The following is a 57,671-nucleotide window of genomic DNA, read 5'->3' on the forward strand; positions in this document are numbered from 1 at the left end:
GATATGCAGGCAGGGTACGGCCAGCCTCCGCAGGGAGGAGGAATGAACCAGCCGGGATACGGCCAGCCGCCATATGGGGGAGATATGCAGGCAGGATACGGCCAGCCGCCTTATGCGGGGGATATGAGGGAATTCAGCCAGGGACAGTATGAAGTATATAGTCCAGGCTCCGTGGAACAAGGAGAATACATGCAGCCGTCCATATTCCAGCCGCAGGAATTTAGGCCTCAGAATCCGCCATTCGAGGCACCGCCGCCCTATCTTCAGTGGGGAATGCCTCCAGGTGAAATGACCCCTTATGCCATGTCCCAGCCCTTCCAGCCTGTACCATACGGATTTTCCGGTCCTTTCCCGGCTAACCCGCCGTATTATGCAGCCTCGGGCTATGCTGATGAAAGCGAGGACTATGAACCATAAACAGAAAGAAGACAGTGCTTTCCGCACTCGTCTTCTCAGGTATCTGGCCGGACATGGGATAAGAACAAAGCGGATAGAAAGAATCAGGAAAAATGTTTTCCTGATTGAAACCTTGAGAGGCAGATATTTCTTTAAAGGGTTTTCCAGTAAAAGGAAATACGAGCTTCAAAAAGCTTTGACTTTCCTTCTGAAGGGAAATGGGTTTACTAAAACATATAGTTTTTTATATAACATACCTCCTTTAGAAGACAAAGGTTTATATTATGGCTTCATCGAGTATCTGCCGCCGCATAATGAAAGATTCTCCTTTATCCATAAAGAAAACAGGGATGAAGGCCTGTTACTGCTGGATGGACTTCATCGGATTTCACAGAAATTTGCAGAAAACAAAAGCCTGCGTACCATGTCAAGGTTTGACCAGATAGCCAAATGGACAGCACGACTGTCTGAGTTTGAGCTGAATACCAAAGTAATAGAAGAGTTTCTGCCTCATGCGATCATAAAAAAAGCGGTTAAAGATGGGCGCTGGGCCCTAAAAGGATTAAAGGAACAGCAATCCCTTTTGTATAATGGGCCCGTTGTGATCCTTCATGGAGACGTGGCCCATCATAATTTTTTAAGGACCGAAAGCGGGGAGCTATATTTAATCGATTGGGATCTTGCGGCTAAAGGGCCGGCGATCTTTGATTATCTTCAATATGCCAATCGTATCCTTCCGTTCATCTCTTTTTCTTCAAAAGAACTCTGGTCACATAAAATCCTGAAAAAATATCACGATGACCTTTCGTTTTTGTATGCCCTGGCATATCCTTCCGATATTTACCGGGAGTGGAACCGGCTGATCAGAGAAAACCTGCTTGGAAGCCAGGTGCATCTGCATAATGTCTGGAGACTGACGGTTGAAGGTTTTGAGCAGCGTGCACATTTTACAAAGGAACTAGAACAAAGAATCAGGAAATTGCAGACTAGAAAGAATTGAGACATCAATAAAATGACCCTCTTATAAAAATACTAAGACAGGGGATTCAAGTAAGTGAGCCTCAAAAGTATTTCTTATATGGGGGTTTTATCATTGAAGGGCCGGAAAATCGTATGTATCTTCCTGTTTTCCCTTCTGCTTGCAGCCTGCAGCGGTCAGGGGAAAACCGAATATGGCCTAAACGGCAATCATCCCGTGTACAACAGCAATAAGGATTTGATAGCTAATAATAAGGCAGGACTGATTCCGAGGCTGTTTAACATCACAACGGGAAAAAGGGATACAAATCAAAAAAATGACTTCACTTCTAAGAAAGACGGTGAAGATGCAGTCTATCAAGGGAATGGACACAGCAATTATGACCGGAATTATCATAATCAGATAGGGAAGCCCGAGGGGTATCAGGTGCGTTCAAGCTACTATAACGCCTATCAGGGGCAGCTTGCAGAAGGGCTGGGGCGCCAGGCTGCCAAAAACCACAATGTCAGTTCGGCACGGGCGGCGGTGTATAAGGAAAAAGTTTTAGTCGCCGTTATTTTATTTGAGAATAAAAATAGGAAAATGACAAGCAGGGAGCTGGAGAGGCAGCTGAAGGCATTTGCCCCCGGAAAAGAAGTGAGGGTTGTCACAGACAAAGGCACGTATCAAAGAATTGTCAGACTTGATAATGATTTGAGACAAGGCGGGCCGGCTGGACCTGCAGAGGAAGATTTGAAGGATCTCTTTGAAAATACCGGCACTGACCATGCTTATTAAGCTGGAAGAAGAGGCATGCTAACGCGCCTCTTTTTCTGCTTACTGAAAATGGTGTTTAGACTGCCTTAATCATGGCGGTTAATTCAATCTGCTGCCCTGCGGGTTAGGAGTACTGTATAAAGAATTTTGCCAATACCTTTGCTTCCACTGTCATTTCTCCTGGCTCAATGGGAGTCTGGATCATGGGGGAACCTGCAGATGCGAAGCTTTTTACTCTTGGGACCGATATTCCATTTGTTATTTCGGAAATTTCTGCTGCCATCGGGTTCAGCGATAAGCCGGATGCCCCTGCAATGGCAGCCGCTTTTTCTTTAGCCTGCCGAGCGGCAAGAATAAGGGCCTGGTTATAATAATATGAAAAATTGGAGAGCTGGAATGTGATCCCGGATATATAATTGGCTCCGCTTCTTGCGGCAGTATCGATGATTCCCCCTGCTGCTGAAATGTTTTCCAGGAGAATGGAAAAAATATGCGAAGCGCGATAGCCTTTTAGGACCTGCTTTCCTTCTGCATAATCATACACTATGTCAAGCCGGTATTCAGATGTCTGGATATTTTTTCTTGGAATTCCTGCTGATGTCACAGCCGCAAGGATACTTGCGGCTTCTTCTGCATTCTGCCTCTGAACTTCGCTTGCATTTTTCCCTTCTGTCACCGTTCCGGCCAGGAGTGTCCCTCTATCAGGAACGGCTTTTATGCTCCCGGTTCCTTCAGTTTGAACGAAGGGGGAAGCTCCCTGCAGTCTTAAACCTTCAGAAAATGCTGCTCTGTGGACGATTCTGGATCCCTCCCTATCCAAACTGTCTTTTCCCATTATCCTGAACTATAGGCAGACGAATATAGGAGAAATATATGATGACTGTGACAGAAAGATTCTAGGAGCGCACGGCAAAGCCTGAATTCTTGAACGTTAATGGATAGATTGTGGAAAATTGGAAAGGATAACAGTAAATAGATCTTGAGTAAGGTGATTAGAATGAAATATAAAGCCGTTCTTTTAAGTATTCTTATTCTTCTTCCAGGAGCGTCACAGGTAACTGCCCAGCAGGGAACGGCAGCCGGAAAGACACCGGCCGGCAGCCAGGATAGCGAGCCGGGAGGCCCTATCACAAGACAGGTGATCCTCCAGAGAATTTATATTGACGGCGAAATCAGTGAAGAAACCGTAAGGGAAACCATCTGGTCCATGGAGGATTTCTGGGCTCAGTATACCGGCTGGGAGCTGGTGAAACAGAATGAAAAACGGATCATATTCCAGAAGGAAGTAAACGACATTTCACCATTGCTAAAGACAAATGGGTATTTCGGCGTCTGCAAAGACGGAACCTTATCGATTTTTAATGGAAAACCAGGTGCAGCGGATATCATCCAATCCTTTTTTCAGCTTGACATGAAAAAGCTGGAGGGAAACAAACAGAAACAGCTGAATCTCGGTATAAAAATCTCGACCAAACAACAATATGAGGATGTCCTTGAAACATTTCAAGGATATAAAGTAAATAAGGCAGCTCCGTAATGCTGCCTTTTGGACTGCAGAAAAGCACCGTGGATGTGCTTTTCCTGCAGTCTTTTAACTTTGTGCTGCTTGTAATAGAGTTTAGTCTATACCGCGAACAAATGTTCACAATATTTTTGTCAACTTCCCCTCTATTGTATGGTAAAATGGTGTACAGCAAAGAAGAGGAGCGAAACTAGTTGTACGATTTTATTAAAGGTATTGTAGATTATATAGGACCGGAGTACATAGTTATTGATAATAACGGGATCGGGTTTCAAATCATGATGCCCAATCCTTTTATTTTTTCAAAAAAGGAAAATCAAACGGTTAAAATATATGTATATCATTATGTCCGGGAAGACACGGCAGCCCTGTACGGCTTCGAGGCGAGAGAAGAAAAAGCCTTGTTCACCAAGCTGCTGAACGTAACCGGCATAGGGCCGAAAGGGGCGCTTGCCATTCTTGCCTCCGGGCAGGTTGAGCAAGTTGTTCAGGCAATTGAAAATGAAGACGAAAAATATCTGGTGAAATTCCCTGGGGTAGGGAAAAAGACCGCACGCCAAATGATCCTGGATTTAAAAGGGAAGCTTGAGAATGTTGTACCGGAATATTTCCCGAACCTATTCAATGACGGTGTCCCGGAATACAACCCAAGCGGCTATACGCCTGAGCTGGAAGAAGCGCTGCTGGCCTTAAAGGCCCTTGGCTATTCCGAAAAGGAGACCGTGAAGGCGGCAAAGGAACTGAGCAAAGAGGCGCATACCACGGAAGAATACATCAAGCTTGCTTTAAAGTCCTTATTAAAATAGGAGGTGCAAAAGCATATGGAAGATCGAATTGTGGACCAGGAAGCAGATGCCAATGAATTTTCCTATGAACTAAGCTTACGGCCTCAAAAATTAACGCAATATATTGGTCAGGAAAAAGTAAAATCCAATTTGGAGATCTTTATCGAAGCGGCGAAAATCCGGGAAGAAACCCTGGATCACGTATTATTATACGGCCCGCCGGGTCTTGGAAAGACGACCCTTGCTGCCATCATTGCAAATGAAATGGGAGTCAACATCCGTACCACTGCAGGTCCTGCCATTGAAAGGCCGGGGGACCTGGCGGCGATCCTCAGCGCCCTGCAGCCGGGAGACGTCCTGTTCATAGATGAAATCCACAGGCTTCCGAGAGCCGTGGAGGAAGTGCTCTATCCGGCAATGGAGGATTTCTGCCTGGATATTGTGATTGGTAAAGGACCGTCGGCACGCTCTGTCAGGATCGATTTGCCGCCCTTCACTCTTGTGGGTGCCACAACAAGGGCCGGTTCCCTTTCCGCGCCTCTTCGTGACCGCTTCGGTGTACTAAGCAGGCTGGAATATTACACAGTAGAACAGCTGAAGCAGATCATCATCCGTACAGCGGATATTTTAAATACAGAAATCGATCATGAAGCGGCCGATGAGATTGCCCGCAGGTCGAGGGGAACCCCGAGGATCGCCAACCGCCTGCTCCGCAGGGTAAGAGATTTTGCCCAGGTGAAGGGAGACGGCCTCATCAACACCAGGCTTGCAGCCCATGCATTGGAATTGATGCAGGTTGACCGTTTAGGATTAGATCATATTGACCATAAATTACTTAAGGGGATCATCGAACGCTTCAAAGGAGGACCTGTTGGCCTCGAAACCATCGCAGCCACCGTAGGAGAAGAATCCCATACAATCGAAGACGTATACGAACCCTACCTGCTGCAAATAGGCTTCCTCCAGCGGACCCCCCGCGGAAGAATCGCAACAGACCTCGTATATAAACATTTTAATATCGAAGTGCCACATAAAGCGTAGAACGGTGCTTTTCAGTGACAAACATAATTAAAGCTGTATGATGCAGAAATAAAATATAAAAATCAGTTTCATTGAAAAGCAGCTGCCTGACAGGCATAAGACGAGCAGGCTATGGGAAGTGCCTTTTCTTCCCATGGACTGATTGGCTTATGACCGAAGGCGGCAGTTCGGAGCTGGAACAGAAAAAGCGTAAAGCGGTGCCTGCCAGATCTCTCTTTTTTGAGGCAGCATGAAATTGGATCCAATTAAGATAAATAACTTTGTTAGCAGGCAGAGACCCGAAAAGCATAAGACGAGCCGGCTGTGGGAAGCGATTTTCTTCCCATAGCCGGATTGGCTTATGACTCGAGGGTCTCAGCTTGGAGCTGGATTACAGAAAAAGCGTAGAACGGTGCTTTTCAGTGACAAACATAATTAAAGCTGTATGATGCAGAAATAAAATATAAAAATCAGTCTCATTGAAAAGCAGCTGCCTGACAGGCATAAGACGAGCAGGCTAGGGCTCCTTTTTGCTAAAATACTTAAGTATGCAAAAAATCAGCAAAGAAAAACAGTGATAGAACGGAAGTGTTACAGATGAAAGTGGAATTGTTTGATTTTCATTTGCCAGAGGAACTGATTGCCCAGACCCCTCTTGAACAGAGGGCCGAAAGCAGGCTTATGGTTCTTGATAAGAAGACAGGCGAAATTCAGCACGAGGTCTTCAAGAACATTAAAACCTATTTGACTGAAGGCGATGTACTCGTTTTAAACGATACTAAAGTCCTTCCTGCCAGGCTGTTTGGTGTAAAAGACGATACAGGGGCGAAGATTGAAGTCTTGCTTCTGAAGCAGCTTGAAGGAGATAAGTGGGAGGCCCTTGTAAAGCCTGCCAAGCGGATTAAAGAAGGAACCGAGATCAGTTTTGGGGATGGACAGCTGAAAGCTGTCTGCCATGATGTAGGCACACATGGCGGAAGGATCCTGGAATTCCAATATGAAGGCATCTTTTATGAAGTGCTGGAAGAACTGGGACAGATGCCGCTGCCTCCATATATCAAAGAACAGCTTGAGGACCAGGACCGCTACCAGACTGTATATGCAAGGGAACGTGGATCGGCCGCTGCGCCGACAGCAGGCCTTCACTTTACAGAGGAGCTTCTGGCAGAAATCAAGGAAATGGGAGTCCAGATTGCTTTTATTACCCTGCATGTAGGTCTCGGCACATTCAGGCCGGTGAATGTAGAGGATGTGGATAAGCATGAAATGCATTCCGAATTCTATATGATGACAGAAGGCACAGCCCGGCTTTTAAACGAAGCCAAGCAGGAAGGAAGACGGATCATTACGGTCGGGACTACTTCCACCAGGACTCTGGAATCCATCGCAGCAAAATTTGATGGCGAGTTCAGGGAAGATTCAGGCTGGACGGATATTTTCATCTTCCCGGGATATGAATGGAAGGCGATTGATGGAATGATCACCAATTTCCATCTGCCAAAATCTACGCTTATTATGCTTGTGAGCGCCCTGGCAAGCAGGGAACATATCCTGCACGCCTATAATACGGCAGTGGAAGAGAAATACCGCTTCTTCAGCTTTGGAGATGCAATGTTTATACGTTAACAGCAAGCCGGCTTATGGCCCGGCGGGGAGATATGGAAGGAGATACACTAGTTGAATCCGATTAGATACGAACATATAAAAACATGTAAGCAGACAGGAGCGCGCCTCGGGATTGTGCACACCCCCCACGGCTCCTTTGAAACACCTGTATTCATGCCGGTTGGGACTCTTGCAACCGTTAAAACCATGTCACCTGAGGAATTAAAGGGAATTGGTGCGGGAATTATTCTGAGCAATACCTACCACCTTTGGCTGCGTCCGGGAAATGAGCTTATTAAAGAAGCGGGAGGCCTGCATAAGTTCATGAACTGGGACAGAGCGATCCTGACTGATTCAGGGGGCTTCCAGGTATTCAGCCTCAGCCAATTCCGCAAGATTGAAGAGGAAGGAGTTCATTTTAGGAACCATCTTAATGGCGATAAGCTATTCCTTTCTCCGGAAAAGGCCATGCAGATCCAGAATGACCTGGGATCAGACATTATGATGGCCTTTGATGAATGTCCGCCTTATCCTGCTTCCTTTGAATACATGAAAAAGTCTGTTGAGCGTACGTCCAGATGGGCAGAACGCTGCCTGAATGCGCATGGCCGCCCTCAGGATCAAGGCTTATTCGGCATTATCCAGGGGGGAGAATATGAAGAGCTTAGAAAACAGAGTGCGCGTGATCTGACTTCCCTTGATTTTCCGGGTTATGCAGTGGGCGGGCTGTCAGTGGGTGAGCCTAAGGATGTCATGAACAGGGTGCTTGAATTCACCACGCCGCTTCTGCCTGCGGATAAACCGCGTTATCTTATGGGCGTAGGCTCTCCGGATTCCTTGATTGATGGTGCGATCAGGGGCATCGATATGTTTGACTGTGTTCTCCCTACAAGGATTGCAAGGAATGGCACATTGATGACCAGCAACGGACGGGTTGTTATAAAAAATGCAAAATATGCACGGGATTTTGGTCCGCTGGATGAAAACTGCGACTGCCATGTATGCAAAAATTATACCAGAGCCTATGTGCGCCATTTAATCCGCTGTGATGAAACTCTTGGAATTCGATTAACGACTTACCATAACCTTCACTTTCTGGTAAACTTAATGGAGCAAGTTAGACAGGCTATCAGGGAAGACCGTCTGGGTGACTTCAGGGAAGAGTTTTTTGAGAAGTATGGATTTAATAAACCCGATGCAAAAAACTTTTAACTAACTCGATATAAAGCTTTTCGCAGTTACATGACTGCTATATAAGGCTTGAACGATATGAAAGGAGGGAAATCATGAGTTTAGGAGCAATATTGCCTTTGCTGCTTATGTTTGTAATCTTTTACTTCCTGCTGATTCGTCCTCAGCAGAAGCGTCAAAGAAATGTACAGACTATGCAGGGCGGCCTTGCAAAAGGAGATAAGATTGTAACGATTGGGGGTCTTCACGGAATAGTGGATTCTCTTGATGACAAAATCCTGGTGATTCGCTGCGGCGACGGCAGCAGACTGACATTTGACAGATCTGCTGTACGTGAAGTAGTGGACAAAGCACCGGAAAAAAGTGTATCACTAGAAAAATAAGATAAAAGGCAGCTTTCCAAAAGCTGGTCTGCGATTCATGCAGTCCTGGCTATTGGGAAGCTGCCTTTTTATTTAGCCAAAGAATTGGGTCGGGATGAGTTGCTTTCATCCAGTGCAGGAAAGCCGGGAATAATCCAATTCCATGTTACACGCTTATTTATCCGCTCCGCCGCTCATGTTGACGCCGAGTATGGCTCCCATCATGGCGGTTAAGGTAAAGCAGACATGATAGATGAGCTGCTTCAGAGAAAATAAGGCATCGTGCCCCAGGTATTGAAACAGAAAAACCAGGAGCGTATATAAAAGCCCGGTACCTCCCCCGAGGAGCCAGCCCTGTCTCCTTCCTCTCCCCCCGCTGATGAAGCCGCCGATGAACAGGCTGATGAAGGAAGCGGCCATGATGGGATAGGTGAGGGATGACTCTGTGAGAGATGTAAAACGAAGCAGCAAGGAAAAGACAAGACTTGAAATCACTGCCAAAATAAAGATTGAGATGACCCCGTATAATACCGCACTCCCCATTTTTCTCGATTCCACCTGATTCCTCTCCTTTTACAATCTAATTCTTTTATAAAGGTGCACTTGTGCATGCATGGTTTTTGATGACTGGATGCCTGGCCAGAATATATGGCACGAAAGTTCTGTTTCGTCAGTACAAGCATATTCAGGTTTTTTACAAAGTAGAATAAAAGATTGCTCTTCACCTGAAAAACAGAAGGGAAATCCGCTTCGTTTCTTCTTTGGTGATTAAATTGAATGTAAATACGAAAATGATAAAAATGGCTGTCATAATCAGGATACTGACAATTAATTGCAGGGCTGAAGGAAGCTGAACAAGCAGGCTGTGATAAGCATAATATCCTGCGGCACCTGTAGGAGCCATTGCGATGAAAGTGAACAAATACGGCCTGACATGGATGCTCATATTGATTTTTTTCATGATGGTCGCATAATGAAGCATGGTGACCAGGACGGTCCCAACAGCAATTCCTGCAGCAGCTCCCATTATGCCGATGTTTTCCCGGGATGCGAAGATGAAAATGATTGCCGTTTTCATGATAGCGCCTATCAGGCTGTTATACATGGCTGCCTTTGCCAGATTCATAGCTTGAAGAGCTGCCTGCAAGGGAGCCTGGTAGTAGGAAAAGATAAAAAAAGGTGCCAGGAATTTAATGAAAACTGCAGCATTGGAAGTGCCATACAGAGCTTCCATTAATGGATCCGCCAGGACATAGAGGACTACAGCTGACAGGGCACCCGTTATAAAGGATAAACGCAAAGCCTGCTGCAGCCTGTGTTCGACCAGCCTCATGTTTCCTGTATAATGGGCTTCGCTGATGGCCGGAATCAACGCAGTGGATAGGGAAAAGGTGACGAAGGAAGGGAGCATTAAAAGCGGAAGAGCAAAGCCCGTAAGCTCCCCATATTGTTTAGTGGCCAGGGTGGAGGCTACACCAGCCATAGCCAGACTCTGTGAAACGACAATAGGTTCTGCAAACCAGGAGATAGAGCCGATCAGCCGTCCGCCTGTCGTAGGGAGGGCCACTTCCATCAGCTCATTAAAGGTGCTTCTTCCTGTTTTGACGGATTTGAAGAAATTTTTACGAAATCGAAAGTGTTTTTTCATTTTGAACATGGTCAGCAGATAAAAAAGGGAAATGAGCTCTCCTGCTACATTTGCAGCCATAGCCGCGGCGGCAGCATATTCCACTCCGTAAGGCAGGAATTTAGCGGTTAAAAAAGCGACAAGCGTAATCCTCACTACCTGCTCGATCACTTGAGAATAGGCCGCAGGCTTCATGTTCTGCCTGCCCTGGAAATATCCTCTTAAAACAGAGGAGACGGCAACGATCGGAATGACCGGAGTCATGGCTAAAAGCGGATAGATGATCCTTTTATCAGTGAATACATAGGAAGATAAAAGAGGGGAGCAAAGGATCAAGAGCGGAGTGAAAAGAAATGCCAGCCCAAGGGTAGTACTTAAAGAAACAACCAGGATTCTTTTTACCTTCTTCTCATCGTTTTTTGATAAGGCTTCTGCTACACATTTAGATATTGCAACCGGCAGGCCGAGCTGGATGATGGAAATGACCAGGATGAGGGTGGGAAAGGCCATCATGAAAAGCCCTACCCCTTCTCCGCCGATGGAGCGGGCGACAACAATTCTATTTACAAATCCCAGAATTCTTGTAACTAAGCCGGCGGCTAAAAGAATCATGGTTCCTCTTAAAAACTTTGACAACATGAATCCCTGCCTTCTCAAAAGTAATTCTTTCATATACAATTATCTATATGCAGGCAGGTGGACAAAGCATGACAGGTCTTTCGTAAAATGGAACCTTCCTGTATAACAGGGGATATAAGCCGCACATTCCCCAATTATGAATAGGGGAGCTTTTAATGAGCAATCAGCATCCGTACGACCATTTTAAAGAAAACGTCATGCCCGCACTCGAATCTAAGGCAGATGAATACTCTCTGCTTGGATACGGTGAAGTCAGCGTGGATGAAATATGGCTGTTTCTCACCAAAAAAAAGTGGAAAGCTCCAAAGGAAGAGAAAAGGCTCTTTGAAGTTGTAGAAGATATTCTTTCTCTCACAGCTGTAGATTTCATGAATTTTGCTGTAATCGAAGCATACAAACAGCCATCGCTGCTGACAGAAGAAGGAAAAGAGGAATTAAAAGATCTATTATCCTGAAAACTTAAACAAAACCAAATTGACAGTGCTGTTAAATTGACTCATAATAGTGATGTTAAATGGCTTTTCCTGCCATCTTGAAGCTGATATGCCAGAATCCATGCTTGGCGTGAGCCAGGCTTTCTTTATATTGCGATAGTTTAGAGGATAGGAGTGATGCAGGAAAGCGAGATCCTTGTGGTAAACTGTAACAAATATCGACAGAAATGAGGGGGCAAATACAGAATGGTAAAAAGAGCTAGAATTGTTGCCTTTTTTATCTTGCTGCTAGCTTTAATAGCAACGGTAGGAAGTACGTCTACCGGTATAATGAACAAGATCAACCTTGGGCTCGATCTCCAGGGCGGATTTGAGGTTCTGTACCAGGTGAAACCGGAAAAAGGGAAGAAAGTCACACAGGAAACACTGAAAAGCACAGCGAGCGCACTGGAAAGGCGTGTTAACGTCCTTGGTGTGAGTGAGCCTAACATCCAAATCGAAGGAAAGGACCGGATCCGTGTCCAGCTTGCAGGGGTCAAAGACCAGGCGAAGGCAAGGGATATCCTATCCACCCAGGCAAAGCTTTCCTTCCGCGACTTTAATGACAAGGTGATGCTGAGCGGAAAAGATTTACAGGAAAATGGCGCCAAGCAGACGTTCTATGATAACTCTCCTGCAGTAGAGGTAACACTGAAGGATGCAAATAAATTCAAGAACATCACCCAGACCATTTCCCAGATGCCTCAGGGAACGAATGTACTCGCCATCTGGCTTGATTTTGTAGACGGGAAAGATTCATTCAAAAAGACAGATTCACGTGACAATATGATTTCTGCCCCTGCGGTAGACAAGATCATCGATTCTAAAACGGTCTACATAACCGGAAACTTTAAGGTAGAAGAAGCGACCGAGCTTGCCAACCTGTTAAATGCAGGAGCACTGCCGGTTGAACTGAAAGAGAAATATTCAACTTCGGTTGGTGCGAAATTCGGGGAGCAGGCCCTTCATCAGACCATTGAAGCAGGAATCATCGGCATTGCGTTGATCTTCCTGTTCATGCTGGTGTATTACCGTTTCACAGGCTTTATTGCCGTGATCACACTTGCTGCCTATCTTTATCTGACACTGTTGATCTTCCAGATGATGCACGGCGTTCTCACGCTCCCAGGACTTGCGGCACTCGTCCTCGGTGTGGGGATAGCCGTGGATACCAATATCATTACCTATGAACGGATCAAGGATGAAATTAAGCTTGGCCGCACCATAAAGTCGGCATTTGCTGCGGGTAATAAGCACTCGTTCATTACGATCCTGGACGCAAACTTAACAACCCTTCTTGCTGCAGCAGTTCTGTTCCAATTTGGTACAAGCTCTGTAAGAGGATTTGCGACCATGCTGATCATCGCGGTTCTGGTCAGCTTTATCACGAATGTATTTTTATCAAGGCTGCTTCTCAGCCTGTGGGTGCAGAGCGGCTTCCTTAATAAGAAGTTTGGCTGGTTCGGCGTTAGAAAAGCGGACATCCATGATCTCAAGGATTCCAAGGATCCATTCAGCATGCCAACCCGATTCGATAAAATCGATTTCGTGAAGCATCGGAAAAAGTTCTATATCTTCTCTACAGTCGTCACAGTAATAGGAATCATCTTCCTGCTTGTGTTCAAGCTGAATTTGGCCATTGACTTCACAAGCGGTACACGCCTGGAGATTAAGGCTGATCATTCGCTTACTGCAAATCAGGTGAACCAGGAACTGAAAGGCTTGAATCTTGAATCTGATGACATCGTGCTTTCCGGTTCCGACAACTCAACAGCTGTTGCAAGACTGAAAGGTGTACTGAATAAAGAAGAAATCTCCAAAGTGAAAAACCACTTTGAGGACAAGTACGGTTCTGAGCCTTCTGTCAGCACGGTATCGCCGACAGTCGGCAGAGAGCTTGCAAAAAATGCCTTTTATGCACTGCTCATTGCTTCAGCCGGCATCATCATTTATGTAACGCTGAGATATGAATGGCGGATGGCCTTCCCGGCCGTACTGGCCCTGCTGCATGATGCCTTCTTCATCATTACGATTTTCAGCTTGATCAGAATGGAAGTCGACATTACCTTTATTGCGGCAGTCCTTACCATCGTGGGTTACTCGATCAACGATACGATTGTAACGTTTGACCGTATCAGGGAAAACATGAAGAAGAAGAGGAAGATCAAGGACATCAAGGAACTCGAAGACATCGTAAACTTAAGTCTGCGGCAGACCTTCGGCCGTTCCGTCAATACTGTATTAATGGTCATCATTCCTGTCATTGCCCTTCTGATCTTTGGAAGCGGATCTCTGACCGGCTTCTCGCTTGCCCTTCTTCTGGGATTAATCTGCGGTGTGTATTCATCACTGTTTATCGCATCCCAGATCTGGCTGGATCTAAAGGAAAAAGAGCTTAAGAAAAAGGGTACACTTCAGACGTATGTCGAAAAGAAGAAATCAGGCTCAGAGCCTCAAGTTTAATAGTAAAAAGCTTTAAGTGAACATAAGACTGCAGATAAACTCAGGTGAAAACTGGGTTTGCCTGCAGTCTTTGTCTTTTGTATAATAAGGAAGGTTAAGGGGTGAAGTTATGCTTAAGTCAAAGACCCGCTGGGTTGTGAGTGAAACAGACAGCGAAAAAGTGAATGAATTGGTGAGTAGTTTACACATAACGCCTCTTGTTGCAAGGCTGTTGGTTAACCGGGGATTGGAAACCGCGGATTCGGCGCGTTCTTTTTTGGCTGCTGCTGAAGAGCCGTTTCATGATCCTTTTCTTTTTGATGATATGCAAAAGGCCGTGGACAGGATCCGGCAGGCCATTGAAAATAAAGAGAAGATTTTAATTTTTGGAGATTATGATGCGGATGGTGTGAGCAGTACGTCCATTTTGATGATAACCCTCAGGGAGCTTGGAGCCGAGGTCCATTATTATATACCCAACCGGTTTACGGAAGGCTATGGACCCAATATTCCTGCCTTCCAGAAGGCAGTGGAGGAAGGATATACCCTGATCATTACAGTAGATACAGGTATCTCTGCACTGGCTGAGGCCCAATTTCTTGCTGATGCTGGAATTGATTATATAATTACAGACCATCATGAGCCGGGCAAAGAGCTTCCTAAGTCTTTAGCGATCATCCATCCTAAGCTTCCTGGCGGGGGATATCCGTTCAAAGAATTGGCCGGGGCTGGAGTTGCCTTTAAGGTGGCACATGCCCTTAAGGGTGCGGTCCCGCATGATCTCCTGGATATTGCCTCGATCGGCACCATCGCGGACTTAGTGCCTCTATTTGGCGAAAACCGTCTTCTGGCATACGCCGGTATCCAAAAGCTGAAAGAAACCCGCAGGCTGGGTCTGCTGGCGCTTTTCAAGAAAGCGAATGTCAAGCAGGAGGAAATTACAGAAGAAACGGTCGGCTTCGGTCTTGGACCAAGGATCAATGCAGCTGGCAGGCTTGGAAGCGCCGCTCCGGCAGTGGAGCTGCTGCTTTCTGATGATATGAATGAGGCGGAGATTATAGCGGCTGAAATCAATGCCTTGAACAAAGAACGCCAGGCCATTGTGAGCGAGACAGTGGAGGAAGCGGTCAGGGAAGTTCAGGAGAATTTCCCTCCTGAGGAAAATGGGATCCTTGTCGTGGGCAAGGAAGGCTGGAACCCCGGTATTGTCGGTATTGTCGCATCCAAGCTGGTCGATAAGTTTTACCGGCCGGCCATTGTTCTCAGCTTTGATCAGGAAAAGGGAATTGCAAAGGGATCGGCAAGAAGTATTGAAGGCTTTGACTTGTTTAAGAATTTGTCGGAGTGCCGTGATATCCTGCCTCACTTTGGGGGACATCCCATGGCGGCAGGAATGACACTGAAACTTGAGGATGTCGCTGAATTAAGGGCAAGGATGAATGAACGGGCCTTGTCCATCCTGGACAGTGAGGATTTTATTCCTGTATCTAAGCTGGATTGTCAGGTCGGAGTAGAGGAAGTCACTCTTTCTGCAATCGAAGAAATGGGATCCATGGCCCCGTTTGGCATGGGGAATCCAAAACCCCGTTTTCTGATTGAAAATGTACCTATGAGCTCTATTAAAAAGATTGGTGCAGGACAGGACCATCTAAAAATCTCCCTCGGCAGCGGCGGAGTGTTGCTTGATGGTGTCGGGTTCGGTCTTGGAGAGCATTTTGACCATATCTCTCCTTACTCCAAATTGTCCGTCATAGGGGAGCTTTCCGTCAATGTCTGGAATAATATCCGGAAGCCGCAGATATTCATGCATGATTTGGCGGTCAGCGGCTGGCAGCTATTCGACTTTAGAGGAATGAAGCCTGCATCCAGATGGCTGCAGAACATTCCTAAGGACAATCTTAAAATCATCTTGTTCCATAAGGAATCTCTCTCCTTGATTGAAGAGAAATTTCATGAGAATGCAGAAGTTGTGGAAGAAGGATTTGAACATGTCATTCTCGATGGCTGCAATGTGGTCCTGTTCGATATGCCTGTGCAGAGGGATGCCTTTTATTCCCTGCTGAAAGGAAAGCTTCCGGAGCGGATTTATATCCATTTCCATCAGGAGGAAAGCCATTTCTTCAGCACAAGACCTTCCAGAGACCATTTTAAATGGTATTATGCATTTCTGGCCAAAAGGGATTCCTTCGACTTGAAAACCCATGGGGGAGAGCTGGCTAAACATAAAGGCTGGTCGAAAGAAACCGTGAATTTTATGTCGCAGGTGTTTTTTGAATTAGAATTTGTTAAAATAAACAATGGATTGATTACACTCAATAAAAATGTAAATAAACGGGATTTAAGCGATTCGCCTACATATCGTGAAAAGCAGGAGCAGTTTGAACTGGAGCAGGAATTGCTTTATGCGGCATACCGTGAGTTATATGAAAAGTTTAATCAATTAGTAGGAGTATCAGTAATCCTTGAGGAGGATAAACAATGGATTTAAAGCAATATATTACGATCGTAGAGGACTGGCCGAAACCGGGCATCCGTTTTAAAGATATCACAACACTGATGGATAACGGTGAAGCATACAAATATGCAACAGACCAGATCGTTGAATATGCCCGTGAAAAACAAATTGACCTGGTGGTAGGTCCGGAAGCACGCGGATTTATTATCGGCTGTCCGGTAGCTTACTCATTAGGAGTAGGCTTTGCCCCTGTCAGAAAGGAAGGAAAGCTTCCGCGTGAGACCGTTAAAGTATCTTACGGCCTCGAGTACGGCAAGGATGTTCTTACCATCCACAAAGATGCAATTAAGCCAGGGCAGCGCGTTCTTATTACAGATGACCTTTTGGCTACAGGAGGAACGATTGAAGCAACCATCAAGCTTGTAGAAGAGCTTGGAGGCGTTGTGGCAGGTATCGCATTCCTGATCGAGCTTTCTTACCTTGAAGGAAGAAAACAGCTTGATAACTACGATGTTTTGACTCTCATGACATATTAATAGTCCTAGAAGGGGCTGATTCCGAAGCATGACTGCCTTTGACAGCAGTCTTGCAGGAATCCGCCCCTTCAGTTTTTATTGAAAATCAACTTCCTCATTCAAATAGAAAACTTCTTTACGCCTTGCTGTAATGAATGGACCTGCTATTCCAAAATATTATTAGAAATGAAAAGAGGGATGTATGCGTTTTCCTTTCAGTTCGACAGGGAATTTGTGAGATATATGGCAAAAAAGGCTGTTTTCCCTTTACATCTGCCCCATTTTTTTTAATAATAGTAACAATTAGAAAAAATTAAGGAGAAGTCCGCCACTCGAGGCTGATTTATGAAAAGCGCTCATCTGCACGGATTACTCTTATATATATTAAAAAGGTGATTGAATGGCAAATGAACAAATTTTAAGTGCGGATCAGGTTATTCTGAAGGCAAAAGACTATTTGTCTTCGGATGATATCGCCTTTTTGGAAAAAGCTTTTAAATTTGCGGAACACGCCCATAGGAATCAATTCCGAAAATCCGGCGAGCCTTATATCATACACCCGGTACAAGTAGCAGGGATCTTAGCAGATTTGCATATGGATGCCTCTACGATTGCTGCCGGTTTTTTGCATGATGTGGTGGAAGATACTGAGGTTACCCTTGGGGATTTAAAGGAAGCCTTTGGAATAGAGACAGCCATGCTTGTAGATGGTGTGACCAAGCTTGGGAAAATCAAGTATAAGTCACAGGAAGAGCAGCAGGCAGAAAATCATCGGAAAATGTTTGTTGCCATGGCCCAGGATATGCGCGTCATCCTCATTAAGCTGGCCGACAGGCTTCACAATATGAGGACCCTTAAGCATCTTCCGATTGAAAAGCAAAGGCGCATCTCCAATGAGACGCTGGAAATTTTCGCACCGCTTGCCCATCGTCTGGGAATTTCCAAGGTAAAGTGGGAGCTGGAGGATACGGCCTTAAGGTATCTGAATCCGCAGCAATATTATCGCATCGTAAATCTCATGAAGAAGAAGAGGGCGGAGCGGGAAGAGTATCTGGATGATGTCATTGAAGAAGTGCGCAAGCAGGTGTCGGATGTCCATATCAAGGCAGATATATCCGGCAGGCCCAAGCATATCTACAGCATCTACCGTAAAATGGCCCTTCAAAATAAACAATTCAGCGAAATCTATGATCTCCTTGCAGTACGGATCGTGGTCAACAATATTAAGGATTGTTATGCGGTCCTTGGAATCATTCATACATGCTGGAAGCCGATGCCCGGCCGTTTTAAAGATTATATCGCCATGCCCAAGCCGAATATGTACCAGTCACTTCATACGACGGTGATCGGGCCTAAAGGAGATCCTCTCGAGGTACAGATCCGTACGGTAGAGATGCACAGGATCGCAGAATTCGGTATTGCGGCGCATTGGGCGTACAAAGAGGATAAAAAACCAGATTCCCCTTCTGAGCTTGGCAATAAATTAAACTGGTTCAGGGAAATCCTTGAATTCCAGAATGATGCCACCAATGCAGAGGAATTCATGGAAGGTCTTAAAGTTGACCTGTTTTCGGATATGGTCTATGTATTTACACCAAAAGGGGATGTCATTGAACTGCCGTCCGGCTCTGTTCCAATTGACTTCTCTTACAGAATCCATTCAGAAATAGGGAACAAGACCATCGGTGCCAAGGTGAACGGCAAAATGGTCACTCTTGATTATAAGCTGAAAACCGGGGATATTGTCGAAATTCTGACGTCTAAGCATTCTTACGGTCCCAGTCAGGACTGGCTGAAGCTGGCCCAGACCTCGCAGGCAAAAAATAAAATACGTCAATTCTTTAAGAAGCAGAGACGGGATGAAAATATAGAAAAAGGAAAAGAACTGGTCGAGAAGGAAATCCGCGCGATGGAGTTTGACCTAAAGGAGATCCTGACAAACGAGAATATCAAGCGTGTCGCAGATAAGTTCAATTTTTCCAACGAAGAGGATATGTATGCAGCGGTTGGATACAATGGCATAACGGCTGCCCAGATTGCCAACCGTCTAACGGAAAAATGGAGAAAGAAAAAAGAACAGGAAACAGCTCTTGAAACGGTTCCGGAACTCAAGACCTTCCCGAATAGCAGGAAAAAGGAATCCGGCGTCCGCGTAAGAGATATTGATAATCTCTTAATCCGCCTTTCCAGATGCTGCAACCCGGTTCCCGGTGACGAAATTGTCGGGTACATCACAAAGGGCAGAGGGGTCTCTGTCCACCGTGCCGACTGTCCAAACCTTCTTTCAGAGGAAGCAGAGGACCGATTGATCCCAGTCGAGTGGGAGGGCGGCCTCAATGAACGGAAAGAGTACAATGTGGATATTGAGATTAATGGTTATGACAGGAGCGGTCTGCTGAACGAAGTGCTTCAGGCAGTGAATGAAACCAAGACTAATATATCTGCCGTTTCGGGCCGCTCTGACCGCAATAAGGTAGCCACCATCCATATGTCCATTTCAATCAATAATGTGAATCATCTGCAAAAGGTAGTGGACCGCATCAAGCAGATTCACGACATCTACGCAGTAAGACGGATTATGAACTAAGGAGCATCTGCCATGAGAATTGTATTGCAGCGGACTGGCCCGGCCTCTGTTAAGGTAAAGAGCAGGATCATCGGTCAGATAGAGAAAGGCTTTGTCCTGCTGGTGGGCATCACTCACGGAGATACAGAAGAGGATGCGGATTATTTAGCGGAGAAGGTGGTCAACCTCCGTGTTTTTGAGGACGAAAATGAAAAAATGAATCTATCCTTGAAAGATACGGGAGGGGACATTCTCTCCATCTCTCAGTTCACTCTCTACGGTGACTGCCGGAAGGGAAGAAGGCCTAACTTCATGAACGCCGCACGGCCCGAGGAAGCCCGGCATATGTACGATCTTTTTAATGCAAAATTGCAGGAAAGAGGCGTTCATGTCGAGACAGGCGAATTCGGGGCGATGATGGATGTCAGTCTGGTGAATGACGGCCCCGTCACTTTAATTATTGACAGCAAAGAAAAATAACAGCATACAAAGCGGCTCGCTTTAGTGGACTGAAAAGCAGTAACCGTCCATAAGCTTGAGCCGCTTATTTATTTGTCAGGGATTGTATATTGTATGGGGCAGACGAGGATCAGGAGAAGCGGAGGTTGGAAAAAGGTCTTCGTGAGGCCGAAGAAAACCGAAACAAGGCTGGCGCAGTAGAAAAGAGGTCTTCACAAAAGAAAGCTGGAATAGCAGAAAAAGGTCTTCATGAGGCCGATGAAGGCCAAAAGAACGCTGGCACAGCTGAAAAAAGGTCTTCATGACGCTGATGAAGACCCAAATGAATCTAAACGGGGAAAAAGAGTCTTCATAGGGGAGGAAAACCGAAACAAAAGCCAGCAGGATTTAGTCCATCCTCTTGAAATACTCTGCCAGCCCTTTATAAAGAGCGGATGCTGCCTTCTCCTGGAATTTCCTTGAGCGGAGGACCTGTTCCTCATTTGGGCTGCTCAAATAGCCCAATTCCATGAGTGCGGCAGAGCTTTTGTTTTCTCTTAGCACGTGGTAATTCCCCTGCCGGGCTCCCCTGCTGCTCAGCATTAGATTTTGGGCCATGGCCTCTTCAAGGCATTCTGCCAGGGCTTTTTGATAGCCGTGGAAATAATAGGCGGTGAATCCCTGGACATCATTCTGCTGGGAGCTGTCATAATGGATGCTGAGGAACGTTGCTCCGTACCTTGAATTGGCCGCGGCTGTTCTGGTCTGCAGGGATATATAGGTGTCATGGCTGCGCGTTAGTATGGGTCTTGCCCCTGCCGCATCCAGCTTATTGTATAAGAGGAGAGCTGTCCTGAGTGTAAGGTTTTTTTCGAGGGTGCCAAGAGCACCTGTGGTCCCGCGGTCTTCTCCTCCATGTCCGGGATCAATGATGATAAGTCTGTCTTTTAAGTATTCCTGGGGTCCGGGTTCAGCAATCTGGGGTGTACCGTTAAGATTGGACGCCATCCAGCCTGCAATATACAAATTCTGGTTCCCATCCATCACCTTATACCAGCTTCCGGCTGCAGCCTGGACTTTGTAAACCTTTCCCTTCTCAGCTCTCTTGACAATTTTGGAGTTCACATCTGCTTGACTTCTTAAGCTTGTCCCCTCGTATAGGATCTTGATCTTGCTGCCTTCTGCGGGAGCTTCCTGCGCAGTCTTTTTTTCACTGCTGCTGCGCTCCAGGAACCAGCGGGGAGCCCACCCTTTTTTCCCTTTTTTGTATTCCAGGTATATCCACTGCTTTTCTTCTTTGATAATGGTATAGAAACCATCTTCTGTGATTTCTCCTATGATTTTTCCGTTGAGGGAAGGTTCGGCCCGTACAAACAACGACGCACTGGCACGAACCTCTCCCATGTTTGTTCCTTCAGATGGATTCTTTTTCTCTGGAGCGGGCGCGCTCTTTCCGCTTAGCTGGATAAAGTCAGCGGAAACCCACCCAGACAGATTCTTTGTCTGAAGCTTTACCCAGCTTTCATTTTGCTCAAGAACCGAGGCGGTCTCGCCTTGATCCAGCGTGCCGATGACCTGGAACTGTTCTCCAGGGCCGTTTCTGACGCGCAGGGAATCTGCTGTGACCAAGGCAGTTGGTGATTCATCTGTGCGTACCGCTTCCGTTGTCTGGACCAGCCAGCCGGCTGCCCAGCCTTTGCGGCCTCCGAAATCGATTTGAATCCAATCTCCCTTTTCCTTCAGGACCTTATATTCTTCCCCATAATAGGCTTTTCCAGCAACCGCTGAGGTCAGAGAGGGTCCTTCCCTGATATTGAGTTGGTTCACCTGAACTTTGATGGTTTTATCATCAGCGGATGCATGTCCAAGAGCCGCGGATAGCGGGATGAATAAAAGGATGAGTAAAATCCGGAGTAAGGTCCTTCTCAAATGGCCACCTCTTCACCAACAGGATTTTAGTAAGCACATTCGATATGGGAACCAAAAAAACCTTTAATTTTGGAAATAAAAATAAGCGAATCGGGCAGGATTATAAGAAAGAATGTCCTTTTAATTGGGGCAGCAGGAGGCTTGCAAAATGAGGTTCAGTGAAAAGGGAAGAATCAGCACGAGTGGAGCAAACCAGGTGTTTGGTGTAGATTTTCATGATTTTATGCAAAAGGAGGAAAGCTCCACGGTGATGGAATTGGCATCGGAGTTCGGGCTGGATGTCCGTGAGGTGAAAAACCTGAAGAAGAGAATGGAAAGATGATGAAATCTTCTTGACAATGAAGATGAGGGTACGTATTATTATTAAATATATCAAATTACATAGCTGCTGATAACCAATGATGGGGAAGAGTAGTTGAGAACCGGATGACAAGAGAGGAAATGTCCAGGCTGAAAGCATTTCTACTGAAGGCTCAATGAAAGAACACCCCGTAGGCTTCGCTCTGAAAAGGATTTCCATAGTAGGAGACGGACGTATACAGGCGTTAACTGTTAAAAGTGGAAGCGGATCGTTCGCTTCAACCAGGGTGGCACCACGGGATCAAACTCTCGTCCCTTGTAATTCAAATTACAGGGGACCGGGAGTTTTTTTGTTGTTCCCAGTGCTGGCAGTTATTCTCTTTTTATTGGACCATGTGAGAAAGGATGAGTCGATGTCAATTCAGATTCCAAGAGGAACACAGGATATCCTGCCCGGCCAGGTCGAGATCTGGCAGTATATCGAAAACAAAGCTAGAGATATAAGCAGAAGATATCAATATTCAGAAATCCGCACCCCTTTATTTGAACACACAGAACTTTTCCTGAGAGGAGTCGGTGATACGACCGATATCGTTCAAAAGGAAATGTACACCTTCCAGGACCGCGGCGGAAGGGATTTGACCTTAAGGCCAGAAGGGACGGCAGGGGTTGTCCGTTCTTATGTAGAAAATAAAATGTTTGGTCTTCCCAACCAGCCGGTAAAATTATTTTACATTTCCCAAATGTTTAGATATGAACGTCCGCAGGCAGGAAGATACCGCCAGTTTGTCCAGTTTGGAGTGGAGGCTCTTGGAAGCTCTGATCCGGCGATGGACGCAGAAGTCATTTCTCTTGCCATGAACCTCTATAAAGAGATGGGATTAAAAAGTATTAAACTCGTCATAAACAGTCTTGGAGATAAAGAAAGCAGACTTTCCCACAGGGAAGCACTGATCGATCATTTTTCACCAAGAATCGGGGAATTCTGTTCAGACTGTCAATCGCGCCTTGAGAAAAATCCTATGAGGATCCTGGACTGCAAGAAGGATCGGGACCATGAACTGATGAAAACTGCACCATCCATCCTGGAGTATTTAAATGACGAGTCAGCCGCTTATTTTGAAAAGCTGAAGAAATATCTGACGGATATCGGTGTTGAGTATACAGTGGATTCCGGTCTGGTACGAGGGCTGGATTACTATAATCATACAGCTTTCGAGATCATGAGCGAGGCGGAAGGCTTTGGAGCCATCACAACCCTTTGCGGTGGCGGAAGATACAACGGCCTGGTGGAAGACCTTGGCGGCCCTGAAACGCCGGGAATAGGCTTTGGAATGAGCATAGAAAGGCTTATTTCCGCTCTGGCTGCAGAGAACGTCGAGCTGCCTATCTCCAGAAGCCTGGACTGCTATTTTGTAGCATTGGGCGAGGAAGCAAAGGATTATACGGTCAAGCTTGTTCAGAGTTTAAGAGATGCAGGCTTCTCGGCCGACCGGGATTATCAGGATCGGAAAGTAAAAGCCCAATTCAAGGCGGCGGACCGCTTGAATTCAACATTTGTCGCTGTGCTTGGGGATGATGAATTAAAAGAAAACAAGATCAGCGTCAAAAACATGGAAACCGGTGAACAAACAGCTGTAGGCCTTGATACATTCGTTCAAGAATTTAAAAGGCTTCAAGAATAAGGAGGAAGGCATATGTTTGGCAGATCGTATTTTTGTGGTGAAGTTACAGAGAAAGCAATCGGAGAAAAAGTGACTCTTAAAGGCTGGGTACAAAAGAGGCGCGATCTTGGCGGCCTGATTTTTATCGACCTTCGTGACAGGACAGGAATCGTCCAGGTAGTATTTAATCCGGACCATTCAAAAGAAGCTCTTGTTACAGCAGAAAAGATCAGAAATGAATATGTGCTGGATATTTCAGGTACCGTTATTGCAAGAGAAGAGGGTACGGTAAATCCGAATGTGAAAACAGGAAAGATTGAGATCCAGGCTGAGCAGGTAACCATATTAAACGAGGCAAAGACTCCTCCGTTTGTCATTTCTGATCAGACAGATGCATCCGATGATGTCCGCCTTAAATACCGCTATCTGGACCTTCGCCGTCCTGTTATGTTTGAAACCTTTAAAATGCGGCACCAGACAACAAAAGCCATCAGAGATTACCTGGATGGGGAAGGGTTCCTGGATATAGAAACGCCTATCCTGACAAAGAGCACACCGGAAGGCGCGAGGGATTATCTTGTTCCAAGCAGGGTGCACGAAGGTGAATTTTACGCATTGCCGCAGTCTCCTCAGCTGTTCAAGCAAATGCTGATGGTTTCCGGGTTCGAGCGGTATTATCAGGTTGCCCGCTGCTTCAGGGATGAAGATCTGCGTGCAGACCGTCAGCCGGAATTCACTCAGATTGATATTGAAACAAGCTTCATGAGCCAGGAAGACATCATTGAAATGACAGAGCGCATGATGCAAAAGGTGATGAAGGATGTTAAAGGAATGGAGCTTCCGCTTCCGCTGCCCCGTATGACGTATGAAGATGCGATGGGGTATTATGGTTCGGATAAACCTGATACAAGGTTTGAAATGAAGCTCATCAATGTCTCAGGGCTGGTTAAGGACAGCGGCTTTAAAGTGTTCTCCGGTGCAGTTGCTTCAGGCGGAGAAGTAAAGGCTGTCAATGCCAAAGGAGCAGCTTCAAAGTATTCCCGCAAGGATATTGATGCCCTCCAGGAATTTGCCGGCATTTATGGTGCGAAAGGCCTTGCGTGGCTTAAGCTTGAGGAAGACGGGCTGAAAGGACCGATTGCTAAATTCTTTGGAGAAGAAGAACAGGCGCAATTGATCGAGACTCTTTCTGCTGAGGCAGGAGATCTCCTTCTGTTTGTAGCGGACAAGAAGAGTGTCGTCGCCAATTCCCTTGGAGCACTGCGATTGAAGCTTGGGAAAGAACTCGGCCTTATTGACGAGTCCAAATTTAACTTCCTTTGGGTGACTGACTGGCCACTGCTTGAATATGATGAAGACCTTGGCCGTTATTTTGCCGCACATCATCCATTCACGATGCCGTTCCGCGAAGACCTCGAAAAGCTTGAAACCGATCCGGCATCTGTGAAAGCCCAGGCTTATGACCTTGTCTTGAACGGATATGAGCTTGGCGGCGGATCCATCCGTATTTTTGAACGTGATGTTCAAATGAGAATGTTCGAGGCTCTTGGCTTCACAATGGAAGAAGCGAAGGAACAGTTCGGTTTCCTTTTGGAAGCATTTGAATACGGAACTCCTCCCCACGGCGGGATTGCCCTTGGACTCGACCGCCTCGTGATGCTTCTGGCAGGCAGAACGAATCTTCGGGACACCATCGCATTCCCTAAAACAGCAAGCGCAGTGGACATCCTTACGAAGGCGCCGGGCGAGGTCAGCGAGGCACAGCTCGATGAACTTCATCTAGCATTAAAATTGGAAAAAAGTGAGTAAAGACCTAGAGCGGATTTCTTGAAAACAGCTTCTCTGCTGTGATAAGATATCATCAATAAGCAAGAGTCCTGATGTGTTCGTTTTCCTTCTATACGTTTTGACCGAACACTTATAGTTACGGGAGCACGAGTTTTCCGGCTGCGTACATGCCTTTCTTGAAGAGGACTTACAAATGCCGGGAACAGGGCACCCACCTGCTGAGAGCGGGTTCAAAACTATGGCACTGACGGCACGATCGGGGCTCTTGCACCTACATACGGACGTAAACCTGTGCCTCGGCACAGGTTTTTATTATGCTTGCAGCCTTCCTGAAGGGGCAGAGAGAGTCTTGTTTAAAAAATTGAGTATGGTATATTCTTATAGAGAATTTATTTCTTGGTAAAGGGTAAATACATATTAACAAGACGAGATTAACTGGAGTGATAGATGATGCTTCACCAATTTTCTAGAAATGAGCTTGCCATTGGAAAGGAAGGGCTGGAAACGTTAAAGAATACGACCGCTGCTGTTTTAGGTATCGGCGGAGTGGGTTCCTTTGCGGCTGAAGCCCTTGCCAGATCAGGAGTCGGCAGGCTGATCCTTGTGGATAAGGACGATGTGGATATCACGAACATCAACAGGCAGAATATCGCCTTCCTTTCTACTGTGGGAAAGTTTAAGGCCGATCTGATGAAAGAAAGAATCAAAGACATCAATCCAGATTGCGAAGTCATTTCACTGAAGATGTTTTATACGGAAGAAACCTACGAGGAATTTTTCAGCTATGGATTGGATTATGTCGTTGATGCGTCTGACACCATTTCATACAAAATCCATTTAATGAAGGAATGCCTGAAACGGAATATAAAGATCATTTCGAGCATGGGTGCCGCCAATAAAATGGACCCGACACGGTTCCGGATTGCGGATATTTCCAAGACCCATACAGATCCCATTGCCAAAGTCATCAGGACACGATTGAAAAAAGAAGGAATCCGGAAGGGCATTCCGGTGATTTTCTCAGATGAAAGCCCGATTGTCATCAAAGAAGAAGTCCGAAAAGAAGTGGGGAATGACCAGGCGCAGATCAGGAAGGCTAAAATGCCTCCTTCCTCCAATGCATTTGTGCCGTCTGTGGCGGGTCTGATTGCAGCAAGCTGGGTAGTGCGCGATATCCTGAAGGATATTAAAATCAGCAGAGTGAATGATTAATGCAAGAAAGGCTTCCGGGCAGTGCCCTGAAGCCTTTTTTATTTTTGCAGCTTTTCATAGACAGAAGCCAAAGCCTGCTCGAATTTGCCAGTCTTTTTAGGGACATAATATTTTTTATGCTTCAGCTTGTCAGGAAGATACTGCTGCTTGACCCAGCCGTTTTCATAGTCGTGCGGATAAAGATAGCCGATTCCCCTTCCGAGCTCCTTGGCTCCTTTATAGTGGGCATCCTTCAAATGGAGCGGCACATCCCCATAATTTCCAGAACGGATATCAGCGAGGGCGGCGTCCAGTGCCGAATAGGCAGAATTGGATTTAGGTGAGAGGCAGAGCTCTACCACTGCAGCTGCAAGCGGGATCCTCGCTTCGGGAAAGCCCAGGCGTTCAGCTGCCTCAACAGCAGCGAGGGTGCGCGGCCCGGCCTGGGGGTTGGCAAGCCCGATATCCTCGTAGGCCATGACCACCAGGCGCCTGCTGATGCTGACGAGATCTCCTGCTTCGATCAATCTTCCCAGGTAATGCATGGCGGCATTAACATCGCTGCCCCGGATGGATTTTTGCAGGGCGGACAGGACGTCGTAATGGGCATCTCCATCCTTATCATGGGAGAAGCTTTTCTTCTGGATGCACTCCTCAGCGGTCCTTAGATTGACCACAATCAACCCGTTTTCATCGGGCTCTGTGGATTGGACGGCGAGCTCTAGGGCGTTCAAGGCACTGCGGACATCTCCGTTTGAGGCAGAAGCCAGGTGAAGGAAGGCTTCCTCGGAAATTTCTGTCTTATAGCTTCCAAGTCCCCTTTCCTCATCAGCGGCAGCCCGCTTCAGTGCATGGACGATATCCTCAGGCTCCAGAGGCAGAAGCTCAAAAATCTGGCATCTGCTCCTTATGGCCGGATTGATCGCATGATAGGGATTGCTTGTAGTGGCCCCGATCAGGGTAATCATTCCGTTTTCCAAATAAGGAAGAAGGAAATCCTGTTTGGTCTTATCCAGGCGGTGGACCTCATCGAGCAGGAGAATCACTTTCCCTGACATCTTTGCCTCCTGTGCGACGATTTCCATATCCTTTTTATTATTCGTAACAGCATTCAGGGTGCGGAAGGCAAATTTCGTACTGCCGGCTATCGCCGAAGCAATCGAGGTCTTCCCTACACCGGGAGGACCATATAAGATCATGGAGGAAAGCTGCTTTGCCTTCACCATTCTGCGGATGATCTTTCCTTCTCCCGTCAAATGCTTTTGTCCAATGACTTCATCTATATCTTTGGGGCGCATACGAAACGCCAGAGGTTTAATAGTCATAGAGTTTCCCCCGGGAATAAAAGGTTATAGGCATGACGTCATTGTTCTAGTGTCATGTCCTGTGCCCCTTACTTTACCATATAATATGGTAAACTTAAAATGCATAGAATCATTGAATATGCTATAATTTCAAAAGCCTCACTGTTCATTTCCCCATTCTCTCGCTGATTTTTCCTGCAGCGGAAAAATCGTGCGGCAGCATCAGATTCTAAGACAGGCTGCATGCACAATGAACATACAATGAAGTCCGTCTTTTATAAGCATTTTTGCAAAACTAGCTATAGACGGCTGAAAAGCCGGCAATGATTATAGTATGAATTTTATCTTTAATAGAGGTGTATGCTTTGAAAATATCAACTAAGGGACGTTATGGTTTAACTATTATGATTGAATTGGCAAGAAAGCACGGGGAAGGTCCGACTTCTTTGAAGGCCATCGCGCAGACCCACGATCTTTCCGAACATTATCTCGAACAGCTCATTGCCCCGCTTAGGAATGCCGGGCTAGTGAAGAGCATCCGTGGTGCATATGGGGGCTATCTTCTTGGCAGAGATCCAGAGGATATCACCTCTGCAGATATCATCAGGGTCCTTGAAGGGCCGATCAGCCCTGTAGAGGGAATTGAGGATGAAGAACCTGCTAAGAGAGAACTATGGATAAGAATACGGGATGCGGTAAAAAATGTATTAGATAATACCACATTGAAGGATCTGGCAGATTATTCAGAGGATAACGGACAGGCAGACTCCTATATGTTTTATATTTAACCCGTCAGGAGGGAGATTCTTGGAAAAGATATATATGGATCATGCGGCGACATCTCCCATGCATCCTGAAGTAATTGAAAGAATGGCATCTGCCATGAGAAATGATTTTGGAAATCCATCCAGCATCCATTCCTTTGGGAGGGCAGCCAGGCATGTGCTGGATGAATCCAGGGCCCTGATTGCAGGCAGCATTCATGCAAGAGAAAATGAAATCATTTTCACTAGCGGAGGAACGGAAGCGGACAATCTTGCCATTCTGGGGATTGCGCATGCGCAAAGCTCAGCGGGCCGGCATATCATCACCTCCCAGGTCGAGCATCATGCGGTCCTCCATACCTGTGAAGCCCTTGAAAAACAAGGATATGAAGTTACATATCTCCCAGTCGGCACAGAAGGCAGGATCTCGATGGAGGATTTAAAGAAGGAGCTTCGCAGCGATACCATTCTTGTGACCATCATGTATGGAAACAATGAAGTTGGTACGCTTCAGCCAATCAAAGAGATCGGCAGTCTCCTGAAGGATCACCAGGCCTTCTTTCATACAGATGCCGTCCAGGCTTACGGACTTGAAAAAATAGATGTGAGGGAAATGGGAATTGATCTCTTATCCGTATCTTCTCACAAAATCAACGGTCCAAAAGGGATTGGTTTCCTCTATCTGAGAGATGGGGTTAAATTGTCTCCTCATTCTTACGGCGGCGAACAGGAAAGAAAGCGGAGGGCCGGTACAGAAAACGTACCAGGCATTGCTGCTTTTGCGGAGGCTGTGAAAATTTCGCAGTCATCAAGCGCGGAAAAACGGGAGCTCTTTTCTTCATTTAAAAGGAAGATGATCCAGATTCTGAATGAGGAAAACATAAAGTTTGCAATTAATGGCTCTGTAGAGTATGCTCTTCCTCATGTACTCAATATCAGCTTTCCTGGCACCAATGTGGAGGCCATGCTTGTAAACATGGACTTAGCCGGAATCGCGGTTTCGAGCGGCTCTGCCTGTACGGCGGGATCCATCGATCCATCACATGTGCTTGTGGCCATGTATGGGAAGGAAGCTGAGGAGGCCAAGAATTCCATAAGGTTCAGTTTTGGCTTTACCAACACACAGGAAGAGATTGAAAGGGCCGCGAGAGAAACAGCTAAAATCGTAAAAAGGCTGAGTGCAAATTAGCAGAATTCTGCTGAAAAAAATAAATAAGGGGTGACACCCATGAATAAATTACCCAAAGATACCCGTGTAGTAGTCGGAATGTCTGGAGGAGTAGACTCTTCGGTCGCTGCACTGTTATTAAAGCAGCAGGGATATGATGTTGTCGGCATCTTCATGAAAAACTGGGATGATACAGACGAAAATGGAGTCTGTACGGCAACAGAGGATTATAATGATGTAATCCGGGTCTGCAACCAGATCGGCATCCCCTATTATGCAGTAAACTTTGAAAAGCAATACTGGGATAAGGTCTTCACTTACTTCCTGGATGAATATAAAGCGGGCAGGACGCCGAATCCGGATGTGATGTGCAACAAGGAAATCAAGTTTAAAGCGTTCCTTGAGCATGCCCTAAATCTTGGAGCGGACTATCTTGCAACCGGGCACTATGCACAGGTTGAATTCCGCGACGGAGAATATAAAATGCTCCGCGCTATAGACGATAACAAGGATCAAACGTATTTCCTGAATCAGCTCAGTCAGGATCAGCTGTCAAAAGTCATGTTCCCTTTGGGGGGCATCGAAAAGCCAAAAGTCAGGGAAATTGCGAAAGAAGCCGGCCTTGCCACTGCGGCCAAAAAGGATTCGACAGGCATCTGCTTTATTGGTGAACGAAACTTTAAGGAATTCCTCAGCAACTATCTTCCTGCACAGCCGGGAACCATGCAGACTCTTTCCGGAGAAGTGAAAGGGCAGCATGAAGGCCTTATGTATTACACAATCGGCCAGAGGCACGGACTTGGTATCGGGGGAAGCGGGGATCCTTGGTTTGCGGTAGGAAAAGATCTTGAAAAAAATATCCTATATGTTGAGCAGGGCTTCGAGCATGACAGCCTCTTTTCGACCTCTATTTCGGCGGTTAATTTAAGCTGGGTTTCCGGCAGTGAAGTCCCGGAAGAGTTTACCTGCACCGCGAAATTCCGTTACCGCCAGGCAGATAATGAAGTGACAGTAAAGGTGACCTCAAAGGATACAGCTGAAGTCATTTTCAAACAGCCGATCAGGGCCGTGACTCCCGGCCAGGCAGTAGTCTTTTATAATGGAGATGTATGCCTCGGGGGCGGTACCATCGATGAAGTGTATAAAGGCAGTGAACGATTGACATACGTTGGATAAAAAGAAGCAGGCCTGAAGACTTCCAGGCCTGCTTTTTTTCGGGGGAACGAGGCAGGGGATCTTTATGTAACGCCTGATGTCCTGTGGTATACTTTTTATACAATATTGGAGAGTGAAATCATGGACAAAAATATGCAGGGAATCCAGTTTATGCAAGAAGGCAGATATGAAGAAGCAGCGAAGGTTTTTTCAGCGGTCATTGAAGAGAACCCCCAGGATGCCTTGGGTTATATAAACTTTGGTAATGTACTTACAGCAGTAGGTGAAAACCTGAAAGCGGAGAATTTCTTTAAAAAGGCCATAGAGCTGGATGAAGAGGCTTCTGCTGCTTATTATTCACTTGGAAACTTATATTTTGAACAAGAAAAGCTGATCGAAGCAAAGGACATGTTTGAAAAAGCCGTCAAAACCGGCATGGATAATGGGGATGTCTATTTTATGCTGGGAATGGCTCTTTTGCAGCTGGACCAGCCGCGGCTTGCCATGCCTTATTTGCAGCGGAGCATGGAGCTGAATCCGGAGGACGCAGAGGCAAGATTCCAATATGCCCTCTGTCTTGCCAGCCAGGAAATGTATCCAGAAGTGATCAAGGAATTAAAGAACGTTCTCGAAAAGGATCCAGGCCATGGAGACGCCTTATACAATCTGGGAGTGGCATATGCGCTGACGGGCGATATCCAATCTGCCATCGAAAGCATGACGAGGGCGCTGGAAGTCCAGCCTGACCACATACTTGCCGGACATGGAAAAAAGCAATTAGAGGCGATTCTCGAAGAAGAGAATAACTAAAGAATGAAAGGAGGGAAATCGTGATTCAGCAGGATTCCTTAAAACTGTTTACAGATGAAGAGAAAAAATTTATGAAGGGCCGCCATCTTGTTACCATTTTTCATAATGAGCAGAATCTTTATTCAGTGGTAAGAATCCGGCTGGATGATACCAATATCGACTATGACGAAAAAGAGGCGGTTGTGACAGGGTATTTCCCTCGGATTCATGAGCATGAAACATATATATTCTTTGGTGAAATGAAGGAGCATCCCAAATTCGGACAGCAATTTCATGTCGAACACTTCCGGAAGGATATTCCTCATACCAAGGATGGCATCGTCAATTACCTGTCGAGTGATTTATTTAAGGGAATAGGAAAAAAAACGGCTCAAAGCATCGTCGATACTCTTGGTGACAATTCAATTTCCAGGATTCTGGAGAATCCCGCCCTGCTTGATGGAATTCCAAAATTGAGCAGTGAAAAAGCAAAGGAGCTTTATGAAAGCCTCATGGAGCATCAGGGGCTCGAAAAGGTCATGATTACCTTGAGCCAGCTTGGTTTCGGTCCGCAGCTCGCCATGAGGATCTATCAGGCTTACAAGCATGAAACTCTCATGGTCATCCAAAGTAATCCTTACCAGCTTGTAGAGGATGTGGAAGGAGTCGGTTTCGGGCGGGCGGATGAATTAGGCTTCCAGCTCGGGATTTCAGGGAATCATATGGACCGCATTAAGGCAGCCTGTCTATATACTCTGGAGACAGAATGCCTTCAGGAAGGAAATGTGTATCTTGAGACTGATCAGCTGCTGAAAAGCGTAAAATCCCTTCTCGAAGAAAATAAGCGCGATGTCATTGATTATCGCAATATCTCAGAAGAGATCATTAAACTGGGAGAAGAAGGAAAGGTCATCGTGGAAGAAGACAGAGTGTATACACCTTCCCTTTATTTTTCTGAAAAAGGGCTTGCTGCGAAAATTCAAAAAATCCTGGATCAGGATCAGTATGAAGATCAGTTCCCAGAATCAGAATTCCTCCTGGCATTAGGGGAACTGGAGGAAAGGCTCGGAGTAGAATATGCCCCTGCCCAAAAGGAAGCGATACAGACTGCCCTGATGTCTCCCATGCTCATTATGACCGGGGGGCCGGGAACCGGGAAAACGACGGTCATCCAGGGAATCGTAGAGCTTTTTTCCGAGCTTCACGGGGCATCGCTGGAACCTAAGGACTATAAAAAAGAAGAGCCGTTTCCCTTTGTGTTAGCGGCACCAACCGGGCGCGCGGCAAAAAGGATGTCGGAATCCACGGGGCTTCCAGCCGTTACCATTCACCGGCTGTTAGGCTGGAATGGAAGTGAGGGATTTTCCCATCATGATGACAATCCCATTGAAGGCCGGATCCTGATTGTCGATGAAATGTCGATGGTCGATACCTGGCTTGCCAATCAGCTTTTCAAGGCCGTTCCCGAAAATATGCAGGTCATCTTGGTCGGAGATGAAGACCAGCTTCCTTCTGTCGGTCCGGGCCAGGTACTTAAGGATCTTCTTCAGACCAAAAAGATCCCGACTGTGCAGCTGGAGCATATTTACCGGCAGGAAGATGGCTCGTCCATTATCGATCTGGCCCATGAAATAAAACGAGGCCGGCTGCCTGATGACATTCATCAGCCGAAGCCGGACCGTTCCTTCTTTGCCTGCAGCACAGCCCAGATTGCCGAAGTGGTAGAAAAAGTGGTGAAAAACGCAAAGAAAAAAGGATATTCAGCCAGAGATATTCAGGTGCTGGCTCCCATGTACCGGGGACCGGCAGGAATAGACAGGCTGAATAAGCTGATTCAGGAGATCTATAACCCAAATACGGATGGGCAAAAAAGGGAGCTTTCCTTTGGGGACGCAACGTACCGGGTAGGAGACAAGGTCCTGCAGCTGGTGAACCAGCCGGAGAGCGGCGTATATAATGGTGACATCGGCCAGGTGGTCTCTGTTTTCTATGCCAAGGAAAATACAGAGAAGCAGGATTTGCTGATCGTTTCATTTGACGGACTGGAAATCACCTACAGCAAGACGGACTTGACCCAGATTACACTCGCCTACTGCTGTTCCATCCATAAATCACAGGGAAGTGAATTTCCTATCGTCATCCTTCCGGTAGTGAAAAGCTATTACCGGATGCTGAGAAGAAATCTGATTTATACGGCCATCACCCGAAGCAAAAAGTTTTTGATCCTCTGCGGGGAAGAAGATGCCTTAAGGATGGGCGTGGAGCGCGGGAATGAACTCCGAAGGAAAACCACCCTCAAGGACAGAGTCCAGACTATACTTGGCGAAATGGAAGAAGAGAATAGCGGAGAACGCGGCAGCGAAAAGGAATTCCTAAGGAAATTAATGAGTACAAGTCCCATGATCGGCATGGAAAACGTTACTCCTTATGATTTTTTGGTAAATGAATAGTTTCTTTAGATGGTGTGAAACATTCACCAACAAAAAACCTTTTACCTTTGGTATTTCCACGTAGTCTATGGTAAAAGATGTATATTTTTATGAAAAAGTGGGCACAATCGTAGGGTACAAAGTTTCGGATGGCTTCTTTTCTGACCTGACTCAGGGGTCGATAGCCCGGACTCTTATGCCCGCTGCGATTGGGAGAGACGCCATCATTATACAAGCTTAGTTTAGTGAGGTGTCTTTCCAATGAAATGCCCAAATTGTGCAAGCAAGGATATTGGAAAAATTGGAGTCAACCAATATTATTGCTGGAATTGTTTTATTGAATTATCTGTGTCAAAAGGACTGATTCACACCCATCAAGTTGAAGAAGACGGGTCGCTCAGCTCGCTTGATGATTTATTTGAAGAAGATAACCGCCGGATCAGCGGGGAATTTTAATCAGGGAATAAGGCAGTTCGAAAAAGCACCGACAGGGGGGCTTTTTCGAACTGCCTTTTTTGTAAGGTCTGTATTATTCACTTTTGATTTTCGCATAACAAAGTAAAATCAACCTTCAGCTATACAAAGTCTTTTGTAGTAGGAGAACTCCTTTTTACTGATCCTGGCACTGGCAAGGATCTATCGGGAATGAATCATGTACATAGGGTCTCTATTCCTTTTCCCTGCTTTATTGTATGGAAATGTTAAAAGTGACAAACCCTAAAAGATAAAGTAAAGGGGGGCGGGAATGAACATTCAGGTGAAGTGGTATTACCGGCTTGGCTTTTTACTGCTGGTCTTCGTTGTTCTCTATGTGTTTTTTAAATTGAGGCCGATTTGGGTCCCACTGCTTGGAATTCTCGTGACCGCTGCGCTGCCCTTTATCATTGGAGGGTTTATCGCGTACCTTCTGCATCCCGTTGTGGAAAAGCTGCACAGCCGCGGACTGCCCAGGGGGATTTCTATTTTAATTATTTATCTCATATTCTTCGGGGGAATGGGGTTTGCTCTTTATAAGGGTGTGCCGGCAATGGTGGAGCAGGTCAAGGAGCTTTCTGCGAGCGCACCTGCCGTGGCGGAACGTTACAGGGAATGGTTCAATTCCATGCACAAACAGACATCCTCATGGCCATTTGGCCTGCACGAACGGCTGGAGGAAGGCATCTCTTTATTCGAGAAAAGAATGGACAGCCTTCTCGATATGGTCATGAAAAGTGTGATGCGCGTATTTGACTTCATTCTGCTGATTGCGCTGATCCCATTCGTGGCCTTTTATTTCTTAAAGGATATTGAGGCGATGAAAGGGACGCTGTGGTACCTGACCCCAAATAGATGGCGGACGAGCGGAGCCTCGTTCCTTAAGGACGTGGATCAGTCGCTGGGGAACTATATCAGGGGGCAGTTTCTTGTCTGCGCCATCATCGGCGGACTTTCAACTATCCTTTTCTGGGCCATTGGAATGAAGTATCCTTTATTATTCGGTGTCATAATAGGCGTAACCAATATTATTCCGTATTTTGGGCCGATTATTGGCGCGATACCTGCCATGCTTATCGCAGCCGCTGTGTCCCTTAAGCTGATGGCGGTCGTTGCACTGATTGTATTTGGGCTCCAGTTTATTGAAGGAAATGTTCTTTCGCCTTTTATTGTGGGGAAAAGCCTGGCGATGCATCCGCTCATTATCATGGCCGCCCTTTTGATAGGCGGGGAGACCGGCGGAATTCCGGGCCTGATTTTAGCAGTACCTGTACTCGCAATTGTAAAAGTAGCTGTGATTCATTCTAAAGATCATTTTGCAAAGAAGCCCCATGCAGATGCAGAGTAGCCGCAGGCATTGACAAACCGCAGGACAATGCATATAATCATGTTAATTATTACAATTTCAAATTGTGAAAACGTTGATGGAAATGAGTATGTTAAAGACCATTTGTACTGCTGCGGCAGTTAAGAGAGGAATCTCCACCGGCTGAAAGGGATTCTAAATGAAGGTTAACAGAATGCTAGTCCTGAGTGTAGTTAATTCCTATCGTTTGCCGCGTTAAGGCAGTGATGAGGTGATGAATGCAGTTTGTGCATTCATAATCAGGGTGGTACCGCGAGATAACTCTCGTCCCTGTCAGGGGATGAGGGTTTTTTTGCGGCCTTTTTTGGTTAAATCCTTTTTTCCGAATTGACTGTTTCTATTTGAATATAGGAGGAATGTAAAATGAAAAAATTAACAGGAGCACAGATCCGCCAAATGTACCTGGACTTCTTTAAGGGAAAAGGACATAATGTAGAGCCCAGCGCATCACTGGTTCCCCAGGATGACCCTTCTCTTCTTTGGATTAACTCTGGTGTGGCTACATTGAAAAAATATTTTGACGGCCGGGTGATTCCTTCTAATCCAAGAATCACGAACGCACAGAAAGCCATCAGAACGAATGATATCGAGAATGTCGGAAAAACAGCCAGACACCATACATTCTTTGAAATGCTTGGGAATTTTTCCATTGGGGATTATTTCAAAGAAGAGGCAATTACCTGGGCTTGGGAATTCCTAACGGATGAAAAATGGATCGGCTTTGATAAGGAAAAGCTGTCTGTGACCATTCATCCGGAGGATGAGGAAGCATTCAAGCTCTGGAATGAAAAAATCGGGATTCCTTCTGAACGGATTATCCGCTTAGAGGAAAACTTCTGGGATATCGGCGAAGGACCGAGCGGACCAAATACGGAAATTTTCTATGACCGCGGTGCTGAATATGGCGATGACCCAAATGATCCGGAATTATTCCCTGGCGGGGAAAATGAAAGATATCTTGAGGTGTGGAACCTGGTATTTTCTCAATTCAACCATAATCCTGACGGCAGCTATACTCCGCTGCCAAAGAAAAACATAGATACAGGAATGGGTCTTGAAAGAATGGCTTCAGTAGTCCAAAATGTTCCTACTAACTTTGATACGGACCTATTTATTCCGATCATACAGGCCACCGAAAAAATTTCAGGCGTCAAATATGGATCTGACAGCGAGTCCGATACAGCCTTCAAGGTCATTGCGGACCATATCAGGACGGTTTCTTTTGCTGTCGGTGACGGAGCTCTCCCTTCCAATGAGGGACGCGGCTATGTACTTCGCAGACTGCTGCGCCGTGCAGTGAGATATGCCAAAAAAATCAATATCAACCGTCCGTTCATGTTTGACCTGGTATCGGTTGTGGGCGACATCATGAAAGACTTCTATCCGCAGGTCAGCGAAAAGCATGATTTCATTGAAACGGTCGTCAAAAACGAGGAAGAGCGTTTCCACGAAACATTGAATGAAGGGCTCAGCATCCTTTCTGAAGTCATCAAAAAGGAAAAAGAAAAGAACAGCAGCACTATCTCAGGAGAAGATGTTTTCCGCCTCTATGATACGTATGGCTTCCCTGTCGAGCTTACTGAAGAATATGCCGAGGAAGAAGGCATGAAGGTGGACCATGAAGGCTTTGAACAGGCTATGGAAGCACAGCGTGAGCGTGCCCGTGCCGCCCGCCAGGACGTCGGCTCCATGCAGGTACAGGGCGGTGTGCTTGGGGATATCACGGAGGAAAGCAAATTTACAGGCTATGACCATCTGGAGGCTGACGGCATTGTCCAGGCTATCGTCAAAGACGGCGAGCTTACGGAAACAGCCCAGGAAGGCGATGAAATTCAGCTTGTGCTGAGCGAAACTCCATTCTATGCTGAGAGCGGAGGCCAGATTGCCGATATTGGGACCATAATCGGGGAAAATGTAAAGCTAATCGTTCAGGATGTACAAAAAGCTCCAAATGGACAAAACCTTCATAAAGCCGTTGTCGAATCCGGTACACTAGTAAAGGGAAGCAGCGTTCATTCAGCTGTCTCTGCTGAAAACCGTTCTGGAATCACAAAGAATCATACGGCTACCCACCTGCTTCATCAGGCATTGAAGGATGTTCTTGGGGTTCATGTAAACCAGGCAGGTTCCCTTGTGCAAAACGACAGGCTGCGATTCGATTTCTCTCACTTTGGCCAGATTAAACCAGAAGAACTTGAGAAAATTGAAGAAATCGTCAACACCAAGATTTGGGAAAGCATTCCTGTGCAGATTGACTATAAGCAGCTTAACGAAGCGAAAGAAATGGGAGCTATGGCGCTGTTCGGCGAGAAATACGGAGACATCGTAAGAGTTGTGCAGGTTGGAAGATACAGCCTTGAACTCTGCGGCGGCTGCCATGTTCCTAACACTTCTTCCATCGGCCTATTTAAAATTGTTTCAGAAAGCGGAATTGGAGCAGGCACGAGAAGGATCGAGGCGGTAACAGGCGCATCTGCGTACAGACAGCTTAAAGACCAAATCGCCATCCTTCAGGATGCATCGGCAAAATTGAAATCCAGTCCTAAGGACCTTCCAGGCAGAATCGAAGCTGTAATGGCAGAGATGAAGGAGCTTCAAAGAGAAAATGAATCTCTGACAGCAAAGCTGAGCAATATAGAAGCTGCAAACCTTGTGGATCAGGTCAAACAGATTGACGGAGTTCCGGTCCTTGCTGCCAAGGTCCAGGCTCAGGACATGAATAATCTCCGTGCCATGGCAGATGATTTGAAAAACAAGCTTGGATCAGCTATTATTCTTCTTGGTTCTGTACAAGGAGAAAAGGTTAACTTGATTGCCGGAGTAACTAATGATTTAATGGAAAAAGGATATCACGCTGGAAAATTAATCAAAGAAGTAGCTACCCGATGCGGAGGCGGCGGCGGCGGCCGTCCGGATATGGCCCAGGCAGGCGGTAAAGACCCTGGAAAACTGGATTCAGCGCTTAGTTTTGTAGAGGAATGGGTAAAATCCATTTAAACGCCGGGTACTTTTCATTTTCCAAGCAGGTAATTCCCAAAGCAGTATGGAAAGAGTAAATATCAATTTTTAAAGGCTCCGGAATCAGTGAGAAGCCTGAGACTGGGCCTTCAAAAACCTGGGAATTATAACAGGCCGGCATCTCAGCCGGCCGCCCTGGGATAAATAAAGGGGTGCCAAAATGAGTTCCTTTGACAAAACCATGAAATTCAATTTCTCTGATGAACCGTTTGAGAGGGATGTGCGGGAAGTCCTGTTCCAGGTGCATAACGCCCTGCAGGACAAAGGGTATAATCCTATTAATCAGATTGTGGGATATCTATTGTCCGGAGACCCTGCGTATATTCCCAGGCATAATGATGCCAGAAGCATTATCCGCAAGCTCGAACGGGATGAGATCATTGAAGAGCTGGTAAAATCTTATCTGAAATCGCAGCGTGAGGGATAATTATGCGGGTTATGGGTCTTGACGTCGGTTCAAAGACGGTGGGTGTCGCAATCAGCGATGCCATGGGATGGACAGCACAGGGTATTGAAACCATCCAAATCGACGAAGATAGAAATATGTTTGGCTACAAAAGAATTGGACAACTTATTAGAGAATATGAGGTATCTAAAGTAGTGGTCGGACTCCCAAAGAATATGAACAATACCATTGGGCCGAGGGCTGAAGCCAGTCAGGCATATGCCGCTGCGATTGAGGCCAAGTATAAGGTTCCTGTGGAGCTTTGGGATGAACGTCTGTCCACGATGGCAGCTGAGCGGGTGCTGCTCGAGGCCGATATGAGCCGCAGCAAGCGCAAGAAAGTCATCGACAAGATGGCGGCCGTGATGATCCTGCAAGGGTATCTTGATCGACAATCAAATTTATAGGAGTGAATAGAATGGAAAACGGAGAAAAGAATATAACAATCGTTGATGAAAACGGGAATGAACAATTATGCGAGGTACTATTTACCTTTGATTCAGAAGAAACTGGTAAATCTTATGTACTGTACTATCCTTTAGGAGCCGATCAGGATGAAGAGGATATCGAAATTCATGCTTCTTCTTACGTCCCAAGCGACGACAACCAGGACGGAGAACTTCAGCCGATTGAAACAGAAGAAGAATGGGATATGGTAGAGGAAATGCTGAACACCTTCCTTGATGAAGAAGGCGACGAAGCATAATAATGAAAAGGGTTCGGAATAGGTCTCATTCCGAACTCTTTTTTTATTTTTAGGGAAGGCTAGGATTAATGGATTCATTAAATTCATTTTCTCTCGTCACACGCGGAGAACCATCCGAAACCTGCGGACCCACTCAATTTAGTTTTGATTGTTAATGAATTACAATCACCCTGCATCAGCCCATCCCCCGCCTAAGTCAGAATTAAAGGAAAATAATCGTCGAATCCTAATAATTTAAGAGGGTTATTGTAAATAATTTAGGTAATATGTAGGTTTCTGCAGGCCCTTTATAGTATAATGATTCGGAAAGTGAAAGATGATTTGTTTCTTGACTGGTTTTTGGAGGGGAAAGAATGAGCGATAAAGATACTAAAAAGCAGTATATAAAACAGCAGCTTCTAAAAAGAGAAAATGAAGCCAGAACTGTTAGGAAAATCGTGCTTATATCCTTGCTGGCTGTTGTGCTGCTATTTGCGGCCATTGGCCTTGGGGGCTACTTCTATGTTCAGTCCGCGTTAAAACCGGCCGACCCAGATAGTAAAAAAACGACCGAGGTGACCATTCCCATCGGTTCGAGTGTTTCCGGTATATCGATGATCCTCAAGGACAAGGGGATTATCAAAAACGCGAAGGTTTTCCACTATTATGTGAAATTTAAAAATGAATCAGGATTCCAGGCGGGAAAATACAAGTTCTCACCTTCTATGAAATTAGATGAAATTATATCTAGCCTTAAGAGTGGGAAGGTCATGCAGGAAGCTGCCTTGAAAATCACCGTACCTGAAGGAAAGCAGCTTGTTGAAATTGCCGACATTTTGGCTCAAAAGACAAAGCTGAAAAAAGAAGATATATTGAAAACCCTGAATGATCCGGCTTTTGTTAAGAAAATGCAAGCTTTATATCCAGGCCTTCTTACCAATGATATATACGGAAAAACCATTAAATATCCTCTTGAAGGCTATTTGTTCCCTGCCACTTATTCCTACTTTGAAAAACAGCCTACTGTGGAAGACCTCGTTAAACCGATGCTGAAAAAACAGGCAGATATTGTTCTTCAATATAAGGATACAATGGGCAAGAGGAAGCTTACGCCGCATAAGCTGCTGACTATGGCTTCACTTATTGAAGAGGAAGCAACCGAAAAGACTCATCGCGAATCCATCGCCTCCGTCTTTTATAACAGGCTTGAAAATGGAATGCCCCTGCAGACGGATCCTACCGTATTATATGCGAAAGGAAGCCATGAAAAACGGGTGTATTACAAGGATTTACAGATTAAGTCTCCGTACAATACGTATCTGAATAAAGGGCTGCCTCCTGGGCCGATTGCAAATGCAGGTACCAGCTCTCTCGAGGCTGCATTGAACCCAGCCGATACAAATTATCTATATTTCCTTGCGGCACCGGATGGAAATGTTTATTTCTCCAAAACGCTGGATGAGCATAATAAGTTGAAGGCAGAGCATATTAAATAATTCCATTTGCAGATTTTAAGGGGGAAAAATTCACTTTCCCCCTCTTTTTGTGTTAAAATATTCAAAGTGAATTTTTTGCTGTTCCAACATAAGGCCTTTGCTGCCTTGTGAAATGGAGAATTAGATCTCAAGGTTCATCTCTTGTCTTTTACATAAAGCGAAGAGTTTATTATTTAGATTTGTCCGGGAGGATTTTGTTTATGAATAATAAGGTTGAGGAATATCTTCAGTCTCTAATTCCTGCCCACTCCAATTTATTTAGCGAAATGGAAGCCTATGCAGAAGAACATAAGGTTCCTATCATGGATAAAATCGGCATGGAAGCATTACTGCAGTTTCTCAGACTGCAAAAGCCGTCATCTATTCTGGAAGTCGGCACAGCAATTGGGTATTCAGCGCTGCGGATGTCCGATGTACTTCCTGAAGCAAAAATTGTAACGCTTGAACGTGATGAAGAGAGAATAGAAACAGCCAAAAAGTATATAAAGGAAGCCGGCAAACTGGACTCCATCAGGATTATTGAAGGCGATGCACTTGAACTCTCTGAAAAAGTGCAGTCTGAAGGACCTTTCGACGCCATCTTTATCGATGCGGCAAAAGGCCAGTATAAAAAGTTTTTTGAGATTTACGAACCCATGCTGAACAGCGGAGGCATCATCGTTACGGATAATGTATTATTCAAGGGCTTGGTGGCAGTTGAGGAATCTGAAATTGAACAAAGGCGGATAAAGAACTTAGTTAGGAAGATCCGGGACTTCAATACATGGCTGATGAATCACCCTTCCTATGATACTGCGATCATGCCGATTGGCGACGGAGTGGCTGTCAGCAAAAAAAGGGGCAGCTGACACCTGCTTAGGAACAGCTGTTTTTTATATGTGAAAATTGATCGGATAAGACTGAATAAGGAACACAGGACTGGGTACCATACCACAAAAGAACCAGGAGGCTTTTGTGCCTCTCCTTATATGAGCGCCGAGAAGAAAGGCAAGGAGATAGAAAATGAATAAAAAACCAGTAGTCATTGGTGTTGCAGGGGGATCGGGATCTGGGAAGACGAGTGTCACCAAGGCTATCTTTAAAAGCTTCCAGGGGCATTCCATCCTGATGCTTGAGCAGGATTATTATTATAAAGACCAGAGCGAGCTTCCCTTTGAACAGCGGTTGAAGACCAACTATGACCACCCGCTGGCCTTTGATAACGATTTACTGATCGAGCATATTAATAAGCTTCAGAGATATGAGGCTATTGAAAAGCCGGTTTATGATTATGCCATCCATACACGTTCGCAGGAAGTCATCCATGTTGAGCCTCAGGATGTCATCATCCTGGAGGGGATCCTGGTGCTTGAGGATGAAAGACTGAGGAATCTGATGGATATGAAGCTGTTTGTGGATACGGATGCAGATATCCGGATTCTACGCCGCATGGTCAGGGACATAAACGAGCGCGGACGGACGATTGAATCGGTCATCGACCAGTATTTAAGCGTGGTGAGACCGATGCATAACCAATTCATCGAACCGACCAAGCGGTATGCAGATATTATTATCCCTGAAGGCGGCCAGAATCACGTCGCAATTGACCTCATGGTCACAAAAATCAAGACCATTCTTGAAGAAAAGTCATTTTTATAATACTATTGCATAAATAAAGAAATAACATCCTCCTTAAAGCGGCTGTAATAAAAATGCAGCAAAATTTACAGGAAGTGACTAGAGAAATTTTCAAAAAAGGTGGACAAAACCACCAAAAGGTAATAATAATACAAATAAGAGAAAAATGCGCGTCCTGCTGAAGGTCGCGCAATTATGATTTATCTTAAGGAACTAATAAGCATAAGACCTCATAATTAGATATAAAGCTGGGGGATTGTGAAAGATTAGAAGGAGTGAACATTTTGGCTATAGAAAAAGTATTCCCAATGACTAAACAGGGAAAAGAAAAGCTGGAACAAGAATTAGAGCACCTAAAGAGTGTTAAAAGAAAAGAAGTTGTCGAAAGAATTAAAATTGCCCGCAGCTTCGGCGATTTATCCGAAAACTCGGAGTACGATTCTGCAAAGGAAGAGCAGGCATTTGTGGAAGGCAGAATCACAACTTTAGAGAATATGGTTAGAAATGCCAAGATCATTGAAGAAGATGAAATGAATTCAGATACGGTATCACTTGGGAAATCGGTTACATTCGTAGAGCTTCCTGATGGCGACGAAGAAACTTACACAATTGTGGGAAGTGCAGAGGCGGATCCATTTGAAGGGAAGATTTCAAACGATTCACCAATAGCAAAAAGCTTGATTGGCAGAAAAGTCGACGAGGAAGTTACTGTCCAGACTCCCGGCGGAGACATGCTTGTCCGTATCGTCACTATTAAATAAATTAAATGTTTTTTAATCGAATGGATTTCGTCTAAAACACAGACACCTCGTCAACAATGCTGATGAGGTGTTTTTTTTATGCCAGAAAAAAGAATGAAATGGACCGCCGTATTCCTGATGGTACTGTTAGCTGCCTTAACAGGAAGACTTGCCCAGATCCAGCTTGTGCAGACCGAATCCTTTACAAAGCATAATATTAATCTCATCCAATCAAGCGTCACTCAGCGGACCCAGGCTTTATCCCTAGATAATGGAAGAGGAAAATTTTATGACCGGAGTGGAAATCCGCTGGGTCATGAGGAAATTCCCGTCCTGGTTCTCTTTCCCTTCCTAAAGGATATGAAATGGCCCTCTGAAAAGGTAGCAGAAATTTTAGGGGTAAAGGAAGAAGCACTGACTAAAGCAGTAAAAAATGCAAAAAAGCCTTTTGCATTTGGAGGAAGGCCGCCCATCGTTTTGTCTGAGGACCAAATGGCTCAAATCAATGAATTGAAATTCCCCGGGGTATTTGCGGTGGAAAGGAGTTTTTCCAGAAAAATGCCCGCTGAACAGTTAATTGGCACATTGACTAAATGGGATGGAATGAAAGCGGGAGCAGAAGGGAAGCACAACAGGGAAGATTGGATCGGGAATTCAGGCCTGCAGGCAGCTTTAGATGAATTTCTGTCAGGCGGCGGAGAATCCAAGCTGGTGTATCATGTGGATGGAATGGGAGGCCCCTTATTCGGGATCAATGTGAAGTATGTGGATCCTTCCAATCCTCTTTATCCCGTGAAGGTTATCACCACTCTGGATAAAGAACTGCAGCTTAAAGCAGAAAAGCTGGCCGATTCCCATCAAATAAAAAATGGAGGGCTCGTGTTATTGGATATTGATTCCGGAGAAATCAGGGCAATTGTTTCCCGGCCTGACATAGACAATAAGGATCCTAATACAGGTTCCCAAAACAAAATGTTTTCACAGGAAAAAATCGGTTCTGTATTTAAAACGGTGGTAGCTGCTGCAGCCATTGAAAAAGGGCTCGCTAAGAACGGCGAAATGTTTGATTGCAATAAAACGATAAATGGGAAGAAAGATCCCATCAGGAATTTGGGGTTCCTGGATTTTGAAGAAAGCTTTGCCCAAAGCTGCAATCGTACGTTTGGTGACCTGGCTGTAAAGCTGCAGCAGATGGATATGAACATTCTTGAGGAATATGCGGGGAAACTGGGCCTGATTGGGAAGTCGGGCTGGACAGGACAGGTGTACCACACGGCTGTTTCCCAGCTATATCGTGAGGATGCGGGAAGGATCTGGGCAGATGGGACTGATAGGCAGGATAAGAAGCTCACGGCTTATACAGGGATTGGCCAGCAGGATGTACAGGTTACGCCGCTGGCAGCGGCCAATATGATGGCTTCCATTGCAAGAGGAGGGAAAGCGATGAGTGTGAAGGCCGTCAGCCGTATTGAATTCAAGAATGGCTCCACCGTTTTCAAATTCCCTGAGCAGCCGCTTTCCGGGGCAGCAGTCGCTCCTTATACGGCCATGAAGCTGCAGACGATGCTTCGGAATGTAGTGACGGATGAAAAAGGGACAGGAAGAGTTTTGCAGGATCTGCCCTATGAGGCAGCAGGGAAGTCAGGAACGGCACAGACAGGATTGTTTCAAGATGGGAAGGAGCTTTACAATAAATGGTTTGCGGGCTATTTTCCCTATAGGAATCCCAAATACGCTTTAGCTGTGGTAAATCTGGGAGTCCCTGAGGATGAGGGTGGAGTGAATCTCCTGTTTGCTGACATAATTAAAGCAGTATATTCGGTGGACATGTCCAGGTCAGATGGGCCATAATAATCATTATCTGAGGCTGACAGGGATTAATTTGGGCAAATCCCTTCAATGATAGAGTTGAACATGTTAAGATAAAAGCGGTTATGAAACTTCCCCTTCCTCTGGGGAAAATGCCTTTAGTGACTTAATATGTTTGATAGGAGGATTATCATTGGATAAGGATTTTAAGCAAACCACGCGTATTGATAAGACCAAACAAAGAAAAGCCAACCGCATTTATAATATACTCATTGTAGTAGTATCAGTACTAATTATTTCCGTTGCTGCTGTGATTTTCTTGGGAAAAGACGAACAGGCATCAAATAACGCACCGAAGAAACACGCTGCCCAGCAGACTAAAGAGAAAAAAGCGGACACCACCAGTACCAAGAAAAAGGATAATCAAAAGGCAGAAAAAGATGAATCTGAACAAAATGCTGATAATCAAGCGGATTTAAGCGGCCAAGCTCCTGAAGCAGGGGCAGGAGAAGCTGATGCGTCAAAGGACGTTGAAGTGCCAGCAGACGATTCCAATGTAAAAAAGGCATACAAGAACGATTCCTGGAAGCCTGTCGGTACTACTCAGCAAGGAGAGCATGTCGCCAAATACGATCAGGGAAGCCAGGACTGGAATGAAATGGAGAAGGCACTCGCATATGGTGCCGGCATCAATCCGGATAATATCACAGTCTGGTGGATCCAAAACAACGGTTCTCCTAACAGTGCAGTTGGAACCGTATCTGCCAAGGATAACGACCAGGCTTACAGGGTATTCATAGATTGGGTCGACGGCCAGGGCTGGAAGCCTGTCAAGGTCGAACTTCTGAAGGTGAATGACAAAAAATAAATAGGGCAGTCCAAGATAAAAAGAGACAGTTATTGAGGCTGTCTCTTTTTATTACAAAGGGGAAAAGGAGAAAAATTGCTCTACTGCCTAATTGTCTATTTTATTAAAAGGCATACCAGGAAGAGATAAACTTTAGTTAGCATCTGTCTTCTTTATCGGGTCCCACCCTCTGATTATTTTTTAGCCTTAAAGTGTACCACTGCACTATAAAATCTGCTGCCGTCAGGTGCCACCTGCATCTGATGGGAAACAGATGCAACCTGGAGTAAAATGGCTTTATTTATTTCAATCTGCGCCTGTATCTTTCTTTCCAAGTCTGTGAGGCTTGTTCCTTCAAAGAATTCTATTTTATCCTCTATTAAATCAAAATGTATATTCATTCCTAACCCTCCAGATCGTATTCGTCTCTATTTTACCAAAAAATAAAAAACTTGCTATATTGGCGGAACTATAGGATATTTAATTCATAGTATGCTCATAGGAATAATAAAATTATTAAGGGTGATACTTATGGGCAGAGAGTTTATCGATTTATTCGATAAATGGTCAGAAACGTATGATGATACAGTGATTGGCCATGATATACAATACAGAGAGGTCTTTAGGAACTATGATGAAATATTGTCCAGCGTAGCAGCGAGAGCGAAAGGCCATGTCGTTGAGTTTGGAGTCGGAACAGGTAATCTGACGGAAAAATTAATTGCACTGGGACTGACAGTAACAGGCTTTGAACCTTCCCCCCGAATGAGGGAAAAGGCAGCCGAAAAGTTATTGGGAAATGCCGTAGTTAAGGATGGAGATTTTCTGGAATTCACTTCACCTGAACCAATTAATACGATTGTCAGTACGTATGCGTTTCATCATTTAACAGACAGAGAAAAGGAAAGAGCTATTAAACTTTATGGCAGCCTTTTAAATAAAGATGATAAAATAGTTTTTGCGGATACCATGTACGAATCCATAGAAGCTTTGAATAAAGCTGTTTTTGATGCTGAAGCCGCCGGTTTTCATGATCTGGCTAATGATTTAAAAACGGAATATTATACTACTATACCGTTTTATCGACATGCACTTGAGAAGTATGGTTTTGTAGTTACTTTTGAAAGGTGCAATGAGTTTGTCTGGATTTTTGAAGCTGTAAAACAGTAATAGAAAGAGGTTAAAGAATGAAAGCTGCAATCATTGGAGCAATGGAAGAAGAAGTTTCTATACTTAGGGAAAAACTTGAAAATCTGAAGCAGGAGACAATAGGAGGCTGTGAATTCAACATCGGAACTTTAAATGGTTCTGAAGTGGTTCTTTTAAAGTCAGGAATTGGAAAGGTCAATGCGGCTTTATCTACTGCTGTCCTGCTTGAAAGGTATAAACCCGATTATATTGTTAATACAGGATCTGCAGGTGGGTTCCTTTCTTCATTAAATGTCGGTGATGTGGTTATTTCTTCAGAAGTCCGCCACCATGATGTAGACGTGACAGCCTTCGGATATGAGTATGGCCAGGTGCCTCAGCTTCCCGCAGGCTACCATCCCGATGCCAAGCTTGTGGAGGCTGCAGAACAAGCTGCTGCGGAAATCAGCGGAATGCAGGTGGTAACAGGACTCATTGCTACAGGGGATAGCTTTATGAGCGATCCGGACCGAGTAGAGTTTGTACGCACGAAGTTTCCAGAACTTTATGCAGCTGAAATGGAAGCAGCAGCCATTGCGCAGGTTGCCTATCAATTCCAGGTGCCTTTTGTCATCATCCGCGCCTTATCCGATATAGCAGGAAAGGAATCAGATGTTTCTTTCGAAAAATTCCTTGATCAGGCAGCTAAAAATTCAGCGGCTATGGCTGTTAAAATTATTGAACGCATTAGCTGAAATCAATCATCCATACTGTTCTTTTTAATAAAAGTTTTAATTTTATTCCGAGCAGGCATTCACCGGGTTCCTTCCTAGTGAATGCCTGTTTATCTCTACAACTGCATGCTATCAAATAAAAATCACAGCATTGTTAACAATAAATTCAAGGGAGAAATCCAATGGATATTTATCGGAATGTACATGAAATGATTGGTGATACGCCAATCGTTCAGATAAGCTCATTTCCACTGCCAAAGGATGTGAATATTTTTGCTAAACTGGAATACTTCAATCCAGGAGGAAGCGTAAAGGACCGGCTGGGAAGGGAGCTGGTCTCCGCCGCACTTCAAAGCGGCCATCTTTCAGAAGGTGGAACCATCATCGAGCCTACTGCAGGAAATACAGGAATCGGCCTTGCCCTTGCAGCCATTCAAAAAGGAGTGAAAGTCATCTTCTGTGTTCCCGAGAAGTTCAGCCAGGAAAAACAGGAGTTAATGCGTGCGCTTGGGGCCAAAATAATCAATACACCGACGGAAAAAGGGATGAAGGGAGCAATCCAGAAAGCAGAACAGCTGCTGAAAGAAATTCCGGGCTCCTACTCGCCAGCCCAATTTTCAAATCCTGCCAATCCGGCTGCGTATTATAAAACACTGGGTCCTGAACTGTGGCAGCAGCTTGATGGGCAGATCGATGTGTTTGTGGCCGGTGCCGGGACAGGAGGAACCTTCATGGGGACATCCAGATTCTTAAAGGAAAAAAACGAGAAGATAAAAACAGTGATCGTGGAACCTCAAGGATCCATACTGGGCGGAGGTGAACCTGGGCCGCATAAAACAGAAGGCATTGGGATGGAGTTTCTGCCGGAGTATATGGATCGCTCTTATTTTAACGAAATTTATACCGTTCCGGATGATCAGGCATTTCTAATGGTCAGCGAGCTGGCATCCAAGGAGGGGCTTATGGCAGGAAGTTCATCTGGAGCAGCCTTTTATGCTGCACGTAAGGAAGCGGAGAAAGCGAAGCCAGGTACAAATATCGCAGTGATTTTCCCGGATTCGAGTGAAAGGTATTTAAGTAAAAGCATTTATCAGGGAGGTATTTAATTATGAAAAAGAAAACAAGATTGATTCATGGGGGATTATTTGGGGATGAAGCAACGGGTGCTGTTTCTACACCGATCTACCAGGTCAGCACTTATAAGCAGCAGGGAGTAGGAGTCCATAAGGGATATGAATATTCAAGGACAGGAAATCCAACCCGTTTTGCACTCGAGGAGCTGATAAAAGACTTGGAAGGCGGTGAGCGGGGATTTGCTTTCGCTTCCGGAATGGCGGCTATTACGGCGGTAATGATGCTCTTTAATAAGGGAGATCATATTCTGCTGACAGATGATGTATACGGAGGGACCTTCAGGGTCATTACCAAGGTTTTGAACAGATTTGGACTTGAGGCTACCTTTGTGGATACAAGTGATCTGGAAAATGTAAAAAAAGAAATCAAGCCGAATACAAAGGCCATTTATCTTGAGACCCCGACCAATCCGCTCTTAAAGATTTCAGATATCGAAGCGATTTCTGGAATTGCAAAAGAGAAGGGCCTTCTGACGATTGTGGATAATACATTCAGTACACCTTATTGGCAGACGCCGATCGCATTAGGGGCAAATATCGTCCTTCACAGCGCGACCAAATACATTGGGGGACACAGCGATGTTGTTGCGGGTCTCGCAGTGGCAGACTCAGCAGCCCTTGCGGATGAATTGCATTTCGTTCAGAACTCCACTGGAGGCATTCTCGGCCCGCAGGACTCCTGGCTGTTAATCCGCGGAATCAAAACCCTGGGAGTAAGGATGGAAGAAACCGAAAACAATGCGGGTAAAATCGTAGATTTCCTTCAAAAACATCCGGCAGTCACGAAAGTTTATTATCCGGGTATTGCTTCACATCCCAATCACCATATTGCTAAAAAGCAGTCAGGCGGATTTGGGGGCATGATTTCCTTTGATGTGGGAAGTGCGGAAAAGGCGGATCAAGTGTTCAGCAAAATTAAATACTTCACTCTTGCGGAGAGTCTCGGAGCAGTCGAGAGCTTAATTTCGATCCCTGCCCGCATGACTCATGCTTCCATTCCCGTTGAAAGACGGGCGGAGCTTGGGATCACAGAAGGACTTATCCGTATATCTGTTGGCCTCGAGGATGCCGAAGACCTGATTGAAGACCTGAACCAGGCCTTAGAAAATTAACATCATACTGCTTCTGCCTGCATTTACAGTAATTCACTAGTTATCCTGGCGCAGATCTATGTTATCGTTAGTATAGTTGTTACTAGAAAGCGCAGGTGAAGCAGAATGTTCACAAAGGGAAAGTCTATTACAGCCATTTATCGTGAGAAGATGATTGATTTTAAGAGATATGCCTTCTTATTGGTTTGCACCAGTGTATTTTTCTATCTCGGAGTGATCATTCCTTCAGATGGAAAAGGCCTGCATTCCAATTCATTGCTTATGGCTTCAACAGCTGTATTCCTAGGATTATCCATCCTATTCTTTGTCCTCTCGGCAAAATACAAAGGGCTTCTGGCTGATATAGAAGAATAATATACAGGTGATTTTTGAGTTTGAGGTCATATGTGGGACGTTGATTTCCGACTCCATTTTTATCTAGTTAAGTCGCGAGAGCTTGGAATGTTTACATTCCAAGCTTTTTCTATTTATTAAGCAATACATTCTGTTTAATTTTCCAGTTTGATCGCCAAGTACAGTACGGCTTTTGCTCTACTGGTTTTGATCTTGAGGAGCCCTCTCTGGACCATCTCCCAACGTAGCAGCCACACCATGGGTCTGATGATGAGCCCTCTCTGAACTAATTCTTCCGGAAGACTGCAGGTAAGGACAATAAAAACAGGAAATATAGAATATTTTAAAAAAATGATACATATATGAATGGTCAGTCCTTTTAAGGAATTTTCAAAAAAACGAAAAAATAGGCAAAAAACTGGTTTACAAAATTACCATTGTTGGATATACTTACCAATATGAGATCAAAACCAATTAATGAAAAGAGGTCGAATGAAATGATTTATATGCAGACAATTGTATCACCAAACAATTTCATAGCTTTACATTTCGACCTGCCTGGTACGATCCGCTGACAATGATTTGGAATCATTCATGTTCATACACGACGGCCGCAGGGAGATAATCCAGCGGCCTTTTTGTGCCGTCTGGAAGATGCCTTCCTGCGGCTTTTTTGCGGCCGCAGAAGGATTTCTGCGGCCTTTTTGTGTCTAAAACGAGATGAAAAGGAGGTGATACTGTGAACATCAATATGCTTTTCTTTACAATAATCATTAAAACCAAGAAAATCAGCCGGGAAGAGGCAGACCATCAGGATACCATACGTCATTCATTCGACCATGCGGCCGACCGTAAGTTTGAAATCCGTACCATCATGTAATAAAAGGAAGCCTTTCTAAGGAGGTGATAGTATGAAACTAAATATGCTCTTTTTTACCATTATTATTAGAAATAATAAAATCAGCCGTGCAGCTGCAGATCATCTGGATTACATCAAAGAGCGGCATGAAGAAAAGCTGGACACCGCGATGAGGATCACGAATGTAATGTAAAGTAACCTAGGAAAGAGGTGGACGTATGACGCTGAATCTTCTATTATTTACTCTCATCATTAAACCCAACCCGCTGCTGGCCAGGGAGGAAGTTCATAAAGAACAGCAGGGAAAATGGAGAGAAGAAAATGTTGATGAGATGCTCAAGATTAACCAGGTGATGCAGAATAAGGTGTGGTAGAACCGACGGGTCAGGAGGTGATAAGTATGACCGTTAACTTATTATTCTTTACGATTAGTTTCCGTAAGAAAACAATGAGCCGCAAAGAGGCGTTTCACCAAGAAACCATTAAGCAGTGGCATGAAAAAAACAGAACGAGCGCAGCAGAGATCAGAATTATGATGTAAGAATTTTATTTAAAAAAGGGTGGAGATAACAATGATAATTTTATTGATTCGCAGGGGACTAGTATGGATTTATAAGGATACCGGCTAACCTCGGCTCCTTGTGAACAAATAAACAGGGAGGTATTAAAGGAGAGAATGGGGAATATTTTACATGAAATTCGCGAACTTCAGGATCAGTGTGAAAAAGCGGATGGCATCCAGTTAAAACTTAATTGGGGGACACTGGAGAAAAAAGAGGAATCTGAACTTCAAGACTGCTCCCATTTTGAAGATGGCCGGCTTATCGGTTTTGCCGGTGTTTATGACTTTGGGAATAAAGTGGAGATTTGCGGCATGGTGCATCCTGATTACCGGAGAAAAGGCATCTGTACCGGATTGTATCAGAAAGCAATGAAGATGGCAGGAGCCAGCAGGGGAAGGGAGATCCTTCTTAATGCTCCGGAAAATTCCCTTACTGCTAAGGAGTTTTTAAAGAATATTCCCTTTGAATTTTCCGTTTCTGAATTTCAGATGAAATGGCAGGAGGCTCAGCTTGAGGAAGAGGAGGGAGTCGAGCTCCGCCTGCGCACAGAAAGGGATACTTCTCTTGAAATAGAATTGGATCATCGCTGCTTTGGATTGAAAAGGGAAGAAGCAGCTTCATTCAACAAGAGTGCTGTGAGAGAGGATAGACAGAAGGCTCTGATTGTAGAACAGGACGGGACCCCGGTTGGCAAGATGAGAGTCTCCTGTGAGAATGGCTCTGATTCCTGGATTTACGGCTTTGCGGTGCTTCCGGAATTCCAGGGCAGAGGAATCGGCAGAAAGGCCCTGAAAAAGATCGTACTTGAGGAGAAAAGGCTGGGACATGATATTTACCTTGAGGTGGAAGCCAGGAACGAGAATGCATTGAAGCTCTATACATCCACAGGCTTTCAGCCATTTTATACGCAGGATTATTACCGGTATACGGGCGGCATTGAAGGTTAAGGAACTGAGGAGAATCAAAGAAGAAAAGGCTGAAATCAGCCTTTTCTTTTTTCTTTTTCGGCCCGGTAAAACTCATGGAACATTTTCATAAGGGCGCGTTTTTCAATCCGCGAAACATAGCTTCTTGATATGCCCAGTTCCTTTGCGATCTCCCGCTGTGTTTTTTCCTTTTGAAGATCAAGGCCGAACCTTCCTATGATCACTTCTTTTTCCCGTTCATCCAGCACATCGATAAACTGTTTGACCTTTTCAATTTCAAGGTTCAGCTGGATGGTATCCACTACATCCTCTGATTCGGACTTCAGTACATCAATCAGACTTATTTCGTTCCCTTCCTTATCCTGGCCAATCGGATCGTGGAGGGATACATCCTTTTTCGTCTTTTTGGTTGCCCGCAGATGCATCAGAATTTCATTTTCAATACAGCGGGCAGCGTACGTAGCAAGCTTCGTTCCCTTGCCTTCCGAGTAGCTTTCAATCGCTTTGATCAGTCCGATTGTCCCGATGGAAATCAGGTCCTCTGTGTCTTCTCCGGTGTTTTCAAACTTTTTGATGATGTGAACATGAAGCAATATCAAAATAAAACAAGATTAAAGTATTATATAAGCATAAATTTTGAATTAAAACGAACAGGTAACAATAAGCCTTATTACATTAAAAAAGTGGACAAGCCATATCTGTCTATTTACTAACCTTTGAAAACGTTAAGTCTGACTTAGGTATATATAAACAGTGTAACCAAAAAATCCCGAAAATGTTATACTTATCTAGAGAAAGAAAATAACGATTTAGGCCCTAAACATTATTTTTCTTTTTATACTTTAATGCTTCAAATCGCTACAGCGTGCTAGAGAATACCTAAAGGATAAAAATCTATGTATGATATTGAATTATGTATCTTAATTGGATTTTTTCGTTAAGGTGAGGGATTGGATCAAATAGGTTCCGTATGCTGCTTTAATTAAGAAAGTAGTTAAAAGCATATTCGAATACCAGCCTTACGACGCTGGACTAGTTGGGCTTAAATAAAAAATGATTCCGCTTAGAGGGTTAAAATATAGTTGTGTAAAAGAAACATAGAGGCAGAGATCGGGGATCGCTGGTTTTAGTCAGGAATCTACTTTTAAAAATAGACAGGGTGGAATTTTCGAGACAAGCCATAAAGCTAAGGGTGTATGTGGAATTCTTATTGCCTAGTTATTAAATATTAAGGCTGTTTTCGCATAGATTTGTTTTTTTACCGATACTATTAGGACCTTTCTATAATTGCGTTCTAGAAGGCGGTAAAAATGTGGGAAAGTATATTTCAAGGTTTCTCGGAATTATCTAAATCAGAACAATTTAAATGTCTTAGTTCTACCTATGCTTATTCAATTTTTTACTGTAGAAAGAGACCCCTTCCCTTTATAAATGACGTTTAGTAGAAAAGGTCTTCACGAAAAAAAATTCAAATTATAGGCTCCTAAAGCACCTTATTTGCTTTCTTTTTTAAACAATACTTACTGATCCGTATTCAGAACGAATTATAGATCGAAAAAGAAAAAAGAACCACGGTAAAAAACGATCCAATAGGTCGGGATAGCTTACTTCGAAAAATATTCAATTCCTTTTTCAAAAGTAATAAGGTAATTGGCTACTTTTGGATCATAGTAGTGTAATTTACTGTAAAGACATTGCAACTTTTCACATTGTAAAGTTAAGTAATCTGTCTGTTTAATATAACTAGTTTTTCTTCGATTTTTTCCAATGTAGGCGGTCAATAGTGTCCCTTTTATCAGTTTCAAATTGACTGTACGGCTAGGTGGTGTTTCTATCTATTATTGTGTAAATAGCAGGAAATTTTTACTCCAACCCTTTAACGGTATTGAATGTGGATGCAAAGGAGACCAACAAGTGCATAAAAAAGGCTGCCTAGGCAGTCTTTTTTTGTACTAATTATCTGTAAACTAACCTTCTTCCGATTGTTGAGCCAGCTATATTACATGGTGAAAGATGGACAAAGACTATTGAGGGAAAATAAGCACTTAGAAGAACATCTAAATATGTTCATACTTTGATTCCTTTTTAATTTTAGTTTCAAAATGGTTTAGAAATTTTGTTACATTTTTTTTCCCCTTTTTTCCCTCTTGCTTTAATTCTTTTAATAATTGTTTTTTGTTCATAAAATTTTCCTTTCCTATTTAATGGAAAATATTGAATACTGTGATAAAATAAAATTATTTAATAACAAAACCTGAGGTGAAAAATGAAAACCACATTTTTAAATTTATCAGATTTACATTTTTCAAATAAAAAGATGGCTGATACTAAAATTGTACTGGGTGCCTTATTTCAAGATTTAAAGAAATTAGATGTAACCCCTGACTTTATATTGTTTAACGGTGATTTAATTAATAATGGATCAATGGGCTTTTCAGGTGATAATGAATACGATCTTGTGATGGATTATTTTATCCAGCCACTACTTAATCAATTGAATTTAGATAAAAATAAGATATTCTTTGTACCTGGAAATCATGACATCAACAGGAATAATATTAATGACTTTTTATATGGTGACCTAACAGAAAAATTTAAAAATAGGGACAATGTAAATGACTTTGTTGATAAAATTGCTGAGTATCAACCATTATTGGGCCGTTTAGAGGATTTTTATACATTTTTAGAGTTATTTTATGATAATAAGAATTGCCATCAGGTTAAAGCCCATCCCCTTTATTCCAGCTTCATATTAGAGGCTGGGAAGTTTACTGTCGGTATAGCTTGTTTAAATTCGTCCTGGACAGCCTATGGCGGTGCTAAGGATTATGGACGGTTAATAGTAGGAGAGAGGCAAGTTGATTTAGCTGCCAATGATATAAGAGACTGTGATCTTAAAATTGCTATGATACACCATCCTTTAGAATGGTTAAGAGAATTCGATAGAGAATCAATTTATCCCCGACTTCTTTCAAGTTTTGACATGGTTTTTACGGGACATATACATACCCAAGATACACATCAAATTTTACAAAATAATGCTAAGACGCTATTTTACAAATGCGGAACTTTGTTTGACGGTCGATTTTTTAATGGCTATGCTATTACTACCTATGATTTTACGACTAAAGAAGTGGTTCTTAACCTTAGAGAGTATTATGATAAGCGACGAGTTTTTGATAAGGCATTAAATATTGTGGAAGATGGACAAGCACGTTTTACATTAAGTGACAATGTTCGGATTGATATAATAAAAAAAAACATTGAAACTAGGAATGACATAAAAGCACAAGTAAATGAGTATTTAAATAGAAACTTAATATCAGTTCTTTCGCAGCAGACAAATGCCCCAAAAAATATAGCTGATATATATGTACCACCTCTTATATCCAATCAATCAGAGCTTACAACTGGCGATGAGGAAGAAGTTTTTTATAACTTGGATGAGTTGTTGGGTAAAGAAGATAATCTTTTATTTGTTGGAAAAAAAGAAATGGGGAAATCAACACTTATTAATTATATATGCTATAAGTTTATGAATAGCCCAGATATTCAGACAAAAATACCAATAATAATAAATTTCAATGAGTTATCAAAGGGAAAAAATATAATAAAAAAAGCTATCAGTGAATATTTACATGAGTTTGGGTCGGAGTCTCTTGAGTTAGAAGATATCCTACAAAACGGTGATTTTGTTTTATTGATAGATAATCTTGATATGAGTAATAGCACAAAAATAGAAAAGATTAATGAGTTTATTAAACTATATCCAAATATAAGATTTGTTTTAACAATGAACGAAGATATTTTGGACATGATGAAACTGAAGGGTTCAGTAAACTTTGATTTAAAATACGAAACATACTACCTTTATTCATATAGGCGTTCTCAAACTAGACAACTTATAAAAAAATGGGTAAGCAATAATGATGTTAATCAAGACGAACTTGTGGATAGAATTGTTAATATACTACAAACGGTGGGCCTTCCTAAAACTCCTTTTGCTATTTCATTATTATTGAGTATCCTTGAAAAACAAATTAATTACGTTCCAATAAATGAGGCAACCCTCGTTGATCGTTTCGTGGAAGACTTACTGGATAAAGTGAATGTTGATGAAGTGAAGTATGAAAC

55 protein-coding genes, 1 other RNA gene, 2 pseudogenes and 1 other annotated feature (1 of these 59 cut by a window edge) are annotated in these 57,671 nt (G+C 44.4%); of the genes and pseudogenes, 49 read left to right on the plus strand and 9 right to left on the minus strand.

The annotated features are described in order from the left end of the window. The 3 genes and pseudogenes from H539_RS31485 to H539_RS30150 all read left to right on the plus strand — a co-directional run. Positions 1–417, plus strand: a pseudogene (locus H539_RS31485) (hypothetical protein); the annotation flags it as partial. Beyond that, positions 407–1,396, plus strand: coding sequence for a phosphotransferase (locus H539_RS0112440; RefSeq protein ID WP_035322517.1), 990 nt, complete (start codon positions 407–409; stop codon positions 1,394–1,396). The pseudogene H539_RS31485 and the gene H539_RS0112440, both read left to right, overlap by 11 nt. Before the next feature lie 93 nt (positions 1,397–1,489). Further along, positions 1,490–2,152, plus strand: coding sequence for a YhcN/YlaJ family sporulation lipoprotein (locus H539_RS30150; RefSeq protein WP_051348559.1), 663 nt, complete (start codon positions 1,490–1,492; stop codon positions 2,150–2,152). 103 nt (positions 2,153–2,255) lie between these two features. On the opposite strand, the gene H539_RS0112450 is transcribed toward H539_RS30150, so the two are convergent. Then, positions 2,256–2,951 carry an SIMPL domain-containing protein gene (locus tag H539_RS0112450; RefSeq protein ID WP_026693794.1) on the minus strand — a complete coding sequence of 232 codons (696 nt, stop codon included), beginning with the start codon at positions 2,949–2,951 and terminating at the stop codon, positions 2,256–2,258. A gap of 177 nt (positions 2,952–3,128) precedes the next feature. Here H539_RS0112450 and H539_RS28435 point away from each other — a divergent pair, with 177 nt between their 5' ends. The 6 genes from H539_RS28435 (at position 3,129) to yajC (ending at position 8,637) form a co-directional block, all read left to right on the plus strand. Next, entirely contained in the window at positions 3,129–3,668 is a 540-nt protein-coding gene (locus tag H539_RS28435; protein WP_035322520.1) for an intercompartmental signaling factor BofC, read from the plus strand. 179 nt (positions 3,669–3,847) lie between these two features. Next, positions 3,848–4,459 (plus strand): Holliday junction branch migration protein RuvA, encoded by a 612-nt coding sequence (gene ruvA / locus H539_RS0112465; RefSeq protein ID WP_026693796.1) that lies wholly within the window; start codon positions 3,848–3,850, stop codon positions 4,457–4,459. 15 nt (positions 4,460–4,474) lie between these two features. Beyond that, positions 4,475–5,479 carry a Holliday junction branch migration DNA helicase RuvB gene (ruvB, locus tag H539_RS0112470; protein WP_026693797.1) on the plus strand — a complete coding sequence of 335 codons (1,005 nt, stop codon included), beginning with the start codon at positions 4,475–4,477 and terminating at the stop codon, positions 5,477–5,479. A gap of 576 nt (positions 5,480–6,055) precedes the next feature. Further along, entirely contained in the window at positions 6,056–7,084 is a 1,029-nt protein-coding gene (gene queA / locus H539_RS0112485) for a tRNA preQ1(34) S-adenosylmethionine ribosyltransferase-isomerase QueA (RefSeq protein WP_026693798.1), read from the plus strand. A gap of 51 nt (positions 7,085–7,135) precedes the next feature. Then, positions 7,136–8,275 (plus strand): tRNA guanosine(34) transglycosylase Tgt, encoded by a 1,140-nt coding sequence (gene tgt / locus H539_RS0112490; RefSeq protein ID WP_026693799.1) that lies wholly within the window; start codon positions 7,136–7,138, stop codon positions 8,273–8,275. A gap of 74 nt (positions 8,276–8,349) precedes the next feature. After that, positions 8,350–8,637 (plus strand): preprotein translocase subunit YajC, encoded by a 288-nt coding sequence (gene yajC / locus H539_RS0112495; protein ID WP_035322522.1) that lies wholly within the window; start codon positions 8,350–8,352, stop codon positions 8,635–8,637. 153 nt (positions 8,638–8,790) lie between these two features. Here the strand turns inward: yajC and H539_RS0112500 are convergent, their stop codons facing one another. After that, a complete protein-coding gene (locus tag H539_RS0112500) occupies positions 8,791–9,174 on the minus strand; it encodes a TIGR04086 family membrane protein (RefSeq protein WP_026693801.1) in 384 nt (127 codons plus the stop codon). Between the two features lie 163 nt (positions 9,175–9,337). Continuing rightward, positions 9,338–10,879 carry a stage V sporulation protein B gene (gene spoVB, locus H539_RS0112505; RefSeq protein ID WP_026693802.1) on the minus strand — a complete coding sequence of 514 codons (1,542 nt, stop codon included), beginning with the start codon at positions 10,877–10,879 and terminating at the stop codon, positions 9,338–9,340. A 158-nt stretch (positions 10,880–11,037) separates the two neighbouring features. Between spoVB and H539_RS0112510 the strand changes: the two genes are divergently transcribed. The 7 genes from H539_RS0112510 (at position 11,038) to H539_RS31490 (ending at position 20,097) form a co-directional block, all read left to right on the plus strand. Beyond that, positions 11,038–11,337: a post-transcriptional regulator gene (locus H539_RS0112510; protein WP_026693803.1), complete on the plus strand. Its 300-nt coding sequence runs from the start codon at positions 11,038–11,040 to the stop codon at positions 11,335–11,337. Between the two features lie 225 nt (positions 11,338–11,562). Further along, entirely contained in the window at positions 11,563–13,818 is a 2,256-nt protein-coding gene (secDF, locus tag H539_RS0112515; RefSeq protein WP_026693804.1) for a protein translocase subunit SecDF, read from the plus strand. Positions 13,819–13,927: 109 nt separating this feature from the next. Next, the gene (gene recJ / locus H539_RS0112520) at positions 13,928–16,285 is read left to right on the plus strand and encodes a single-stranded-DNA-specific exonuclease RecJ (protein WP_026693805.1); all 2,358 of its coding nucleotides are present in this window, start codon (positions 13,928–13,930) and stop codon (positions 16,283–16,285) included. Further along, positions 16,276–16,788 carry an adenine phosphoribosyltransferase gene (locus H539_RS0112525; protein WP_026693806.1) on the plus strand — a complete coding sequence of 171 codons (513 nt, stop codon included), beginning with the start codon at positions 16,276–16,278 and terminating at the stop codon, positions 16,786–16,788. Before recJ ends, H539_RS0112525 begins: the two co-directional genes overlap by 10 nt. Before the next feature lie 379 nt (positions 16,789–17,167). Beyond that, positions 17,168–19,354, plus strand: coding sequence for a RelA/SpoT family protein (locus H539_RS0112530; RefSeq protein ID WP_026693807.1), 2,187 nt, complete (start codon positions 17,168–17,170; stop codon positions 19,352–19,354). Between the two features lie 12 nt (positions 19,355–19,366). Continuing rightward, positions 19,367–19,813: a D-aminoacyl-tRNA deacylase gene (gene dtd, locus H539_RS0112535; protein ID WP_026693808.1), complete on the plus strand. Its 447-nt coding sequence runs from the start codon at positions 19,367–19,369 to the stop codon at positions 19,811–19,813. Between the two features lie 125 nt (positions 19,814–19,938). Further along, the gene (locus tag H539_RS31490; RefSeq protein ID WP_155890021.1) at positions 19,939–20,097 is read left to right on the plus strand and encodes a hypothetical protein; all 159 of its coding nucleotides are present in this window, start codon (positions 19,939–19,941) and stop codon (positions 20,095–20,097) included. An 82-nt stretch (positions 20,098–20,179) separates the two neighbouring features. Here the strand turns inward: H539_RS31490 and H539_RS0112545 are convergent, their stop codons facing one another. Next, positions 20,180–21,700, minus strand: a complete 1,521-nt coding sequence (locus H539_RS0112545; protein WP_026693809.1) for an N-acetylmuramoyl-L-alanine amidase family protein — start codon at positions 21,698–21,700, stop codon at positions 20,180–20,182. Between the two features lie 148 nt (positions 21,701–21,848). Here H539_RS0112545 and H539_RS32415 point away from each other — a divergent pair, with 148 nt between their 5' ends. The 5 genes from H539_RS32415 (at position 21,849) to H539_RS0112575 (ending at position 26,664) form a co-directional block, all read left to right on the plus strand. After that, on the plus strand, positions 21,849–22,022 hold the full coding sequence (locus H539_RS32415; RefSeq protein WP_026693810.1) for a hypothetical protein: 174 nt from the start codon (positions 21,849–21,851) through the stop codon (positions 22,020–22,022). Positions 22,023–22,089: 67 nt separating this feature from the next. After that, positions 22,090–22,320, plus strand: a binding site (T-box leader). Between the two features lie 93 nt (positions 22,321–22,413). Further along, the gene (hisS, locus tag H539_RS0112560) at positions 22,414–23,685 is read left to right on the plus strand and encodes a histidine--tRNA ligase (protein ID WP_026693811.1); all 1,272 of its coding nucleotides are present in this window, start codon (positions 22,414–22,416) and stop codon (positions 23,683–23,685) included. Between the two features lie 12 nt (positions 23,686–23,697). Next, positions 23,698–25,473 carry an aspartate--tRNA ligase gene (gene aspS / locus H539_RS0112565; RefSeq protein ID WP_026693812.1) on the plus strand — a complete coding sequence of 592 codons (1,776 nt, stop codon included), beginning with the start codon at positions 23,698–23,700 and terminating at the stop codon, positions 25,471–25,473. Between the two features lie 62 nt (positions 25,474–25,535). Further along, a non-coding RNA gene (gene ssrS, locus H539_RS30785) (6S RNA) lies at positions 25,536–25,719 on the plus strand. Between the two features lie 183 nt (positions 25,720–25,902). Further along, positions 25,903–26,664 (plus strand): tRNA threonylcarbamoyladenosine dehydratase, encoded by a 762-nt coding sequence (locus tag H539_RS0112575; protein ID WP_026693814.1) that lies wholly within the window; start codon positions 25,903–25,905, stop codon positions 26,662–26,664. 38 nt (positions 26,665–26,702) lie between these two features. On the opposite strand, the gene H539_RS0112580 is transcribed toward H539_RS0112575, so the two are convergent. Continuing rightward, complete coding sequence (locus H539_RS0112580; protein ID WP_026693815.1) at positions 26,703–27,968, minus strand: replication-associated recombination protein A; 1,266 nt, start codon at positions 27,966–27,968, stop codon at positions 26,703–26,705. Positions 27,969–28,312: 344 nt separating this feature from the next. Here H539_RS0112580 and cymR point away from each other — a divergent pair, with 344 nt between their 5' ends. The 17 genes from cymR (at position 28,313) to H539_RS0112670 (ending at position 46,770) form a co-directional block, all read left to right on the plus strand. After that, positions 28,313–28,735 carry a cysteine metabolism transcriptional regulator CymR gene (gene cymR / locus H539_RS0112585; RefSeq protein ID WP_026693816.1) on the plus strand — a complete coding sequence of 141 codons (423 nt, stop codon included), beginning with the start codon at positions 28,313–28,315 and terminating at the stop codon, positions 28,733–28,735. Between the two features lie 19 nt (positions 28,736–28,754). Next, a complete protein-coding gene (locus H539_RS0112590; RefSeq protein ID WP_026693817.1) occupies positions 28,755–29,900 on the plus strand; it encodes a cysteine desulfurase family protein in 1,146 nt (381 codons plus the stop codon). Positions 29,901–29,939: 39 nt separating this feature from the next. Further along, positions 29,940–31,055: a tRNA 2-thiouridine(34) synthase MnmA gene (gene mnmA, locus H539_RS0112595; protein WP_026693818.1), complete on the plus strand. Its 1,116-nt coding sequence runs from the start codon at positions 29,940–29,942 to the stop codon at positions 31,053–31,055. A gap of 120 nt (positions 31,056–31,175) precedes the next feature. Then, on the plus strand, positions 31,176–31,844 hold the full coding sequence (locus H539_RS0112600; protein ID WP_026693819.1) for a tetratricopeptide repeat protein: 669 nt from the start codon (positions 31,176–31,178) through the stop codon (positions 31,842–31,844). Between the two features lie 20 nt (positions 31,845–31,864). Then, the gene (recD2, locus tag H539_RS0112605) at positions 31,865–34,273 is read left to right on the plus strand and encodes an SF1B family DNA helicase RecD2 (protein WP_026693820.1); all 2,409 of its coding nucleotides are present in this window, start codon (positions 31,865–31,867) and stop codon (positions 34,271–34,273) included. Between the two features lie 240 nt (positions 34,274–34,513). Then, positions 34,514–34,708, plus strand: a complete 195-nt coding sequence (locus H539_RS0112610; protein ID WP_026693821.1) for a hypothetical protein — start codon at positions 34,514–34,516, stop codon at positions 34,706–34,708. A 289-nt stretch (positions 34,709–34,997) separates the two neighbouring features. Next, on the plus strand, positions 34,998–36,074 hold the full coding sequence (locus tag H539_RS0112615; protein ID WP_026693822.1) for an AI-2E family transporter: 1,077 nt from the start codon (positions 34,998–35,000) through the stop codon (positions 36,072–36,074). Between the two features lie 381 nt (positions 36,075–36,455). After that, the gene (alaS, locus tag H539_RS0112620; protein ID WP_026693823.1) at positions 36,456–39,089 is read left to right on the plus strand and encodes an alanine--tRNA ligase; all 2,634 of its coding nucleotides are present in this window, start codon (positions 36,456–36,458) and stop codon (positions 39,087–39,089) included. Positions 39,090–39,270: 181 nt separating this feature from the next. Next, positions 39,271–39,537 (plus strand): IreB family regulatory phosphoprotein, encoded by a 267-nt coding sequence (locus H539_RS0112630; protein ID WP_026693824.1) that lies wholly within the window; start codon positions 39,271–39,273, stop codon positions 39,535–39,537. A gap of 2 nt (positions 39,538–39,539) precedes the next feature. Next, positions 39,540–39,962: a Holliday junction resolvase RuvX gene (gene ruvX / locus H539_RS0112635; RefSeq protein WP_026693825.1), complete on the plus strand. Its 423-nt coding sequence runs from the start codon at positions 39,540–39,542 to the stop codon at positions 39,960–39,962. Positions 39,963–39,973: 11 nt separating this feature from the next. Next, positions 39,974–40,261: a DUF1292 domain-containing protein gene (locus H539_RS0112640; RefSeq protein ID WP_026693826.1), complete on the plus strand. Its 288-nt coding sequence runs from the start codon at positions 39,974–39,976 to the stop codon at positions 40,259–40,261. Between the two features lie 353 nt (positions 40,262–40,614). Next, entirely contained in the window at positions 40,615–41,736 is a 1,122-nt protein-coding gene (gene mltG, locus H539_RS0112645; protein WP_026693827.1) for an endolytic transglycosylase MltG, read from the plus strand. Between the two features lie 200 nt (positions 41,737–41,936). Beyond that, positions 41,937–42,584 carry an O-methyltransferase gene (locus H539_RS0112650; protein WP_026693828.1) on the plus strand — a complete coding sequence of 216 codons (648 nt, stop codon included), beginning with the start codon at positions 41,937–41,939 and terminating at the stop codon, positions 42,582–42,584. A 154-nt stretch (positions 42,585–42,738) separates the two neighbouring features. Next, positions 42,739–43,374 (plus strand): uridine kinase, encoded by a 636-nt coding sequence (udk, locus tag H539_RS0112655; protein WP_026693829.1) that lies wholly within the window; start codon positions 42,739–42,741, stop codon positions 43,372–43,374. A gap of 263 nt (positions 43,375–43,637) precedes the next feature. After that, positions 43,638–44,114 carry a transcription elongation factor GreA gene (greA, locus tag H539_RS0112660; protein WP_026693830.1) on the plus strand — a complete coding sequence of 159 codons (477 nt, stop codon included), beginning with the start codon at positions 43,638–43,640 and terminating at the stop codon, positions 44,112–44,114. A gap of 78 nt (positions 44,115–44,192) precedes the next feature. Next, positions 44,193–45,944, plus strand: coding sequence for a peptidoglycan D,D-transpeptidase FtsI family protein (locus H539_RS0112665; RefSeq protein ID WP_026693831.1), 1,752 nt, complete (start codon positions 44,193–44,195; stop codon positions 45,942–45,944). A 151-nt stretch (positions 45,945–46,095) separates the two neighbouring features. Beyond that, positions 46,096–46,770, plus strand: a complete 675-nt coding sequence (locus H539_RS0112670; RefSeq protein ID WP_035322529.1) for a YrrS family protein — start codon at positions 46,096–46,098, stop codon at positions 46,768–46,770. Between the two features lie 173 nt (positions 46,771–46,943). Here H539_RS0112670 and H539_RS0112675 read toward each other — a convergent pair whose 3' ends face one another. Beyond that, the gene (locus tag H539_RS0112675; protein ID WP_026693833.1) at positions 46,944–47,150 is read right to left on the minus strand and encodes a DUF2536 family protein; all 207 of its coding nucleotides are present in this window, start codon (positions 47,148–47,150) and stop codon (positions 46,944–46,946) included. Between the two features lie 130 nt (positions 47,151–47,280). Between H539_RS0112675 and H539_RS0112680 the strand changes: the two genes are divergently transcribed. The 5 genes from H539_RS0112680 to H539_RS0112700 all read left to right on the plus strand — a co-directional run bounded on the left by H539_RS0112680 (position 47,281) and on the right by H539_RS0112700 (position 51,210). After that, positions 47,281–47,919 carry a class I SAM-dependent DNA methyltransferase gene (locus H539_RS0112680; RefSeq protein ID WP_026693834.1) on the plus strand — a complete coding sequence of 213 codons (639 nt, stop codon included), beginning with the start codon at positions 47,281–47,283 and terminating at the stop codon, positions 47,917–47,919. A 17-nt stretch (positions 47,920–47,936) separates the two neighbouring features. Continuing rightward, complete coding sequence (gene mtnN, locus H539_RS0112685; RefSeq protein WP_026693835.1) at positions 47,937–48,632, plus strand: 5'-methylthioadenosine/S-adenosylhomocysteine nucleosidase; 696 nt, start codon at positions 47,937–47,939, stop codon at positions 48,630–48,632. Positions 48,633–48,793: 161 nt separating this feature from the next. Next, positions 48,794–49,717 (plus strand): PLP-dependent cysteine synthase family protein, encoded by a 924-nt coding sequence (locus H539_RS0112690; protein ID WP_026693836.1) that lies wholly within the window; start codon positions 48,794–48,796, stop codon positions 49,715–49,717. A 2-nt stretch (positions 49,718–49,719) separates the two neighbouring features. Next, positions 49,720–50,856 carry a bifunctional cystathionine gamma-lyase/homocysteine desulfhydrase gene (locus H539_RS0112695; protein WP_026693837.1) on the plus strand — a complete coding sequence of 379 codons (1,137 nt, stop codon included), beginning with the start codon at positions 49,720–49,722 and terminating at the stop codon, positions 50,854–50,856. 105 nt (positions 50,857–50,961) lie between these two features. Then, a complete protein-coding gene (locus H539_RS0112700) occupies positions 50,962–51,210 on the plus strand; it encodes a YrhC family protein (RefSeq protein WP_035322532.1) in 249 nt (82 codons plus the stop codon). Positions 51,211–51,777: 567 nt separating this feature from the next. Here the strand turns inward: H539_RS0112700 and H539_RS31495 are convergent. Continuing rightward, on the minus strand, positions 51,778–51,936 hold the full coding sequence (locus tag H539_RS31495; protein WP_155890023.1) for a hypothetical protein: 159 nt from the start codon (positions 51,934–51,936) through the stop codon (positions 51,778–51,780). Here H539_RS31495 and H539_RS30790 point away from each other — a divergent pair. From H539_RS30790 to H539_RS0112730, 5 genes are all read left to right on the plus strand, one after another. Next, complete coding sequence (locus tag H539_RS30790; RefSeq protein ID WP_081415872.1) at positions 51,929–52,069, plus strand: YrzI family small protein; 141 nt, start codon at positions 51,929–51,931, stop codon at positions 52,067–52,069. The genes H539_RS31495 and H539_RS30790 overlap by 8 nt on opposite strands. A gap of 31 nt (positions 52,070–52,100) precedes the next feature. Beyond that, a complete protein-coding gene (locus H539_RS30795; RefSeq protein WP_081415873.1) occupies positions 52,101–52,241 on the plus strand; it encodes a YrzI family small protein in 141 nt (46 codons plus the stop codon). A 25-nt stretch (positions 52,242–52,266) separates the two neighbouring features. Next, complete coding sequence (locus tag H539_RS31500) at positions 52,267–52,422, plus strand: hypothetical protein (protein WP_155890025.1); 156 nt, start codon at positions 52,267–52,269, stop codon at positions 52,420–52,422. 26 nt (positions 52,423–52,448) lie between these two features. After that, a complete protein-coding gene (locus tag H539_RS30800; RefSeq protein WP_081415874.1) occupies positions 52,449–52,589 on the plus strand; it encodes a YrzI family small protein in 141 nt (46 codons plus the stop codon). A gap of 135 nt (positions 52,590–52,724) precedes the next feature. Next, complete coding sequence (locus tag H539_RS0112730) at positions 52,725–53,558, plus strand: GNAT family N-acetyltransferase (protein ID WP_026693839.1); 834 nt, start codon at positions 52,725–52,727, stop codon at positions 53,556–53,558. 35 nt (positions 53,559–53,593) lie between these two features. Here H539_RS0112730 and sigK read toward each other — a convergent pair. Both sigK and H539_RS33105 read right to left on the minus strand, forming a co-directional pair. Beyond that, positions 53,594–54,127, minus strand: a pseudogene (gene sigK / locus H539_RS28440) (RNA polymerase sporulation sigma factor SigK); the annotation flags it as partial. Positions 54,128–55,594: 1,467 nt separating this feature from the next. Next, entirely contained in the window at positions 55,595–55,720 is a 126-nt protein-coding gene (locus H539_RS33105) for a hypothetical protein (protein ID WP_281171417.1), read from the minus strand. Between the two features lie 83 nt (positions 55,721–55,803). Here H539_RS33105 and H539_RS0112745 point away from each other — a divergent pair, with 83 nt between their 5' ends. Beyond that, positions 55,804–57,671, plus strand: partial view of a metallophosphoesterase gene (locus H539_RS0112745; RefSeq protein WP_026693840.1) — the 5' portion only. Its footprint extends 1,249 nt past the window's final position; the window shows 1,868 of its 3,117 coding nt (coding positions 1–1,868); the start codon lies at positions 55,804–55,806; its stop codon lies beyond the right edge, outside the window.

Origin of the sequence: Peribacillus kribbensis DSM 17871 (assembly GCF_000430765.1) — a bacterium.
Classification (GTDB): Bacteria; Bacillota; Bacilli; order Bacillales; family DSM-1321; genus Paraperibacillus; species Paraperibacillus kribbensis.

What these genes read in the sequence shown, in the direction of transcription:
- H539_RS0112680 (WP_026693834.1), top strand. Translation starts at nt 47,281, where the DNA reads ATGGGCAGAGAGTTTATCGATTTATTCGATAAATGGTCAGAAACGTAT.
- H539_RS28435 (WP_035322520.1), top strand. Translation starts at nt 3,129, where the DNA reads ATGAAATATAAAGCCGTTCTTTTAAGTATTCTTATTCTTCTTCCAGGA.
- ruvB (WP_026693797.1), top strand. Translation starts at nt 4,475, where the DNA reads ATGGAAGATCGAATTGTGGACCAGGAAGCAGATGCCAATGAATTTTCC.
- H539_RS31500 (WP_155890025.1), top strand. Translation starts at nt 52,267, where the DNA reads ATGACGCTGAATCTTCTATTATTTACTCTCATCATTAAACCCAACCCG.
- H539_RS0112525 (WP_026693806.1), top strand. Translation starts at nt 16,276, where the DNA reads ATGGATTTAAAGCAATATATTACGATCGTAGAGGACTGGCCGAAACCG.
- H539_RS0112575 (WP_026693814.1), top strand. Translation starts at nt 25,903, where the DNA reads ATGCTTCACCAATTTTCTAGAAATGAGCTTGCCATTGGAAAGGAAGGG.
- H539_RS33105 (WP_281171417.1), bottom strand. Translation starts at nt 55,720, where the DNA reads ATGAACAAAAAACAATTATTAAAAGAATTAAAGCAAGAGGGAAAAAAG.
- ruvX (WP_026693825.1), top strand. Translation starts at nt 39,540, where the DNA reads ATGCGGGTTATGGGTCTTGACGTCGGTTCAAAGACGGTGGGTGTCGCA.
- H539_RS0112695 (WP_026693837.1), top strand. Translation starts at nt 49,720, where the DNA reads ATGAAAAAGAAAACAAGATTGATTCATGGGGGATTATTTGGGGATGAA.
- recJ (WP_026693805.1), top strand. Translation starts at nt 13,928, where the DNA reads ATGCTTAAGTCAAAGACCCGCTGGGTTGTGAGTGAAACAGACAGCGAA.
- H539_RS0112690 (WP_026693836.1), top strand. Translation starts at nt 48,794, where the DNA reads ATGGATATTTATCGGAATGTACATGAAATGATTGGTGATACGCCAATC.
- H539_RS32415 (WP_026693810.1), top strand. Translation starts at nt 21,849, where the DNA reads ATGAGGTTCAGTGAAAAGGGAAGAATCAGCACGAGTGGAGCAAACCAG.
- H539_RS0112530 (WP_026693807.1), top strand. Translation starts at nt 17,168, where the DNA reads ATGGCAAATGAACAAATTTTAAGTGCGGATCAGGTTATTCTGAAGGCA.
- alaS (WP_026693823.1), top strand. Translation starts at nt 36,456, where the DNA reads ATGAAAAAATTAACAGGAGCACAGATCCGCCAAATGTACCTGGACTTC.
- H539_RS0112610 (WP_026693821.1), top strand. Translation starts at nt 34,514, where the DNA reads ATGAAATGCCCAAATTGTGCAAGCAAGGATATTGGAAAAATTGGAGTC.
- H539_RS30800 (WP_081415874.1), top strand. Translation starts at nt 52,449, where the DNA reads ATGACCGTTAACTTATTATTCTTTACGATTAGTTTCCGTAAGAAAACA.
- mtnN (WP_026693835.1), top strand. Translation starts at nt 47,937, where the DNA reads ATGAAAGCTGCAATCATTGGAGCAATGGAAGAAGAAGTTTCTATACTT.
- H539_RS0112440 (WP_035322517.1), top strand. Translation starts at nt 407, where the DNA reads ATGAACCATAAACAGAAAGAAGACAGTGCTTTCCGCACTCGTCTTCTC.
- H539_RS0112700 (WP_035322532.1), top strand. Translation starts at nt 50,962, where the DNA reads ATGTTCACAAAGGGAAAGTCTATTACAGCCATTTATCGTGAGAAGATG.
- H539_RS0112730 (WP_026693839.1), top strand. Translation starts at nt 52,725, where the DNA reads ATGGGGAATATTTTACATGAAATTCGCGAACTTCAGGATCAGTGTGAA.
- hisS (WP_026693811.1), top strand. Translation starts at nt 22,414, where the DNA reads ATGTCAATTCAGATTCCAAGAGGAACACAGGATATCCTGCCCGGCCAG.
- queA (WP_026693798.1), top strand. Translation starts at nt 6,056, where the DNA reads ATGAAAGTGGAATTGTTTGATTTTCATTTGCCAGAGGAACTGATTGCC.
- H539_RS0112640 (WP_026693826.1), top strand. Translation starts at nt 39,974, where the DNA reads ATGGAAAACGGAGAAAAGAATATAACAATCGTTGATGAAAACGGGAAT.
- H539_RS0112510 (WP_026693803.1), top strand. Translation starts at nt 11,038, where the DNA reads ATGAGCAATCAGCATCCGTACGACCATTTTAAAGAAAACGTCATGCCC.
- mltG (WP_026693827.1), top strand. Translation starts at nt 40,615, where the DNA reads ATGAGCGATAAAGATACTAAAAAGCAGTATATAAAACAGCAGCTTCTA.
- H539_RS30795 (WP_081415873.1), top strand. Translation starts at nt 52,101, where the DNA reads ATGAAACTAAATATGCTCTTTTTTACCATTATTATTAGAAATAATAAA.
- udk (WP_026693829.1), top strand. Translation starts at nt 42,739, where the DNA reads ATGAATAAAAAACCAGTAGTCATTGGTGTTGCAGGGGGATCGGGATCT.
- secDF (WP_026693804.1), top strand. Translation starts at nt 11,563, where the DNA reads ATGGTAAAAAGAGCTAGAATTGTTGCCTTTTTTATCTTGCTGCTAGCT.
- H539_RS0112600 (WP_026693819.1), top strand. Translation starts at nt 31,176, where the DNA reads ATGGACAAAAATATGCAGGGAATCCAGTTTATGCAAGAAGGCAGATAT.
- H539_RS0112630 (WP_026693824.1), top strand. Translation starts at nt 39,271, where the DNA reads ATGAGTTCCTTTGACAAAACCATGAAATTCAATTTCTCTGATGAACCG.
- H539_RS0112665 (WP_026693831.1), top strand. Translation starts at nt 44,193, where the DNA reads ATGCCAGAAAAAAGAATGAAATGGACCGCCGTATTCCTGATGGTACTG.
- H539_RS31495 (WP_155890023.1), bottom strand. Translation starts at nt 51,936, where the DNA reads ATGTTCACAGTATCACCTCCTTTTCATCTCGTTTTAGACACAAAAAGG.
- H539_RS0112615 (WP_026693822.1), top strand. Translation starts at nt 34,998, where the DNA reads ATGAACATTCAGGTGAAGTGGTATTACCGGCTTGGCTTTTTACTGCTG.
- mnmA (WP_026693818.1), top strand. Translation starts at nt 29,940, where the DNA reads ATGAATAAATTACCCAAAGATACCCGTGTAGTAGTCGGAATGTCTGGA.
- dtd (WP_026693808.1), top strand. Translation starts at nt 19,367, where the DNA reads ATGAGAATTGTATTGCAGCGGACTGGCCCGGCCTCTGTTAAGGTAAAG.
- aspS (WP_026693812.1), top strand. Translation starts at nt 23,698, where the DNA reads ATGTTTGGCAGATCGTATTTTTGTGGTGAAGTTACAGAGAAAGCAATC.
- yajC (WP_035322522.1), top strand. Translation starts at nt 8,350, where the DNA reads ATGAGTTTAGGAGCAATATTGCCTTTGCTGCTTATGTTTGTAATCTTT.
- H539_RS0112675 (WP_026693833.1), bottom strand. Translation starts at nt 47,150, where the DNA reads ATGAATATACATTTTGATTTAATAGAGGATAAAATAGAATTCTTTGAA.
- H539_RS0112580 (WP_026693815.1), bottom strand. Translation starts at nt 27,968, where the DNA reads ATGACTATTAAACCTCTGGCGTTTCGTATGCGCCCCAAAGATATAGAT.
- H539_RS0112650 (WP_026693828.1), top strand. Translation starts at nt 41,937, where the DNA reads ATGAATAATAAGGTTGAGGAATATCTTCAGTCTCTAATTCCTGCCCAC.